Genomic DNA, 56,263 nt, shown 5'->3' with positions numbered 1-56,263 from the left:
TCCTGCTCGCCCGGGACCGCGCCGGCGAGGACCATCGGCACCCGGGCCTCGTCGATCATGATCGAGTCGGCCTCGTCGACGATCGCGGTGCTCAGCGCCGGCTGCACCCGGTCCTCGACGTCGGTGACGAGCTGGTCGCGCAGATAGTCGAAGCCCGCCTCGCTCACCGAGACGTAGGTGACGTCGCAGGCGTACGCGTCGCGCCGCTCCTGCGGGGTGGAGGCCTCGTTGACCCAGCCCACGGTGAGGCCGAGCAGGGTGTAGACCGGCTCCATCCACTGGGCGTCGCGGCGGGCCAGGTAGTCGTTGATGGTGAGCACGTGCACCGGCCCGTTGCCGAGCCGGACGTGCCCGTACGCGGCGATCGTGGCGGTGAGCGTCTTGCCCTCACCGGTGGCCATCTCGGCGACCTTGCCGGACAGCAGCGACATCGCGCCGAGCAACTGCACGTCGTACGGCCGTTGGTCGAGGCCACGGCGGGCGGCCTCGCGGCCGACGGCGCAGATCTCCTCGTAGCCGACGGCGGCACCCGCGGCCTCGGTCAACTCGGCGTCGTCCAGCGCGGCCAGCTCATCCGCACGCGCCTCGATCGCCGGCAGCAGCTTCTCCAGCGGAGCAAGATCCACGGTCGAGCCGGGGCGCTGGAGGAACCGCCGGAACTTGCTCTTGAACCGTTGCGACACACCCATGAGCGGCAACGGTACGCGATTCCAGCCGGCTTGCGCGGCCCGGCCGCCGGCAAGTTGACACCGATCCGGCGGTGTCAGCCGACCAGTAGCTGATGGGCGGCGAGTTCCCGGTAGAGCGGGTCGGTGGTGGTCAGCTCGGCGTGGGTGCCGACGGCCACCACCCGACCGCCGTCGAGGACGACGATCTGGTCGGCGTCGACCACGGTGGCGAGCCGGTGCGCCACGATCAACAGGGTCCGGCGGACGGCCACCGCGTCGATGGCGCGGCGCAGCGCGACCTCGTTGCGCGAGTCGAGGTTGCTTGTCGGCTCGTCGAGCAGCAGCACCGGCGGGCTGGCGAGCAGCGCGCGGGCGATGGCCAGCCGCTGCCGTTCACCCCCGGAGAGCAGCACCCCGCCCTCGCCGACCTGGACGTCCAGGCCCTGGGCGGTGCGGTCGACCAGGTGGCTCAGGTTGACCTCGTGCAGAACGTCTCGCAGCCGGTCGTCGGTGGCGTCGGGGGTGGTGATCAGGAGGTTCTCCCGCAGCGTGCCGGCCAGCACGGGGGCCTCCTGCTCCACGTAGCCGAGCCGGGCCCGCAGCGCGTCGCGGGGCAGGTCCCGCACATCGCTGCCGTCGATCCGGACCGCCCCGGCGCTCACCTCGTAGAAGCGCTCGACAAGGGCGAGCAGCGTTGACTTGCCGGCGCCCGAGGGCCCGACCAGCGCGGTACGGGTGCCGGCCGGCACCGCGAAGCTGACGTCGCGCAGCACCGGCTCGCCGCCCGGATAGCCGAACCCCACCCGATCGAACTCGATCATCGGGGTGGGGCCGCGCGGGGTCGCCGTCGCGCCGGCCGGCGCGGGCCGGTCCGCCGCGCCCTCCGCCGGCACGGCCAGGATCTCCTCGATCCGCTGCAGGGCGCCCAGACCGGACTGCAACTGGGTGTACGCCCGCAGCACCTGGGCCAAGGGCAACGCCAGCAGGAACAGGTACATGACGAACGCGACCAGGTCGCCGACGGAGATCACCCCGGCGGCCACCCGCGCCCCGCCGATACCGAGGACCAGCAGGAACGCGCCCTGCACGGTGATCGACCCGATCGGCCCGACGACCGCCTGCACCCGGGCGACCCGCAGCCCCGCCGTGTACGCCTCCCGGGCGCTGTCGACGACGGCTTCGGCCTCCCGGGTCTCGGCGCGGCTGGCCCGGATGGTCCGGGCCGCCGAGATGGCCCGCTCCACCGCCGAGGTCATCTCGCCGATCCGCTCCTGGGCGGTGCGGGCCAACGCCCGGACCCGCCGGGCGAAGGTGGCCGCGAAGCCCAGCCCCAGCGCCACCCCGAGCAGGGTGATGCCGAACAGCAGCGGGTCGAGCAGCACCATGGCGGTGCCGGCACCGACCACCGTCACCGCCCCGGTGACCGTCTCGAAGAGCCCGGCGGTGACGACCGCCCGCAGCAGCGTGGTGTCCGAGCCGACCCGGGAGAGCAGGTCGCCGGTGCGCCGGCGGTCGTACTCGGCGATGGGCAGCCGCAGCAGGTGCCCGGCCAGCCGCCGCCGGGTGCCCAGCACCAGCCCCTCGGCGGTGCGTTGCAGCAGGTAGTCGCGGAGCCCGCCGATCGCCGCGGCGAGCACGACGAGGACCACGAGCACCACCACCAGCCGAGTGACGCTCTGGTTGGCGCCGATCCGGTCGAGCACCGACCGGGTGAGCAGCGGTTGCGCCAGCGACGCCGCCGCGCCGACAAGCGACAGCACGCCCACCGCGACCAGGGTGCCGACGTGCTCCCGCAGGTACGGCAGCAGCGCGGCCAGACCGACCGGCCGCTCCTTCGGGGTGCTGTCGACCGACCGGTCGCTCAGGGTGCTCATGCCGGGAACGGTAGCCCGCGCTGTCACCCGGCGAGCGCGCTCCGGCCCCGGGTCAGGCGGACAGCACCACCTGAAGTTCCTGGCGGCGACCGTCGGCCAGGTCGGTGAGCAGGGTCGGCGCCTCGTCGAACGGCACCACCGCGGAGACGAGGTGCTTGCGGATCACGTCCCCGTACGCCCGGAGCAGATCGACGGTTTCGGCGGAAAGCCGCTCCCGGTCCCAGGTGGGGGCGAGCCCGCGCGGCACCCGGCCGATCTGCGCGCAGCGCAGCGTCAGGCCGTTGTGGTGGAACTCCTCACCGAGCCGGACCGCGTCCGCCCCGCCCTGATAGAAGGCGAGGTCGACGACGGTGCCCTGGGGCCGCAGCAGCCGCAGGGCGAGCTGCAACGCCCACGCCTGCCCCCGGCACTGGAACACCACGTCGGCGCCCCGGTCGCCGGCGGTGTGCGCCCAACGGGTCTTGAGCACGACCGCCGGGTCGTCCGCGTCCGGGTCGAGGGTCTCCAGACCGAGCGACTCGGCGACGTGACGGCGGTGCGGGGTGGGATCGAGCACCACCACCGAGGCGGCGCCGTTGCGTCGGGCGAACAGCGCCGTCAGCAGCGCCACCACGCCCGCGCCGACCACGGCGACCCGTCGGCCGCGTACCCCGTCGCCGAGCCCGCGCACGTCGACGCCGTGCAGGTCGGCGGCGGCGTGCAGCAGACCGTTGGCGCAGATCGGGCCCATGTGCGCGACGTAGACGCCGAGCAGCGGGTCCAGGTCGTCGGGCAGCGCCACGAACCGCTCGGCCACCGGGTCGGCCCGCCAGCCGGTGCGGTGCCCGTACGTCATCGCGCCGACAGTGCCCACCGCGACGGCCGGGGTTGCGCTCTGCACCACCCGGCCGACCTGCATGTACCCCAGCCGGGTCACCGGGTACGGCGTGCTCGCCGCCCCCGGCTGGAACAGCCCCAGGTCGGCGTTCCAGGTGACGTTGAGGTAGGGGTTGGTGCCCTTGACGTAGCTCAGCTCGGTGCCGGCCGAGACGCCGCTGAACAGCGTCTCGACCCGGAACGTGCCGGGGCGCGGCGGCGCGGCGTCCTGCTCCACCAGCTCCACGCGGCCCGGACCGGTGACCACCACGACCTTGTCACGCATCGACTGTCACCCCCGTGCCGAGCAGCGCCGGCTGGCCCGGGGTGGTGAGCCGCACGGTCGCGCCGGTGCGGGCCGAGTCGGCCACGGCGAGGGCCAGCCGTTGGGTGGCCAGCGCCTCGGCGTACGGGACGCGGACGTCATCGCGGATGCCCCGCACGGCGTCGACGAAGGCGCGGTCCACCGCCACCCGGGCGGCGTCCGGGTCGGCGGGGACGTGTCGTTCCCCGTCGGCGTCCCGGATCGACAGACCGTCCTCACTCAGCGCGAGGGCCAGTCCGTCGGCGAGGATCTCCAACCCGGCGCGGTGCTTCCAGCCGAGCACGCAGGCGGCGCTGAGCGTGCCGACCGCGCCGTCGGCGAAGCGCAGGGCGGCGGTGGTCACCGAGTCGATGTCGGCGCCGTCCACCGGTGGCGGGGTGCCGTTGCCGTACGCGGTGACCTCGGTGACCTCGCCGGCCAGCACACGGATCAGGTCGAGCACGTGGGCGGCCTGCTCGACCACCGGGCCACCGGAGCGGTCCCGCCGCGACCACCACGCCACCGGGGGCACCTTGTCCAGCCAGGCGCCGCTGACCATCCGCACCGGACGATCGGCGAGCAGTTCGCGGGCCTCGTCGAGCACCGTCAGGTAACGCCAGTGGTGGCCGACCGCGGTGCGCAGCCCGCTGCGGGCGACCAGGTCGGCGATCCGTTCGGCCGTACTCAGGTCGACCGATACGGGTTTTTCCACGAACATCGGCACGCCGGCGTCGATCACGGCCTCCTCGGCCGGACCGTGCGCGAACGGCGGCACGCAGACGTAGACCGCGTCCGGACCGGTGTCCAGCAGCTCGGCGACGTCGGCGCAGGCTCGCCCGCCGTGCTTGTCCACCAGGGCGGACGCCGCCTCCGGTGTGACGTCGGTGACCGCCACCAGCTCGACGTCGTCGAACCCGGTCAGCACCCGCGCGTGCCGTTGTGCCACTCCGCCGGCTCCGACCAGACCCACCCGGCATACACGCATTCGGACACCCCTTCGAAGACAATTCATGTGCGTTGGGACCAGTCCCCCGGGGTGTGCGCAATCAAACGTTCATCCCCCGGGAACGCGGTCATGTCACCGTTGTGATCAAGCTGTTGCCTGCAAAGCGGTTAGAGCGTGATGGCGAATGGGAACAACCAATTTCGGTTTTTCCACGCACGAACGGAGGGGTGCCCGTGCGGGATACGACAACAAGCGTGTCACCGGTGGTGGAGGCGTGGGCCACGTACCGGACGACGTCGGCGGCGGACTGGCCGGCACGTCGGTTGCTGCGCGCCAAGGGAACGACCCGGGTCAGCGTGGTGCTGCCGGCCCGCAACGAGGAGGCCACCGTCGGCGCGATCGTGTCGACGATCCGGGAGCACCTGATGGATCGGGTCGCCCTGGTGGACGAGTTGATCGTGGTGGATTCCCGGTCGACCGACCGGACCGCGCAGGTGGCCCGCGCGGCCGGCGCGGAGGTGGTCAGCCAGGACGCGATGACCCGGGGGCTGCCCCGGCTGGCCGGCAAGGGCGACGCGCTCTGGGCCGGGTTGGCCGCCGCCGAGGGTGACGTGGTGGCATTCATCGACGCCGACCTGCGGGAGTTCCGCCCGCACTTCGTCAGCGGGCTGCTCGGCCCGCTGCTTACCGACCCGTCCGTCGATTTCGTCAAGGGCTTCTATCACCGTCCACTGGTGGGCACCGCGAACGTGGAGCAGGACGGCGGGGGCCGGGTCACCGAGCTGATGGCCCGACCGCTGCTCAACCTGTTCTGGCCCGAACTGGCCGGCTTCGTGCAGCCGCTCGCCGGCGAGTACGCGGGCCGCCGGGACGTGCTGGCCCAGGTGCCGTTCGTCTCCGGGTACGGGGTGGAGACGGCCATGATGATCGACCTGCTCGACCTGGTCGGCCTGGACGCGATGGCGCAGGTCGACCTCGGTGAGCGCAAGCACCGACACCAGGACACGGCGGCCCTCGGCCGGATGTCCGCCCAGATCATGTTGACCGCCTGGTCCCGGTTGCAGCGGCGCGGCTGGGCGACCCCCGGGCTGACCCCGGAGGCGGTGCTCACCCAGTTCCGTCGCGGTGGCTCCGACACGCTGCCCAACCTCGACCGGGAGATCGTGGTCAGCGACGTGTCCATCGAGGAGCGCCCACCACTGGCCGAGCTGCGCCACCGGGTGCCCCGTCGCCGGGTTGCCGCCGCGTGAGCGGCAGAAAGGGACGGGCACGATGAGCCTGACCGTGCTGATGAACGCCGGCCCGTGGCTGTCCGTGCCGCCGCCCGGCTACGGCGGCATCGAGAACGTGATCGCCACACTGGTGCCGGAGCTGCGGCGACTCGGCGTACGGGTGGTGCTCGCCTCGGTGGGCAGCAGCACCCTGCCGGTGGACGAACAGGTGTCGGTCTTCGCCGACGGGCAGTTCGCCGCGTTGCAGCGGCCGTACAACCAGGTCTGCGGGATCGCCCAGGCGCACCTGGCCGGGGTGGTGCGGGAGCTGCACTCCCGTGACGACATCGACCTGGTGCACGACCACGTGGAGGCGGTGGGGCTCGCCACTCTCGCCGCGATGGGTCCCGCCGGCCCGCCGACCCTGCACACCCTGCACTGGGACCTGGCCAAGCATCCGGCGCTCTACGGCGGTCTGGACGGCGGCGACCGGGTCCGGGTCAACGGCGTCTCCGCGTCGCAGTTGGCCCGCGCTCCGTTGGCGTTGCGGGAGCACTCGGTGGGACACGTGCACCTGTCCACCCCGCTCGCCGTCGACGCCGACCGGCGGCCCCGGCCGGAGAAGGGCGAGCACCTGCTCATCCTGGGCCGCATCAACCCGGGCAAGGGGCAGGACGTGGGCGCCCGACTCGCGCATCGCGTCGGTTTCCCGCTGGTCCTGGCGGGCCCGGTCGGCCCGTATCACCGGCCCGCCGATCTCGCCGCGGCCGGCGACGAGGCCCGGCAGAACCCGGACGTGCGGTTCTACCTCGACGAGGTGGCGCCCCACGTCGACGGCGATCTGGTCCGCTGGATCGGCACCGTGGCCGGCCAGGAGCGGGACGACCTGCTCGCCAGCGCCCGCGCGTCGCTGTTCCCGCTGCGCTGGGAGGAGCCGGGCGGCACGGCGGTCGTCGAGTCGCTGGCCCTGGGCACGCCGGTGGTGGCGACCGCCCGGGGCTGCCTGCCGGAGCTGATCGAGCACGGCCGCACCGGGCTGCTCACCACCGACGAGGAGGAGTTGGGCGACCTCGTCCTCGCCGCCGAGTTGCTCGACCCCGACGAGTGCCGGCGGGTCGCCGCGCAGCGGTTCACCCCCGCGATCATGGCGCAGCGCTACGTCGAGCTGTACGAGCGGGTTCGCCACCTGGCCAGCGCGCCGAGGCTGCTCCCGGCCTGATCGGCGACACGGCCGGACCGACGCGCCGCCGGACCGGCGGCGCGGTTTGGCGGTGGCGGCAGCGGGTAGCCCGGCAGCCTCATGCCCGCCGCGCAGCGAGGAGCCGGTGATGGTCGGACCGATGGCGCACTCCCGGGCGCGCCCCAACCCGGCCGACGGCAAACCGCCGGTGCGCCGCGCGGCGACCTCGGTGGGGGTGCTGTTCCTGCTGGTCGGCGCGCTCGGCTTCGTGCCGGGGATCACCAGCGGCACGGACGCCCTGCGCTTCGCCGGCCACGGCTCGGGCGCGTACCTGTTCGGCGTCTTCCAGGTGTCGGTGCTGCACAACCTGGTGCACCTGGCGTTCGGGGTGGCCGGTCTGGCGCTGGCCCGGACGGTCAGCGGCGCCCGGACGTTCCTGATCGGCGGTGGCGCCGTCTACCTGGTGTTGTGGCTGTACGGGCTGGCGGTGGACCACGACACCGGGGCGAACGTCCTGCCGGTCAACGACGCCGACGACTGGCTGCACCTGGGGCTCGGCCTGGGCATGATCGCGTTGGGCGTCGGCACCGGCCGGCACCGTCGGTGACCTGCTGTCTCGGGGCGTGACCTGGCTCGCCTCGCCGCCGATCCCGTTTGACGCGGCAGGGCCTCGGGTAGTTGGCAGATCCCGACCCAGCAGCGAATCGAGGGCGCCGATGTCCAGCCGGATCACCTGCGACGTGCGCACCACGGCACCGGTGGCGGTCGTCCGGCTCAGCGGTGCACTGGACCTGAGCACCATGCGGTCGGTGCACCGGGCGCTCAACGGCGCTCTCGTCGAACAGACGGAGGCGCTCGTGGTCGACATGGCCGAGGTCGACGTTCGCGACCGGCTGGCGCTGTCGGTCTTCGCCGCGACCGCCCGCCGGGCCGAGGAGTGGCCGTCCGTGCCGGTCGTGCTCTGCGCCCCGTCGCCGGTGGCCGCGCGGTGGTTGGCCGAGTCGACCACCTGCCGGGTGGTTCCGGTGTCGCCGGACTGCGCCGAGGCGACCCGGGTGGCCGGCGCGACGTCCACCTTGCGGATGCGGGCCCGGCTGGAGCCGGTGGCCGGGGCCTGCCGGCGGGCCCGGGACCTGGTCACCGACGCGTGCGCGCGGTGGAACCTGCCCGTCGCGTCGGGCCCGGCCGCGCTGGTGCTCAGCGAACTGGTCGGCAACGTGGTCCGGCACGCCGGCACGCCGATGCAGGTGACGGTGACCCTGCGTCGGCCGTACCTGCACCTCGCGGTGGTGGACGGCAGCAGCGCCGAGGCCCGGGCGGGTGGGACGGACCTGCACGCCGAGGGTGGACGAGGGCTGCTGCTGGTGCGGGAGCTGACCCAACGCTGGGGCAGCGTGCCGGCCGGCCCGGGCAAGGCCGTCTGGGCGATGCTGCCGGCGACCTGAGCGTCCGGGGTGCTTGCGCCGGTACTGGCGATCTGACCGAAATTACCGCTCTGGACTGGTTACATGGGGAGAGGGTCGGGTAGGCACGCCCGTCCTTTCTGCCGTCACGACGGGGTGAGCAACCATGCCCAAGCGGGTAACCACGGAACCCGGTCGCGATCGGGGCCCGGCGATCCTGGCTCCGGCCCGCTTCGGGGGCTTCCCCGGAGCGGTACGCACACCGGTCCCCGGCAACTCGTTGATCAAGTTCCTCGCCACCACCGACCACAAGCAGATCGGCCTGCTGTATCTGCTGACCTCCTTCGCCTTCTTCCTGTTGGCCGGCCTGGAGGCGATGGTGATGCGGGGCGAGCTGGCCCGCCCGGGGATGCAGTTCCTCTCCTCCGAGCAGTACAACCAGCTCTTCACCTCGCACGGCGCGGTGATGCTGCTGCTGTTCGCCACGCCCGCGGCCTTCGGGTTCGGCAACTTCATCGTGCCGATCCAGATCGGCGCGCCGGACGTGTCGTTCCCCCGGCTCAACGCGCTGGCCTACTGGCTGTACCTGTTCGGCGGGCTGATGGTGGTCGGCGGCTTCCTCACCCCGCAGGGGTCGGCCGACTTCGGCTGGACCGCCTACACCCCGCTGAGCAGCGTCGAGAACTCCCCAGGGGTGGGCGCGAACATGTGGGTGCTCGGTCTGGTGGTCTCCGGGCTCGGCACCATCCTCGGCGCGGTCAACCTGATCACCACGATCCTGACCCTGCGGGCGCCCGGCATGACCATGTTCCGGATGCCGATCTTCACCTGGAACATGCTGTTCACGAGCGTGCTGGTGATCCTCGTCTTCCCCCTGCTGGCCGCCGCGCTGCTGGCGCTCTCCGCCGACCGGTTGCTCAACGCGCACGTGTACGACGCGGCCACCGGTGGCCCGATGCTCTGGCAGCACCTGTTCTGGTTCTTCGGCCATCCCGAGGTGTACATCATCGCGTTGCCGTTCTTCGGCATCATCACCGAGATCATCCCGGTCTTCTCCCGCAAGCCGCTCTTCGGCTACACCGGGATCGTGCTGGCCACCATCGGGATCACCGTGCTGTCCATGACGGTCTGGGCGCACCACATGTTCGCCACCGGCCAGGTGCTGCTGCCGTTCTTCAGCATCCTCAGTTACCTGATCGCCGTACCCACCGGCGTGAAGTTCTTCAACTGGATCGGCACCATGTGGAAGGGGCAGCTCACCTTCGAGACGCCCATGCTGTTCGCCATCGGCTTCCTCGTCACGTTCCTGCTCGGCGGCCTCACCGGGGTGCTGCTGGCCAGCCCGCCGGTCGACTGGCACACCCACGACAGCTACTTCGTGGTGGCGCACTTCCACTACGTGGTCTTCGGCACGGTGGTCTTCGCCCTCTTCGGCGGCTACTACTTCTGGTGGCCCAAGATGACCGGGCGGCTGCTCGACGAGCGGCTCGGCAAGGCGCACTTCTGGACCATGTTCATCGGCTTCCACGGCACCTTCCTGGTGCACCACTGGCTGGGCAACGAGGGCATGCCGCGCCGGTACGCCGACTACCTGCCCACCGACGGCTTCACCACGCTCAACACCGTCTCCACGATCTTCTCGTTCATCCTCGGCGCGTCCACCCTGTTCTTCCTCTACAACGCGTGGAAGTCCTGGCGGTACGGGGCGGTGGTGACGGTGGACGACCCGTGGGGCTTCGGCAACTCCCTCGAATGGGCGACGAGCTGCCCGCCGCCGCTGCGCAACTTCGACCGGATGCCCCGGATCCGCTCCGAGCGGCCCGCCTTCGACCTGAAGTACGGCCCGCTCGTCGCCGATCTGGGCCGGGACCTGCCGCAACGCACCACGAAGCCGCCGCAGCACTTCGCCGAGGAGCTGCGGACGGAGCACCACGTCCCGGAGTCGCCGGCCGCCGAGGGCGCGCACGGCGCCCGGGATGCGACCGACTTCCAGCCGGCGCCGCAGTCCGGTGCCCGGCCGGTGGACGTGCCGGAGCCCGAGGGCGTCCGCCGGCCGAGCTTCGAGCAGAGCGACGCGCCCAAGGACGCCGAGGACGCGCCGAAGCCGCACGAACGCTGGCGGCACCCGCACAGCGACGGCGACCCCGAGCAGCACTGACCGGCGTACGCGCGGAGGGCCGACACCCGGTGGTGTCGGCCCTCGTCGCGTCGGTCGGTGCGTGCCGCCCAGATCGCCTCAGGGGCGGTGGCTCGGTCGTCGCCCGGGAGCCAGGGCGCCGTTCAGTCCCGGACTTGAGCCAGGCCGGCGGCGGTGAGCGAGCGGCGTACCGCGGGCTGCACCCGGGTCAGCCGCAGCGGCACGCCGGTCCGCTCCGCCGCCTCGTGCCCGGCCATCAGGGCGGCGATCCCACCGGCGTCGAAACCACCCGCGCCGACCAGGTCGACGACCACCTCGCTGGGTTGGCCGGTGACCGCCTCCAGCATGGCCCGGCGCAGTTGGTCAGCGCCGTCGCGGTCGATCTCGCCGCCGACCTCGACCACCACCCGGTCGCCGTTCTGCTTCACGGAGATCCGGGTCTTGCCCGGGTCGGGTTCGGCGGCGCCGTTCTGCCAGGGCGGCGGCGCGTCGGCGAGCATCGCCTGACGCAGCCAGGTCAGCGCCCGCGACAGCAGCCGGGACACGTGCATCTGCGAGATGCCGAACCGGGCGGCGATCTCGGCCTGGGTCTGGTTGCCGTAGAAACGCATCGCCAGGATCCGCCGCTCGCGCCAGGGCAGTCGGTGCAGCAGTCCGCTCACCGTGACCCGGTCGTCGACCGACTCCAGGGCGTTGTCCGACTCGCCGACCAGGTCGCCGAACTCGGCGGAGCTCTCGCCACCCACCGGGGCGTTGAGCGAGGCCGGGCTGTAGCCGGCCGCCGACTCCAGCGCGGCGAGGATCTCCTCCTCCGGCGTCTCCAGTCGGGCCGACAGCTCGGCCACCGACGGCGCCCGGGACAGTTCGCTCGTCAGTGCGGCGGTGGCCTGTCCGACCTCGAGGATCAGGTCACGCAGCCGGCGGGGCACGTGGACGCCCCAGGTGCGGTCCCGGAAATGCCGTTTGATCTCCCCCACGATGGTGATCGCGGCGTACGCCGTGAACGAGCCCCGTTCCGGGTCATACCTGTCGACGGCGTTGACCAGCCCCAGCCGGGCGACCTGCTCCAGGTCCTCCAGTGGCTCCCCACGTCCCCGGTACCGGCGGGCCAGCCGCCCGGCGAACGGCAGCGCGAAGCGCACCAGGTCGTCGCGGGCCTCCCCCCGCCGCTCCGGCGGAAGCCCGGCGATCCGGGCCGCGTACGCCAGTGCCGCCGCGTCAAGATCCTCCAGACCTCGGTCGGTGGGTGGTGGTGTGGTCGTGGTCGTGCTCGTCTGTCCGAACATCCGCGCCTCCCTCAGGAAGGTCCCCCGCCCGGATCGGGAAACCGGTCGTGCGCGTGGTCGAGCCACGCACCGGGCCGGAAAAGTGGGTAAGTGACTGGGATGCCAGCGGGCGACACCGCGTCTACGCAGCGCAATCAGGCCGTCGCAGCCAGCGATGTTCCCGCTCCGTAGGTACTCAATCACGGGACCCCGGGTTCGCGAGGAAGTTTCGGCGTGCTCCGCCTCAGGAGACCAGTAACCCCTGGTGGCCGCCGCTGTCGCGGAGCACGGCCAACGCCTCGGCGGCCCCCAGCGGGGGCGGCACGGGCAGGTCGTACGGCTGGGCCCGCAGCACCTCGGTGGCCCGGCGGGTAGGCACCGAGGTGACCGGGTAGCCCCGGGCGGTGGTCCGGTCCAACGCCCGACGGCGCCGCCCGAAACCGGCCACGGCCAGCCACTGCGGCAGCCCGGCCAGGGCCGGTGAGCGCATCCCGGGCGGCTCGGGCAGCACGTCCACCGAACTGAACGCCTCGCTGCCGGCCAGCCACCACTCGGCCTCGTCGACGCTGCGCCGGGTGGCGTTCTCGCACCAGTACGGCACCAGCCCCGCCCGCACCACCTGCCACGGGTCGAGCAGCCGGCCGCACTCCACCACCAACCGGTCACCGGTCTTGCCGACGCCGCGCAACCACCGCCGGTACAGGTCCGCCACGCCCGCGCTCAGCGCCGCCGGCCGGGGCACCAGCACCTGGTGCAGCGGGTGCTGGTGCCGGGCGGACCAGTCCCGCACGACCGCTTCGAAGCCCGGGTCGACGCCGTGCTCGGCGTAACCCGACGGGACGGAGACCGCCGGTGGCTCCCAGCGGGCCGCGTCACCGCCGACGGAGCGCAGCACCTGCCGCAGCGCGTGGCTGTCCGGGTGGAAGTCGACCGGTTCCAGCCCGCTGGCCGGGCAGCCGACCTGGAAGCTGTGGCCGGGAGCGCGCTCCAGCACCGGCCAGGTGCGCGCGTCGCGGACCAGCAGCACCGGGGCACCCGGGAGCAGCCGGTCGGCCAGAAACCGCGTGTACGCGGCAGGCAGGGCCCTCCACGCGGCGGTCAGCGACACCGTGGCCCCGGTCAGCGGTCCCCGGCTGGCCGGGCAGTGCACCTGGCGCAGGTGCAGGTCGGCGTTGCCGGCGAGCAGCCGGGCGGCGAGTGCCGTGCCGTGCTCCAGGGCGTCCGCCGGGCGGTCCACCGCGCCGTCGGTCCAGTGCACGGTCATCTCGAAGGCCGCCGGCAACCACGGCACGCCGAGGGCGACCGCGAGGTGGGCCGCCGCGCCGTGCGGCGAGCCGATCAGCACACCGGGATAGCGCCGGCGGGGGTACTGGTCGACGAACCAGCGGGCCACCCGCGCGGCGTCCACCTCGTCGACCTGGTCGACGGTGAGCGCGACCCGACCGGCGGCGCGGGTGACCGCGGCGCGGCGTACCGGCTCCGGGGCGCCCGGGAAGCGCGACGTCGGCCCGGTGTGCCCGAGGTCGGCGCAGTCCTCTCCGCGCAGCGCCCGGGCGGTGGCGGCGACCAACACCCGGGCGGCACTGCCCGCGGCCACGACCCGGTCGCCGGCGAGACCGGCGCCATCGGCCGTGAGCCCCTTGTGCACCTTGTGCACCGGCCCCACCTTGCCTCGTTCGCTCACCACGCGGCCCGGCTTCCCGTACCGATGGGGTTCAAACGGGGCATCACCCACCCGGCAGCACATTCCGCTGGTCGGCGGGGTGCGCCGGTCATCGTCGGCGTTCGGCGACGATCGGCGGAAGCGGGCCGGCAACCCGCCTTCGCTCACCTGCCGGGACAGGACTGATGATCGACTCGGATGTCGTGAAGTCGGGGCGTCCGAGTCGACGGGATACCGCGGTGTGGCGGGAACCCGAGTCGATCAGGGCCGCGCCGTCCGCTGCGACGCCGCACGGCTCGGGTTTCGGCAGAGCCAGGTCGGGCACTTCCGGGGCCATGCGAACCGACGACACGAGCGAGCCACCCGCCGCCACCATCACCCCGTACGAGGACGGCCCGCTGCTGGTCCGCGGCGACTTCGCGCTTGTCACGCCGGACGGCGAGCACATCGACGCACGCCGGGGCACGGTGGCGCTGTGCCGGTGCGGCAAGTCGGCGCTCAAGCCGTTCTGCGACGGCACCCACAAGGCGATCAACTTCCGCGCCGGCACCACCCGCGAGGGCTGACCCGGGTCGCCGCGTCAGGCGGCGAGGGGGCGCGGACGGGCCGGGCCGCACCAGAGGGCACGCCACCTTTGCTCTGCACCCGCCCACGCGCCAGTTACGGACCGTGCGTGGTGCACGGGCGGGTGCAGAGCAAAGGGCGGACACCGCGTGGCACGCCCCACTCAGCGGCCGGTGTTCTTTCCGCCGACCGCACACGCGTGGGAGTGATCCGTGGGCTTCCCGGAGGTGCGCCAGCCCCTCGGATCAGACGAGCGCGGGTGGGGCCACCTCGGGCGACGCGACAAGCGAAACCTTGGGCGGCAGGGCCGGTGGGGCGGGTGGCCGCAGTGAGCTGCGGCCGGCGGCCCAGCAGCCCAGCAGGTGCGCGGCGAACAACCGGTCCACCGCGAGCCCGGCCGCCGCGCCGAAGAGCACGTCGGGGGCGAGGGCCGGTTCGACGCGGACCAGGCCGCCGCACAGGTCGTGGGCGGCGATCTGCTCGTGCACCGCGTCGGCCTCGACGTGCTCGTCGTAGAAGCGGGTGGCCTCCTCGTCGAGGCCGAGCCGGCGCAGCCCGTTGCCGTAGCGGCGGTTCGGCAGCGAGGAGGTCATCTCGAACGCGGCCAGGTGCCCGAGCAGCGCGCCGCGCCACCGCCGGTGCAGCCCGAAGAGCGACATCAGGTTGTTCGTCGCCAGGGTCACCGCGGGTGCCGCGTCCAGGTGGGCGCCGTACCCGGTGTCCAGCCCCAGCCGTTCGAGGGTGCGCCGGAACAGCTCGGCGTGCATCCGGTCCAGCCGCCCGTTGCCGTACTCGTCGGTCTGGATCTCCACGAGGGCGGCCTTGGCGGGCCCGCCGAGGCGGGGCAGCGCCCAACTGTGAGGATCCGCCTCCCGCAGGTGGTAGACGGAGCGGTGGGTGACGAACTCGCGGAACTGGGTGAGGTCGGCGTGTCGTTGCAGCGTCGCGGCCAGCGGCGGGCCGTCGTCGGCCGCGACCAACTCGGCCAGGCCGGCCGCCACCCCGGCGGCCGGCACCGGCGGTGCGCCGACCAGCCGGCGCAGCGCCGCCGCGAAGGGCCGTTCGGCTTCGGCGCGCAGCGCGAGCAGCGTCGGCTGCCACTCCCACGCCTCGTCCACCCCGCGCCAACCGCGGTAGTGCAGCTCGTAGCAGAGGAACAGGGTGAGCTGAAGGTCCTCGTCCGTGATCGGGTCGGCGGGGTCGAGATCGGCGCCGAGCCCCGCCGGCAGGTCGTGCGGCGGGCGTCGGAGGGCGTCGAGCACCGCGGCGGAGACCGGGCCGCGTGACCGCGGCAGGGTCGCCGGACCGTAACGGCGGTCAGCGGGCTCAGGCATGGAACCTCCAGCGTCGTCGGGCCGCTACTGATGCCCTGGCCGAGAGCGGCTAAACGAGGTCTTCGGCGTTCGCGGTGACCTCCACCTGCTCCCGGACCTTCCGGGCCGGAGCGCCATCGGCGTACAGGCCCCGCAGGTCGGCGAAGGCCGGCTCCGGCGGCGCCAGCGACACCGCCGCGTCGACAACCGCCTCCAGTACACAGGGGCGGTCCGCGGCGAGGGCTTCGTCCCAGGCCGCGCCCACCAGTTCCGGGCGGTCCACCCGCACACCGTGCAACCCCAGCAGGCGGGCCCAACCGGCGTACGGCACGTCGGGGCGGCGGTTGCCCGGGTCGGACGACGGCTGCCGCCCGCCACCCATGCCGTTCTGGTCCCGGTTGTTGAGCACCAGCACCACCAGCCGAGGGTCGCGCCACCGCTGCCAGTGGTGTGACACGGTGATCAGCTCGGCGAGGCCGTTGAGCTGCATCGCCCCGTCGCCGACAAGCGCGATCACCGGTTGGTCGGGAGCGGCGAGCTTGGCGGCCACCGCGTACGGCAGCGCACAACCCATCGAGCCCAAGGTGCCGCAGAGCTGCGCGTTCACCCCGGGCGGCAGGGTGAGGTGCCGGGCGTACCAGTAGAGGACCGAGCCGACGTCGACCGCTACGGCTCCGGTGCTCGGCAGGCGGGCCGACAGCTCCTGGAGTACGTGCTGCGGGTTGACCGGGTCGGCGGGCGCGGCCACCCGCTCGGCGGCCACCTCCCGCCACCGGTCCACCGAACTCTCCACGGTGGCGCGCCACCGCTGTTCGGGCCGACCACGCAGTCGGGTCAGCAACGCCCGCAACGTCTCGGCGGCGTCGCCGACCAGCGGCACGTCGGCCGGGTAGCGCGTGCCGATCCGGCGGCCGTCGATGTCGATCTGCACCGTGCGGGCCTGCTCGGGCATCGGGAAGTAGCCGGTCCACGGATCGTTGGTGCCGACCATCAGCAGCGTGTCGCAGCCACCCATCAGCTCGGCGGCGGCCGGGGTGCCGACCTCGCCGAGCACACCGGTGTGGAACGGCAACCGCTCGTCGAGCACCGGCTTGCCCAGCAGTGACGTGGCCACCCCGGCACCGAGCCGGTCGGCCACCTCGATGATCTCGGCGGCCGCGTCCCGCCCGCCCTGGCCCACCAGGATCGCGACGCGCTGGCCGCCACCGAGCAGTTGCGCGGCGGCGTCCAGGTCCGCCTCGTGCGGCAGCACCCGGGCCAGCGGCTCACCGGGGGTGGTCGAGACCACCCCGGCTGCGGACGGCTGCACGTCGGGCACCACGGTTTCCTGCAACTCCCGGGGCAGCACGACACAGGTCGGGCTGCGGGTCGCCGCAGCCGTCCGGAACGCCTGGTCCAGCAGCGCTGCCACGTCCTCCGGGTTGCGGCCGTAGCGGACGAACTGGTTGCAGACGTCGCCGAAGAGCCGACTCAACCCGATCTCCTGGTGTGCGCCGCCGAGCGGCCCGGAGATGTCCTCCCCGACGATCGCCACCACCGGTTTGCTGTCCAGCTTGGCGTCGTAGAGGCCGTTGAGCAACTGGACGGCGCTGGGCCCCTGGGTGGCGAGGCAGACCCCGATGCCGCCGGTGAACTTGGCGTGCCCGGTGGCCATGAACGAGGCGGTCTCCTCGTGCCGGGCCGGGACGAACGCCGGCTCGCCGCCGGTGCGGTCCAACGCCTCGATCAGCGGGGCGATCGCCTCGCCCGGATAGCCGAAGGCACGGGGCACCCGCCAGGCCAGCAGCCGCTCCACCACGAGGTCTGCCACCCGGCGCTCAGCCATTGCCGCGCCCCGGTGTGCTGGGGTCGACGTAGCGCAGCACCGCGCCGACGCCGTCGGTGAGCTCGGGAGCCTCCTCCGGACCCAGCACGGTCAGTGCCGCGTCGGTGCCGACGAGCGCGCGGACCAGCGCGGCGTCGGCGCGTACCCGTTGCGGTTCGGCCACCGACATCGCGGCCAACTGCCCCGCGTCGACGGCGATCTCGGTGGGCTCCGAGCCGATCCACAGCTCGCCGTCGGCCGACGGGTCGTCCACGATGATCATGGTGTCGACCTGGTTGCGTTGCAGGGCCGAGACGACGGCGTCGAGGCCGGCGCCCACGTCCTCCTGCACCCCGAACCGGTCCAGCGCGGCGGCGATCCGCTGGTCGGCGACCTCCGCGATGCTCTGCACGGTGAGGTCGTCCAACATGGTCTGGTCGGCGCCGCCGGCCCGTGAGCCCGCGTCGGTGCGCACCATGAGGTCCTGCCAGCGCCTGGGCATCTGGGCGGCGATCATGCCGGTGGCCCGGATGTCGCCGGCGACCACCACCACGTCCGCACCCACCCGGTCGGCCAGCTCCACCGTCGCGGCGGTGACGTCACCGGCGTTGCGGTGCCAGGCCTCCATGGCGGCCTTCTGGTAGATGTCCTGCGACCAGCCGCCGGGTTGCGGCTTGCGCAGCGGGAACGTCTCCCGGCCGACGACGTGGGCGCGCCGGGGCACTCCCCCGGCACTTATCGCGATGGCGTCCGCGCCGATCCGGTCGGCGAGCACCCGTACCCACGCCACCTGTTCGCCCCGTTGGGCGAGCAGCGGCATCACGTGGGGCAGCGGCGCGAAACTGGCCAGGTCACGCAGTGGTGGCGCGGACAGGTACTCGGAGAGCACCACCCGCCCGTGACTGGCGAAGACCGCGAGGCCGTAGTCCCCGACCATCGGGTCGTGGCCACGGATCACCCGGTCCAACGCGGCGATGCTCGCCTCGTCGGCCCCCTGTTCCATGAGCCGACGCTCCAGGGCACGCCAGCGCAGGTCCAGCGCGGGATGGGCGTCCTCCGTGTCCGCGGAGGCGTCCAGGTACACCGAGCACCACGGCCCGGGACGGTCGTAGAGCGGGCGCAGGAAGGACAGCTGCATGCTCGACCCCTTTCCAGCTCGGCCCCCCGCTTACCCGGGTCGCCCGGGATGTCACCTCGCAGCCGTGAGCCCGTGACCAGGTTTCATTCACGTCGTTCAACCCAGGACGTGGATACGATCTGTGCACACAAGCGGACTCTCGGTGGTGGGAATGGACAGCGGACTCGAAAGCCGACGGATCGTGCACCCGACGGAAAGGATCGTCACCGGGCGGTTGGTCCGCCTGCTCGACGGTTACACCCGCGAGGTCCGCATCGGCCAGCCGGTGCTGGTGGCGGTGCTCGCCGCGGCGGCGATCGCCCGGCTCCCCGCCCTGCTGTTGCGCTCGTTGTTCTCCTTCGGCGGTGGCGGCACGCGCCGGCGCTGGAAGGAGCTCAAGCAGGGCCCGGAGTACCTGGTCATCCCGGTGCGCCTGCGTGACACCGCCGGCCAGCTCTGCGAGGTGGAGCTGCACGGGCACCTGCCGCAGAGCGCCCTGCACCCGGCGGACCAGGTGCAGCTCACCCTGCGCCCGCAGCGCGACCCGGACCTGCCGCCGCGCATCGAGCGGATCGTCAACCTCACCACCGGGCAGTTGCTCACCCCGCGCACCGCGACGCTCTGGTCGCACCTCGGGCCGCCGCTGCTGTTGCAAGCATTCCTGGGCGCGCTGCTGCTCGCCGGTATCACTGCCTGCTCCGCACTGACCTGACCGCTCCGCCCGGCTCCGAGGCCGACCGGCGGCTCAGACCGGCCGGCGACTCAGCCGACCGGGGCGGGCTCGCGGGTCGGCCGGCCGGTGGCGGTGTCGAGCATGCCCCGGCGGCGGGCCCAGCGCTCGAAGATCAGGGTGGCGAACGGCGGCACGGCGCAGGCCAGCGCCACGACGGTGGCCGGCAGGCTCCACCGGCGCAGGCGGGCCACCGCGAGCACCAGCAGGACGTACGCGACGAACAGGCCGCCGTGGATCGGCCCGAAGATCTTGACGCCCAGCTCGTTCTCCGGCGGGCCGTACTTGACCAGCATGCCGACCAGCAGGGCCAGCCAGGAGCAGGCCTCGGCGATCGCCGCCGCAACGAACAGCTTGGTCACCTTGTCGCGCATCGCCACGCCTCCACCTCTCGGGCGGCAATGGTAGCGGTGCGGGTGGGCCCACATCCCACGGACCACGTGGACGGGGACAGGGATCACCTGACCCGCCACTGGGTAGGAAAGAAGCCTCAGGTATTCCCCTGCCCGACGAGGACGTGCGAGGTTAGGGGGACCAGCGGTGACAGGGTGGTGACGATGGGCGAGGACGTCGGCGTACGAACCTTCAGTCGGGAGGATCGGGCCCGCTACCGCGACAAGGTCCGCCGCTGCCTGGATGTCTTCGCGGAGATGCTGCGCGAGTCGCGCTTCGACGTCGACCGGCCGATGACCGGCGTGGAGATCGAGCTGAACCTGGTCGACGAGGCGTCGAATCCGGCGATGCGCAACGCCGACGTGCTGGCGGCCATCGCCGACCCGAGCTTCCAGACCGAGTTGGGCCAGTTCAACGTCGAGATCAACGTGCCGCCGCGGCGGCTGACCGGCACGGGCACCGCGGACTTCGAGGAGTACGTGCGGGCCAGCCTGAACGCCGCAGAGGTGAAGGCGCGGGCGATCGGCGCGCACATGGTCATGATCGGGATCCTGCCGACGCTGCGCCCCGAGCACCTGACCGCCGAGACGCTCTCCGCCAACCCCCGCTACAAGCTGCTCAACGAGCAGATCTTCGCGGCGCGCGGTGAGGATCTGCCGATCGCCATCAGCGGCGTGGAACGTCTGGCGGTCACCGCCGACACGATCACCCCGGAGGCGGCCTGCACCAGCACCCAGTTCCACCTGCAGGTCAGCCCGCCCCAGTTCGCCGACTACTGGAACGCCGCCCAGGCCATCGCCGGCATCCAGGTGGCCGTCGGTGCGAACTCGCCGCTGTTCTTCGGCCGGGAGCTGTGGCGGGAGACCCGCATTCCGCTGTTCCAGCAGGCCACCGACACGCGGTCGGAAGAGATCAAAGCCCAGGGGGTACGCCCCCGGGTCTGGTTCGGCGAACGCTGGATCACCAGCGTCTTCGACCTGTTCGAGGAGAACGTGCGCTACTTCCCGGCGCTGTTGCCGGTCTGCGACCCGGAGGACCCGACGCAGGCCCTCGCGGCCGGCGAGGTGCCCAACCTCGCCGAGCTGCGCCTGCACAACGGCACCGTCTACCGGTGGAACCGCCCGGTGTACGACGTGTCGCGCGGCCGACCGCACCTTCGGGTGGAAAACCGGGTGTTGCCCGCCGGCCCGACCGTGCTGGACACCATCGCCAACGGCGCCTTCTACTTCGGGCTGGTCCGCGCCCTGGCCGAATCCGACCGGCCACTGTGGTCGCAGATGTCGTTCAGCGCCGCCGAGGAGAACTTCACCGCCTGCGCCCGGCACGGCATCGACGCCCAGGTCTTCTGGCCCGGCCTGGGCTACCTGCCCGTCACCGAGTTGGTGCTGCGCCGGTTGCTGCCGATGGCCCACCACGGACTGGACCGGTGGGGGCTCGACCCGGGCGAACGCGACCGGCTGCTCGGCATCATCGAGCAGCGCTGCCTGACCAGCCGCAACGGCGCGACCTGGCAGGTGGAGACGCTGCACCGGTTGGAGTCCGCCGACCACCTGGACCGGCCGGAGGCGCTGCGCGAGGTGGTCCGTCACTACGTGGACCTGATGCACAGCAACCGGCCGGTGCACGAGTGGCCGATCCCGTAGGCACTCCGGTCGGGCTCGACGACCTGGGAGCCCTCGGAGGGCTCAGCCGCGCGGGGTGGGCACGCCGAAGAGATCGGTGATGCCGCCGGGAAGCTGGGCGAGCAGATCGTGTCGCTCGTCGTCATCGAGCGCCTCGGCGACGGTACGCAACACCGCCTGGGCGTGTTGACGCACCTGGTCGGCGTTCGCGACCTGCTCGCGGTCCCCGACGTTCTTCAGGAACTCGCCGACATCCCACCGGCGGCCCTGCGGATTGCGGGTGACGGACCCGTTCAACCGCTCCGGTAGCTGTGCGGCCAGGTTGTCGGCCTCCTGTCCGGCGAGCCGTTCACCGAGCACCGACAGGACGGCCTGTACGGACCGTACCGCCTCGTTCTCACCGAGGCCGGCGCGCTGTCGTACCGTGGCGATCATCTGCTCGTACTCCATGCTCCGCTCCTTCGGTTTCCTCGACATGCCGTCGGGCCTGCCTGCGGACGAACGGGGCGAGTTCCCACGCTCCCTGGCGACAAACGGGTCACCCGTGGACCCGGACTTTCCCACTGTCGGGGGGCGGGACCGGACAACGCGCCGCGAACCAGGCGCGTCACGGGCCGGGCCGGAAGCCGCCGGCTGAGAGGCACCGCGCGTTCGCCGACGTCGGCGGCGTCCCTTGTGGACCCCGCGTCGCATCGATGATTGTCGTAGGCTGTGGCAGCTCGCACATCGTCTGATCACGATGAGGGGACGCCGGTGTCCACTTCTGCCACAGACCCAGCTCCGACCCAAAGGCCCGCACGGGTGCCCCTGTCCCGTCGACACATGCTGCGGATGGGAGCGGCGGCGGCCGGCGGCGCGGTGCTCGTCGGCTCGGCCAAGGCCGCGTCCGCGCAGGCCGCGCCCGCTGACGCGAAGCGCGTCCTGCGGGCACCGGCGCTGGCACCCGGCGACCGGGTCCGGGTCGTGTCGCCCGGTAGCACCCCCGACCCCACGAACATGGCCCGCGGCATCGAGATCCTGCGGAGCTGGGGCCTGGAGGTCGAGCTGGGCAGGCACGTCTTCACCAGGTACGGCTACCTGGCCGGCACCGACGCGCAGCGGCTGGCCGACCTCAACGCCGCGCTGAACGACCCGGGGATCCGTGCGGTGTTCGCCGCCCGTGGCGGTTACGGCACCCAGCGGATCGTCGACGACCTCGACGTTTCCGGTCTGCTCCGGGACCCGCGGGTGGTCGTCGGCTTCAGCGACATCACCAGCATCCACGGCAAGTTGTGGCGCGAGACCGGTCTGGTCACCTTCTACGGCCCCATGGTCAACTGGAGCGACAGCCGCACCGGCCCCGAGTCGGCCGAGGCCCTGCGCCAGGCGGTGATGACCACCGCACCCGTCACGATCGTCCGGGATCCGGCCGAGACGGCCGCCCCCGTGCTGGTGCCCGGCCGGGCGTCGGGGCCGCTGCTCGGCGGCTGCCTCACCCTGCTCTCCACCTCGCTGGGCGCGGGTGACGTCCCGAAGTTCAACGGCGCGATCCTGTTCTTCGAGGACGTGGACGAGGCCCCGTACAGCATCGACAGCATGCTGACCGAGCTTCGCCGGGTGGGCGTGCTGCGCAGGGTCGCCGGGGTGGTCATCGGCCAGATCACCAACAGCGTCGGCGAACCGGACGAGTGGGACGCGGCGGCGGTCCTCAAGGACCGCCTGTCCGACCTCGGCGTGCCGGTCCTGGGTGGGCTCCGGCTGGGGCACGGCAACGGGCAGCTCACCGTGCCGCTCGGCGCGCGGGCCACGATCGATGCCGAGGCGGGGACCCTGACGGTGGAGCCCGGGGTCCGGCCCCGCTAGCCGGTGGTGTCCGCGTCCCAGGGCGACGGGTCGTCGCGCAACCGGCTGTAGAGGTACCCGTCGCGCCACCGGCCGGCCCGAAACTCGCTGGCCCGCACGACGCCCTCAAGCTGGAAGCCGGCCTTCTCCAGCGCCCGCTGCTCGGCGATATTCTCCGGGTGGGTGCCGGCCTGGATGCGGTGCGCCGGGGTGTGGTGGAACAGGTAGTCGCAGAGCAGCGCCTGCGCCCGCCAGCCGATGCCCCGCCCGCGCCAGGGCGGCAGCAGGACGATGCCGATCTCCCAGTACGACGCCCGCCCGGCGTACCGCCCGGAGGTGTAGCTGACGAGCCCGGCGGCTGCCCGCTCCTGCTCCACCTCGACGACGAGCCGCCCGTCGTCCTCGCCGAGGTAGCCGTCGACCGCGAACCTCCGGGCCGGCGCCTCGGCGTCGCGGAAGCCGGCCCAGTCCAGCCCGATCAGGTCCGGCTCGACGCAGAACCGACGCAACATCGCCAGGTCGGGCTCGGCAACCGGTCGCAGTCGAACGGTGAGATCGGCCGTCACCGGCACCGAGGTGCCACCGTGATCCATGGCGACACGCTAGCCCCCGTCGCTCCATCGTGGGAGGACGGCGCCGGTCAGACCGAGAGCAGCACCTTCGTACAGTCGTCCTGCTTCTTCTGGAAGATCTTGTAGCCCTTCGGGGCGTCACGCAGCGGCATCCGGTGACTGACAATGAAGCTCGGGTCGATCTCGCCACGCTGGATCCGCTCCAGCAGCGGCCGGGTGTAGCGCTGGACGTGGCACTGACCGGTCCGCATGATCAGTGATCGGTTCATGAAGGCGCCCATCGGGAACTTGTCGACGAAGCCGCCGTACGCGCCGACGACCGAGACCACCCCTCCGGAGCGGCAGGCGAGGATCGCCTGGCGCAGCGCGAACGGCCGTTCCGTCTCGACCCGCGCGGCCTGCTTGACCCGGTCGTACGCGTACATGGCGGCGTTGCCGTGGTGGCCCTCCAGGCCGACCGCGTCGATGCACGCGTCGGGCCCCCGGCCGGCGGTCAACTCGTTGAGGGTGTCCAGCACGTCCGCCTCTTCGTAGTTGATCGTCTCGGCACCGATGTGCTCCTCGGCGAGCCGCAGCCGGTACGGGTACCGGTCGATGACGATCACGCGTTCCGCGCCGAGCAGCCGGGCGCTCGCCGCGGCGAACAGCCCGACCGGCCCGGCGCCCCAGACGGCGATCACCTGTCCGGGAGTGATGTCGCACATCTCGGCGCCCATGTAGCCGGTGGGGAACGCGTCGGCGAGCATGACCGCCTGGTCGTCGCGGACGTCGTCGGGCACCTTGAGCGGGCCGACGTCGGCGAACGGCACCCGGGCGTACTCGGCCTGACCGCCGGCGTACCCGCCGAGCAGGTGGGAGTAGCCGAAGATGCCGGCCGGCGAGTGACCCATGATCTTCTCGGCGATGCCGGCGTTGGGGTTGGAGTTCTCGCAGACCGAGTAGAGGCCGCGTTGGCACGACGAGCAGTGCCCGCAGGCGATCGGGAAGGGCACCACCACCCGGTCGCCGGGCTTGAGGTTGCGCACCTGCGGGCCGACCTCGACCACCTCACCCATGAACTCGTGGCCGAGGATGTCGCCCTTGCGCATCGCGGGGATGTAGCCGTGGTAGAGGTGCAGGTCGGAGCCGCAGATCGCGGTGGTGCTGATCTTCACGATCGCGTCCCGGGCGTTCATGATCTTCGGGTCGGGTACGTCAATCACCTTGACGCTGTCGGTGCCCATCCAGGCGGTGGCCTTCATTCTCGGTCCCTTTCGGAGTGGGCGGTCATCGGCGAGACGGCGGCAGCGGCTGGGCCGGACGCTGCATGGCCTGTTGGCGTACGGAGATGCCGTTGGGGCTGCCCTCGGAACGGACCACCTCGCCGGTCTCCAGCACCTGCTTGAACCGGCGCAGGTCGTCACGGACCTGCTGCTCGGGTTCCTCGCCGAAGAGCTTCGCCACCGCCCGGCCGAGCGCGCCAGCCGGCGGCACGTAGCGCAACTCGACCCGGACCTCGGTGCCCCGGTCGCCGGGCGCGGGCACGAAGCGGACCCGGCCCGCGTTCGGCACCCCGGTTCCCGCCAGCGACCGCCAGGTGATCGACGTGTTCGGCTGGTCGTCGATGATCTCGGCGTCCCACTCGACCCGGTGGCCGGCCGGGCCACGGGCGATCCAGTGCGAGCGGCGCAGGTCGTCGGCGCGTACCGACTCCAGGTGCGTCATGAACCGGGGCAGGTTCTCCATGTCCCGCCAGAACCGGTACGCCTCGGCTGGTGAACGGTTCACTGTCACCGCGACCTCCATCCGGATCATCCGCGCCCGTGCGCGTCGCGCTCGGCTGATCCGTACGGCGGAGAGCACGTCGACGGCCGCGATGCCGGCGATCGCGAGGGTGGTCAGAGCGACCCGGCGGCGTCGTTCACCGCCGCGGTCGGCGAGGGCTCGGCCGAGCAGGGTCAGGTCCATGGCGTCGCCGGCCACCCGGCTCCAGGCCCAGCCCGCCGGGCGACGCCCGCCGAGCAGGCCGGCGGCGCTGCCCAGCTCGCGTACCCCGATGGCTGGGAGCACCGTCCGCGCGGCGGCGGAGTCGTCCACCCCGGCCAGTCGGGCGAGGGGGCCGGGCGCGACAAGTGCGCCGACGCCCAGGGCCAGGCTCAGCAGGCCCAGCGTGCTCGGCAGCGTCGCCGGCACCGGCCCGTCCAGCTCGGGCAGGAGCACAGTGTCGATACGGGTCATGCCTGGTCCCTTCCGGTGGACGTGACCGCCGGTCCCGCCGGCGGAGCGGCGGTGACCCGCCCCCGTGACGCTATGCCGAACGCGTCACGCGCGCGCCCGGTTCGAGACAGAAGGTCCGATGCGGGCAGCGTCTGAGGTGATCGCGTTCGACGCGCACCGGTCGCGACCACCTGGACCCGCTTCGCGCTCAAACCCTGAGAACGGCGCGCCGCCGGGAGTTAACAGTGACCCGCACCGGGTAGCCGGCATCCGCTTCTACCAGCGCCCGGGGAGGTGGGATGACGGCGACCAGTGCCTTCTTCGAGCGGTTGACCGTCGCCGGCCGGGATCCGCGGTTCAGCAAGGTGTGCGGGAGCGTGCGGTTCGACATTCGGGACGGCGACCACCTGGAGCAGTGGCTCCTGGTGATCGATCACGGCCAGATGCGGGTGACCCGCAGCGCCGACCCCGCCACCACTGTGATCAAGGTGTCCGCGCCCCTCGCGGAGGGGATGGCGCGTGGTGAGGTGAACGGCCTGGCGGCGATCACCCGCGGCGAGATCCTTGTCGACGGGGACCTCGGCCTGGCGCTGCGGATCGGGCGGTTGTTTCCCCGTGAGCCGGGGCCGCTTCAGCGCGACGAGGCGACAGCGACAGGTGACCGATGAGGGACATCGAGGGCACCGTGTCGTGTATCGACGGGAACACCTTCATGGTGTCCGACGCCAGTGGCGATGTGGAGTCGTCCCCCGCCACGCCGGTCGGGCTGTTCGCCGCCGACACCCGGTTCCTGTCCCGCTGGATGCTCTTCGTCAACGGCGAGTGCATGACCGCACTGTCGGTGGACGACAGCCAGTACTACGAGGTCACGTTCTTCGTGGTGCCGGGCGCGGCGGTCGACTACGTGCAGGCCGACGTGTCGGCGATCCGGCGCAGGCGCATCGGCCCGGACCTCACCGAATCGCTGACGATCTTCAACTACGGCGAGCGGGAGATGGAACTCGACATCCGGCTGGAGGTGGCAGCCGACTTCGCCGACATCTTCGAGATCAAGTTCGACATCGGCGACAAGACCGGCACGCACTACACCCACGTGGGCCCGGACGAGTTGCGCCTGGGCTACCGGCGCGGCACCTACCGCCGGGAGGTCGTCGTGTCGGCGAGCGAGCCCGCCGAGTTCGACCCGGACGGCCTGCGGTTCACCATCCGCCTGCGCCCCGGGGAGCAGTGGTCGACGCGGTTGCAGGCCGCCATGCTGGCGCTGCGCCCGGACGGCGTCGACCTGCGCTCCGCCCTGCGGGCGCAGCGGCCGGACGAAACCACCCTGCCCACCAGCCTGCGGGCCTGGGTCGCGGCGGCCCCGACACTGGACACCGAGAGCGCCGCGCTGCAGCAGTTGTACCACCGCAGCCTGGTGGACCTGGCGGCGCTGCGCTTCGCCCCGCTCTCGCTGAGCGGCGCGGCCGTGCCCGCCGCCGGGCTGCCCTGGTTCATGACCCTGTTCGGCCGCGACAGCCTGCTGACCTGCCTGCAGACCCTGCCCGTCACCCCGTCGTTGACCCCACCGACGTTGCGGATCCTCGCCTCGCTGCAGGGCGCCCGCACCGACGACGTGCTGGAGGAGGATCCCGGCCGGATCCTGCACGAGCTGCGCTACGGGGAGTCGGCCGCCTTCGAGGAACAGCCGCACTCCCCCTACTACGGCACCGTGGACGCCTCACCGCTGTTCGTGGTGCTGCTCGACGAGTACGAACGGTGGAGTGGCGACACGGCGCTGGTGCTGGAGTTGGAGCAGGAGGCTCGCGCGGCCCTGGCGTGGATCGACGACTACGCGGACCTGACGTCCACCGGCTACGTCTGGTACGAGCGACGCAACCGCGCCACCGGTCTGGAGAACCAGTGCTGGAAGGACTCCTGGGACAGCATCTCCTACGCCGACGGGAGGCTGCCGGGCTTCCCGAGGGCCACCTGCGAAACCCAGGGGTACGCCTACGACGCGAAGATCCGCGGGGCTCGGCTGGCCCGTACCGTCTGGGGTGATCCTGACTTCGCCGACCGGCTGGAGCGCGACGCGGCAGCGCTGTACGACCGGTTCAACCGGGACTTCTGGCTGGCGGACCGCGGCTACTACGCCCTCGCGCTCGACCACGACGGCACTCCCGTCGACAGTCTGTCGTCGAACATCGGGCATCTGCTGTGGAGCGGCATCGTGCCGCCGGAGCGGGCCCCGCAGGTCGTCGAACACCTGATGGGCCGGGCGCTCTTCTCCGGATGGGGCGTGCGGACCCTCGCCGAGGGGCAGCGCCGTTACAACCCCCTCGGCTACCACAACGGCACGGTCTGGCCGTTCGACAACTCGTTCATCGCCTGGGGTCTGCGCCGGTACGGGTTCACGAGCGAGGCGGGCCGCATCGCCGAGAGCATCCTGTCCGCGGCCACCTTCTTCGAGGGTCGGCTACCCGAGGCCTTCGGCGGGTTCGACCGCAACACCACCCGCTATCCGGTCCGGTATCCCACCGCCGGCAGCCCGCAGGCGTGGTCCAGCGGAGCGTCGGTGCTGCTGCTGCGCACGATGCTCGGCCTCAACCCGCACGAGGACCACCTGGCCGTGGACCCCGCGCTGCCGTCCGCCTTCGGACGGGTCGCGCTGCTGGACATTCCCGGCCGCTGGGGCAAGGCCGACGCCTTCGCCCGGCACCGCCCCGACCAGAGCTAGCCGTCGGCCCGCCCGGCGGCCCGGTGTCGCGTCCGCCGGTCAGATCCTTCGACGCGGCCGATTTCCTCCGCGCGCCGTCGCCGGGCGTCCCGGGGGCCACCCAGATAATCGGAGCAAGAATTATCTCCAAAAACTGTAATCGCCCAATCGCGGGGGACACGCGCCCCGACACCTCAAGCACTTAACGAAGACTTAAGGCTGCACGGCCGAAAAACTGTCATCCAGCACGGGCATGGCGGCGACCAGGAGACTTACCCGCCACCCTTCTTAATTCTTCATCCGCAAGTTGTTGTCAGCCCTCGGCGTACTCATAATTCCTTTCGTCAAAAGCTTTGTCGCCGACACAAAGGACAACACTGGTAATGCGGACTCCCCCCGCGCACGTCGCACCGGCGGACCGGGCGCGAAAGCGTCGCCGCCGCACCCGCATCACGCTCGCCGCCGCCGTCGTGGCCGCACTGGGCGCCAGCGGCATCTACATCGCCGGCGCCCAGGCCGAAGAGGTCGCCGTGCCCGGCCGGGTCCAGGCCGAGGCCTTCGCGGCACACTCCGGAGCGCAGACCGAGGGCACCGGCGACGCCGACGGCGGCCGGAACGTCGGCTGGCTGGCCAACGGCGACTGGCTGCGCTACGACAAGGTGTCGATCACCGGCGCCGACCTGACGGCCCGGGTTTCCTCGCACAACGCCACCGGCGGCACCGTCGAGGTGCACCTCGGCGCACCGGACGGCCAGCTACTGGCCAGCTTCCCGATAGCGTCGACCGGCGGCTGGCAGAAGTGGACGACCGTCGCGGCGACGGCGTCCGGCGTGCCGGCCGGCCCGCAGACCGTCTTCGCCGTCATGAAGAGCACCTCGACAGCGGACTTCGTGAACCTGAACTGGTTCACGTTCGGTCCGGCGGCGGGAACGTCGCCGAGCGCTTCGGCCAGCGCGTCGCCGACGCCGACCGCGTCGTCCACGCCGAGTCCCGCCCCGTCGGCGTCCGCCTCTCCGTCGGTTCCGCCCAGCGCACCGACCGCCGGCTGGGTCCCTGTCGACCAGGCCCGGTGGAGCAGGGAACTTGCCGCCTTCGACGCCCTCACCCCGAAGGCGGTGACGCCGGGAACCACCCGGGTTCCCGAGTTCCACACCGACTGCGAGGTCGCCAACTCGGCACCGGACGACCCGATCGTCGTGCCCGCCCTGCCGGGCGCCTCGCACATGCACACCTTCTTCGGCCCGAAGGTCGACGCCTTCACCACGACCGACAAGCTGCTCTCCGCGACGACCAACTGCAACGCCCCGGGTGACAACAGCGCCTACTGGACCCCGGAGTTGCGCAAGGACGGTCAGCCGGTCCCGATCAAGAGCATGCGCGTCTACTACGGCTCGCGGGTCAAGGACCCGTCGACGGTCAAGCCCTTCCCGCCGGGCCTGCGAGTCGTCGAAGGCGACGCCAAGCGACAGGTGGACACCCCGAAGAACGCCGGCAGCAACCAGTTCTGGTGCGCCGGCAGCACCGAGATCGGCCGCAGCGCCGACGGCAACTGGCCGGTCTGCGCCCCCGGCGGCAACCTGATCTTCCAACTGGTGTTCAAGGACTGCTGGGACGGCAAGAACATCGACTCCCCCGACCACAAGTCGCACATGGGCGACCCGGTGAACGGCGTCTGCACCGGCAAGTACCCGGTGGCCGTGCCGGACCTGTCCTTCATGGTCAACTACCAGTCGCTGGGCGGTGACGGTCTCGCGCTCTCCTCCGGCAAGCCGTCGTCAATGCACGGCGACTTCATGAACGCCTGGGAGCCGGCACGTCTCGGCGCCCTGGTGAAGTCCTGCCTCAACCAGAACGCCAAGTGCGGCACCGAGGTCACGTTCGCCGGCGGCTGACCACCGCCCCCGCAAAGACGGGCGGCCCTCTCGCTCAGCCGAGGGGGCCGTCCGGCATCGCGCCCGGCCCTGCCGGCGGAGCCGGCGACGAGCGCTCCGGTGGAGCGCGCGGGAGGCGGCCGACGACGGGTGTTGTCGATCACGGTAGGCCCATCGGTCGGCATCAACTGATAGGAAGTAGGCAACGCCTAGCCTCCCGGGAGATCGCCTTGGCACGTGCACACCTGTCCCGTCGTTCGCTGCTGGCCGCCGGTGGCGCCGCCGCCGTCGCGGTCGGCGCGGCCAGCCCGTCCGCCGCCGCCGCACCGGCCGACGACCCGGTCGGTACGCCGGCCGAGGCGCTGCGTCGGCTACAGGCCGGCAACCGGCGGTTCACCTCCGGCCACAGCCGGCACCCGCACCAGGGCCTCGCCGACCTGCACCGGCTCGCCGCCGGCCAGCACCCGTTCGCCATCACCGTCGGCTGCGCGGACTCCCGGGTGGCGCCGGAGGTGCTCTTCGACCAGGGGCTCGGCGACCTGTTCGACAACCGGGTGGCCGGCAACATCGTCGACGACCTGCTGCTGGGCAGCGTCGAGTTCGCCGTGGAGGAGTTCGGCAGCCTGCTGATCGTCGTCCTCGGCCACGAGCGCTGCGGCGCGATCACCGCCACCATCGACGCCATCCACAGCGGCGGTGCGGCACCCGGGCACATCGGCACCATCGTGGACGCCCTGCGTCCGGTCGTCGAGCCGGTGCTGGACCAGCCCGGCGACCCGGTGGAGAACGGGGTTCGCGCCAACATCGCCGCGCAGGTGGCGGCGCTCTCCGCACGCAGCACGATCATCGCCGAGAAGGTGCGCCAGGGCGCGCTGCGCGTCGTGGGCGCCCGCTACGACCTGGACGACGGTCGAGCGTCGCTGGTGGCCTGACGGTCCGGGTGTCGTCCGCCTAGGGTGCAGGAATGGTCGACCGACACCAGGTGCTGAACTTCCGCGTCCGGGCCCAGCAACTCGACCGCGCCGAGGGCACACTCACCGACACCGCAGTCCTCGACATCGGGGTGCAGAACACCGGCCCGGACGGTGCCCGGTGGGCGCTCGCGGCGCGCGGGGTCGACGTGACCGCCCTGTCCGGCGACGAGGTGGTGCTGCTGTGGACGGTGCGCGGCGCCCCGCACCTCTACCGGCGGGCCGACGTCGGGCACGTGGTGGCCGCTGTCGAACCCTTCTCCGACGCCGACGCGGGCAAGCGCATCTACGACGCGTCCAAGCCGTTGAAGGCGGCCGGCATCGCCAACCTCGCCGCCGTCGACGAGGTGGCCGACCGCATGCGGGCCATCGTCACCACACCAACGGTCAAGGGCGACGTCTCCGGCCGCCTGTCCACGGCGCTGCCCGAGCCGTACCTGCGGTTCTGCCGGCCGTGCGACGCCACGCACGTCTACGAGATGCCGTTCCGGCTCGCCGCCGCGCGGGCCGGACTGGAGCTACAGCTCGACACCTCACCGCCGGTCCTGCAACGCATCGCCGGGTTCCGGAAGGCGGCCACCCCGGGCGACCGCTTCGACCTCGTCCGCGCCTACCTTCGCCTGCTCGGCCCGGCCACCCCGAAACAGGTCGCCGACTATCTCGACGCCCGGGTGAAAGATGTGAAGGCGCGCTGGCCCGACGACGTGATCGAGGTGACGGTCGACGGCGAGGTGCGCTCGCTGCTGGCCGCCGACGAGGAGGCGCTGGCATCGGCCGACACCAGGGCGACCCGCCTCCTCGGCCCGTTCGACCTGTTCCTCCAGGCCAAGGACCGGGCGACGCTGGTGCCGGACACCGCCCACGCCAAGGAGTTGTGGCCGGTGCTGGGTCGCCCCGGTGCCGTCCTTGTCGACGGCGACCTGGTCGGCACCTGGCGTCCCCGCAAGTCGGGCCGGTCGTTCACTGTCGCGGTCCAGCCCTGGCAGCGATTGTCAGACGCCGCGCGCAAGGCCATCAGCGCACAAGCCGAACACCTCGCCGCGCACCGCCGCGTCTCCCTCAGCGGCGTCGACTTCGCCACCTGACGGTAGCGGCCAGCCAGGTCACTCCACCGTCCAGTCGACGGCGGGTGGGTGGACCCGAGCGCAGATCGGGCCGCCCGTCGCGTCGGTCAGGCCGACCCGGCCGACCAGCACCCCGCCGCCCTCGTGGGCGGCGCGCAGCAGGTCGGTCGGGATGTCGGTGAACATCAGCTTCGCTCGGCGGAACATCGCGAAGCCGTCCTCGGTCTCCGCACCCCAGCCCAGATACAGGAAGCGTGCTCCGGGGCGGCCGTGCACCCACGGGCCGCCGACGTCCAGCATCCCGTCGACCTCCCGGCTGGACACCTCGAAACTCCAGGCGGCCCTCTCCGCGTCGGCCGGCACCCGATCGACCACCTCGGCCTTGCGTTGGACCCCGACGTGCACGTTGCGCAGCCGCAGCGCGTCGGCCTCGGCACCGGCGCGCCGCCCCGGGAGGTCGCTGCCGTCGATCCGGATCCGCATCCCACCGACTCTAGTTTCCCGACCGGCCCGGTCGGTGGTGTTGGCGTCGTCGCTCGACGGTAGGGACCGGCTGTCGAACTCACCGGCACTGGATGTGGGCAACAGGTCACCGCGCGCGGAACCGGCTGAGAGACTGCGAAGACCTCCTCGGCCCGTCGACACCGCCCGGTGGGTCCCTCCACGTTCGGTTGCGGAACGCGCCGGCGCCCGGCGCGCGGAGAGGGGCGAGGATGCATCCGACCTGGCTCCTGGCGCTGTCCTGGATCTCGCTCACGGTCGGGGTCGTGAGCTGTGCGATCGTCGTCGCCGACACCTATCTTCGCGGGCACCGCCAGCCGGTCCGGGTCATGGAGATCGTCTGGCTGGTGACCGTCCTCTACGTCGGCCCGGCCGCTGTGCGCCTCTACTGGAACTGGGGTAGGCCCGAGGCGTTCTCCCGGCGGCGGCAGGAGGGTCAGCCCCGAAGGCCCCGGCGCGGCATCGTCGTCACCCACGTGTCCCGCTGCGGCGCGCACTGCGCCCTCGGTTTCGTCGTCGCCGAGGTCGCCCTGTACGTCGTCAGGTCCGACAATGCTCAGGAGAGCCTGTGGGTCGACTACGCCGGGGACTATCTGGCGGCGGTGACGATAGCCGTTCTCTTCCGGTACTTCGGCGCACCTGGTCGCGGCGTCACGAGAATCTGGCGCGCCCTGTCCACGGTCGCCAAGGTCGAACTGCTGACGATCACCGCGTTCGAGTTGGCGCTGTTCGGATGGCTGACGCTCACGCACCGGGTGGTCTTGCCGGAGCCACCCCTGCACCCGGACAGCCCTCTGTTCTGGTTCGCGGGCCAGTTGGGGCTGATAGCCGGCTTCATCGCGGCGTGGCCCATCGCCTCCTGGCAGCTCGGTCGAGCGCGGAGAATCGAACCCCGCCGACTCCCCTACGACTGAACGCCGTACGCCTCGACGTGGGAGGCGTTGGCCGCCGCCGAGGTGCTCGACGACACCACGGACGCCGAGGAAGCACGTCGCCGAGGGCCTGAGTCTGCGCGCCGACGCCCTGCGCGCGTACACCGTGGGGGACGCCCTGACGCCCGCGGACCGCGACGTCCTGCGCGGCAACACCACGGGCGCGGCGCTGATCCGCGCCGGGGTGCCCGCCGGCTGGGTGGTCGGAGACAAGACCGGGACCGGCGGGTACGGCACCCGCAACGACTTCGCCGTGGTCTGGCCGCCCGACCGCGCCCCGATCGTGCTCGCCGTGCTGTCCAGCCGCGACACGAAGGACGCCACCCCCGACGACGCCCTCGTCGCGCAGGCCACCACGGTCGTCGTCGCCCAGCTCTGAGCGGGATGCTGGTCGCCGAGGGTGACCGTGCGGATCGTCAGTCGGTCCGGGCGCGGAGGCTGCGCGCCAGGGCGGCGATCATGACCGTCGCGGGGACGAGGTGCAGCCCGAGCAGCGCGGCGATGGTGGCGGTGTCGGCTCCGGAGAGAAAGGGCGGGACCAGCGAGATCCCGGTCAGCGGCACCGCCGTCCACACGAATCGCCGCGTCGGGCGGGCGCTCCACCGAAGCAGAGCGACGGCGATGACGACGCCCACGATCGAGAAGAAGCAGGTCACTACGGCGAACCCGGCCAACGGGATCGTCGCGCCGCCATCGGGGATCTCGAAGTCGACGCCGCCGGCCCTGGCGAGCGCGGCGGCCAGGGTGGTGGCCACCGTCGCCGCGAGCGTGGCCACGGCGCCGGCGCCGACGAGCCCGCCGAGGCGGTGGGTGTGGCTGGTCCGGCCCGCTGCCGGGGCCGCGACGACCCCGGCATCGTTTCTGCTGTGCACGACGTTCCTCCATTTTTCGACATGGGTACGGCCATCGCGACACGCGCGCGGCCACCGGGCAGCGTGGCCTATTCCGTGCCGTCGGCCGGCAGGCGCTCGGGCAGGCCGAGCCGCGGGAACTGGTCGTCGTGGAAGGTGACGATCTCGGTGATCGCGCCGCCGGTGACGCGCAGGACGTCGAGCGTCAGCGGCAGGTACGCGCCCTCCTGCGCGTGCCACTGGTAGAAGGCGACCGCCGGCTGCCGGTTCACCGAGGTGGGGATCCCGCGCAGGCCCTTCATGCCGACGAACCCGTCCTGGACCCAGTCGTTCACCACCGCGTCACGGCCGACGTGCAGGCCCGGTGTGGGCGGCATCGAGCAGCGGACGTCGTCGCGCAGCATGGCAGCGAGCACGTCGACGTCGGTGGCCACGCTGGCGTCGGTGAAGCGGCGCACCAGCTCGCGGGTGCCGGCGTCCTCCTCACCGCCGGTCCAGTCCTGCCGCTCGGCGGGCAGGTGCTCCCGCATGCCGGCACGGGCCCGTTGCAGTGCGCTGTTCACCGAGTTGACGGAGTCACCGAGGAGATCCGCGACGTCCTTCGCCGGCCAGCCGAGCACGTCGCGCAGGATCAGCACGGCCCGTGGGCGGGGCGCGAGGTGTTGGACCGCGACCACGTACGCCAGCTCGATCGTCTCCCGCGCGACGGCGAGCGCCTCCGGCTCGTCCGCGCCGCCCGCGGGCAGCTCGTCGAGCAGTCGATCCGGGTACGGCTGGAGCCACCGCACCTCACCGCCGGTCGCGGGGTCCGGGCGGCGTTTGGCCAGCAGGTCCAGGCAGGCGTTCGTGGCGATCCGGTACAGCCAGGCCCGGAACGTGGACCGACCCTCGAAGGTCTCCCGCCGCCGCCAGGCACGCAGCAACGTCTCCTGCACGGCGTCCTCGGCGTCCTCGAACGATCCGAGCATCCGGTAGCAGTGCACGTGCAGCTCCCGCCGGTGCCGAGCCGCCAGCCCCGAGAACGTCGGCTCGTCGACCTCGCCCAACCCGTCCTGCCGCGTGTCCGCACTCATCACGTCATCCTTCCGCCTCGTCGTGTCCTGTCGGAGGTGTGACGGGCGCGGGCAGGAAAACTCATCACCGGCGGTCCGCCGGCTCGACTCGGGATGTTGCGCGGCGGTGGCACCATCGTTGCGGTGAACGTTCGTCGCCTGGCGGCCATCGACATGTACGGCAGCCGAGGCACCACCCGTCGACGACGGATCATCCTGGCCGAGTTCCTCGTCGGCGTGGTCGTCATGGTGACCTGGGGTGTCTGGCTGCTGGCGTCAGCGCAGGGTGTCGGCAGCCGAGCACTGGGGCTGTGGCTGACCGGTGCGGGCCTCAACTACGCCCCGCTGTCCGCGTACGCGATCGCGCTGATGCGCCCCGGCGCCCTCGACGCCGAGCTGGCCGGAGCGTCCATCGAACGGGAGTTGCGCCGGTACACGGTGCTTCAGCTGTGGGTGTTCGTCCCGCTCTCGCTCGTCGTGCTCGCCCTCCGCGACGGGCTCACCGGGCGGAGGGCGCGCGGATGACAGCTCCGGACAACCGGGCTCGCGGCGAGGGCGGCCTGCTCGCCGGTTGGGCCGTCAGGTGGTGGTCAGGCCTCGGGTCGCCAGCTCGCTGAGTGACGCGCGGGCGTCACCGCCGAACGCCGCACGAGCCACCGCCGGCTGGCACAGCTCGAACGTCTCCACGAGGAACGTCGGCGAGTGGGACCGCTGGCGGATCCCGTCGACCTCCTGCCGGTCCGGGTTGAACGGCAACGTCTTCCACTGGTCCGCGGTCTCCTGCCAGTCCGACGAGATGGCCGCGACCAGGCCGTCGAGCAGGCTCTCGTAGTCCGGCGCCGCGATCCGCCGGCCCAACCCGTACCGCTCGCGCAGGGCGAGGATCTCGGCGGTGGGCGTGCCGGAGTAGCTGTCGTCCAGCCCGAGCCACCACTGGGCGAAGTAGCTGCCCTGGTAGCCCTGGGCGAGGTAACGCGACCCGTCGTGGTGGACCTCGATGACGAAGTTGTGCACCTGGGGGAACTGGCAGTCGAGCAGCAGGACGGTGGCCGCGCTGGCGGGCAGGACGAGCAGGGCCTTCTTGAGATCCGCACCCTTGCCGACGCCGTAGGCCTCACGTGACCGGCGGACCGGTTTCCCGCCCTTGGCCTGCAACTGCTCGCGGATCTGGAACGCGGCCAGGCCGCAGTTGGCCCATTTGCGGCTCTTGTCGCGCAGTGCGATCTGCGGGTCGTCGGTCCGCCCCGTGCTCAGCACCGCCGCGCCGAGCCTGTCCAGGACGTTGGTCCCCAGGGCCTGGTCGCGCTGCCGTTGATCGGTGCCGCCCGCGAACTCGCCCCGCACGTAGGCGGTCGCGGCCTTGACGGCGTCGGCCCACGTGTCAAAGCTCTGGGGACGTCCCAGGCTGCTCCCCGACCAGGTGATCAGCTGCCCGAAGGCGTCCCCCTCGAATCCTTTGGGCAGGAGCGACGTGATTCGTTCGCCGATCTCGGCGCAGGCTTTCTCGTCGTCTTCCAGGTTGGGGATCTGGCCGTTGGGCGGGTATGTCGCCTTGTCCGCGGCGATGATCAGCATGCCGACCTCCACAGTCCCTTGCCTACCGTCACCCACGGTGGTGGGCCGACTACAAGAGTGGGACATCCGGGGGCCAGCGGGCTCCCTGCGTCGGAATTCCGTCCCGCCGCAGCCAGCCGGTCGCACGCGCTCGTCGGACCATCGTGATCAGAGGAGCACGCCGATCCCGGCCGCCAAGCACCCGGCGGTGACGTCCTTGCCGGCCGCCAGGGGGTTGATCGGCCACTCGGCCCCGCCGCGGGTCTGATCTGGTTTGATCAAACCCGGGCGGGGCCGGATGTGCGGTGTGCTTCTGGCGACTGCCGTCAGGCTCCGGCTGTCCGGGTGGCTGAGGGTCAGCCGAAGCAGTTGGGAACGGGTTGGTCGCTGCCGGTGCAGTTGGTGGGTCGATTCTTGATGATGCGTGTGTTCTGATCCACCGTGACCTGGTTGTTGGTGGTGAAGATCCCGCCGGGCGGCAGGGTGGAATCGTTCTGGACGACAGTGGACTCGGTGAGGCTGAGCGTGCCGCGGTTGTAGATTCCACCGGCCTGCGAGTCCGGGCCCACGGCCCTGTTGCGTTCGACCTGACTCCGCAGCAGCACGACAGTGCCGGTGCCGACGTAGATGCCGCCGCCGTGCTCGTTGCGGACGATGTTCTCGCTGATCCTGCTGTCCTCGATGACGATCTGGCCAATCTGGTTGTAGATGCCGCCGCCGCGCTGGAAGACCGAGTTGCGGTCGACCTTGCTGTGCTTCAGGTGGAAGTCGCCGTCGCTGAAGATGCCGCCGCCCTCGTTGCTGGCCGTGTTGTCGCTGATGTCAGCGTCGGTGACCGTGGTGGTGGAGTTGAGCCCACCCAGGACACCGCCACCACGGAAGTCCGCGAGGTTGTGGTCGAGGCGCACATCGTGGAGCGAGGCAACACGGCCGTTCGACACCCCGCCACCGTTACCGGTTATCGCAATGCCACCGGTTCCGCGTACGACGTTGTAGCTCAGTCGGGCGTTCTCCACGGTGAGGTAGCCGTTGTTGTGGATGCCTCCGCCACTGAGCACGGCGGAGTTGTTGCTGATCGTCGTCCCGTCGCCCTCGTGCCGGCCCTTGTCCTTGTCGTCCCGGTTCTTACCCGTGCCGGCGTTCTCCGCAGACGGTTCCGCCGCGGCGCCCTGACCATTCGGGGCCTGCGCCGCCGGTCCGTTGCCGGGCGCCTCGGTCTGGGGCGCCTCGGTCTGGGGCGCACCGTTCTTGGGGGTGTCGCTGGTGGCCGAGTCCTTGCCGTGGTCGGCCTTGCCGCTGATCCTGGTGATCCCGAAGTTGGCGATCCCGCCACCGGCGCCGGCGGCCCGGTTGTGGACCACGTCGATGTGTTCGAGGGTGGCCTCGCCGCCGGGGCTGACCCGGATCCCGCCACCACCGGAGACGGTCGCTGAACCGCCTCTGATGGTGACGTCGCGGAGCCTCAGGTTTCCGCCGGCCCCGACCTCCAGGATCCGGAACGGTTCGGCGTTCGCCGCCCGGACGATGGTGGCGCCTTCACCCTTGATGGTGATGGGCTTGGTGATCACCGGAAGGCCGTTGGGGCCGCTGGCCCCGGGCGGTGTGACGACCGGAGCGAACGCGGTGAGGGTGTACGTGCACCCCTCGGCGAGTGTGAGGGTGGCCCCGTTTCCGGCGTTGGCGTGCACGAGCGCGGCGATCAGCTCATCGGCGTCGCAGGGCACCGCGCTCTCCTCACCATTGTGACCCTTGCCGTCGTTGCCGCCCGGGGCCCGGCCACCTGGGTCCTGCCCGCCGTTGTCTTCGCCGGTTACTCGGCCGCCTGCGACGATGAACTGCTGCGCAGCCTTTTCGAGCCGGTCGTTGACGCCAGCGAGGGCGGATGCTCCGGTGACGCCGACGGCACCGCTGACGGCGGCGAGCCCGGTCATTCCGGTCAGCCCGACCACAAGCCAGCGTGCCCGCCGACTCCGTCCCGGCGGTCCGGGCCGAGCTGCCGCTTGGCTGACGTTTCGGTGTTGCGGTAGATGGTCGGACATTAGCGCTACCTCACCCTTCTCCGTGCACAACAGGTCCGCACCGCCACGACGATGCCGATAGCTACCAAATAGGGCCTTAGCTACCAGAACGGAACGTAGCAGAGGTTTCCTCGCATCGGACACAGACGCGGGAAGCGGACATGTTCCGGGCATCAGCCACAGAAACCCCAGGGACACCCGCCCGTCGCCGCGAGCATCAACTTAAGAAAGTTAAGGTCGACCTCTTGGAAGTTGAAGATTTCTGAGTTATAAATTTAGGTATGACAGATCAGGCGATGGACTGGCAGGAACTCACCAGCCTGACGCGAGGGCAGCCGTTCGTCGTCGAGCGGGTGCGCCTGGCGAGCAACGGCGTCGCGATCGAGGGCGATTTCGAGCCACCGCAACTGGCTCAGCTCAACGTCGAGGATCAGGTCTTCGTCACGGCGTTCGTGCGCTGCCACGGTTCGATCAAGGAGATGGAACGCATCTTCGGGGTGAGCTACCCGACGATCAAGTCACGGCTCAACCGGATCACCCAGTTGCTCGACTTCGTCGAGACCGACCCGGCACCCTCGCGGGCCGACATCATCGACCGGTTGCGCCGCGGTGAGATCACCGCGCAGCAGGCGTTGGCCGAGCTGGACGGCCGGACGTGATGCCGCAGTTGGTGACCGTCAAGGTCAACCGCCCGGACCGCCGGCCCGTCCGCGTCTGGGTTCCGGTGCTCCCCCTGGTGCTCGTGCTCTTCCCGGTCGTGGTCCTGGTCGTGCTCGCGGCGATCGTGGCCTGCGTCGTGTTCCGCATCGGTGTGGTGCTGGCACTCGGCGCCGCTTGGCGTGTCATCTCCGCGCTGCCCGGCGCCCGTTTCGACATCGAGCAGGGCCGCACGGCCGTGCTCGTGGCTATCCGATAGGAGAGGTTCGCATGACCGAACAACGCAAGGACATCCTCGACATGCTGGCCGCCGGCAAGATCACCGCCGAGGAGGCCGAGCAGCTCATCGCCGCACTCGAACGGGACCAGGCACCGGCGACGGCCAGTCACGACGCCCGATCGAAGGGCAAGGTGAAGTACCTGCGGGTGGTGGTGGACGCCACCGACAACGGCGAGCCGTCGCGGGTCAACGTGCGGGTGCCACTGCAACTGCTGCGCGCTGGCGTCCGGCTGGCGGCGCTGGTCCCGCCGCAGGCCCTGGTCAAGGCCAATGCCTCACTCAGCGACTCGGGTGTGCCGATCGACCTGACGCAGCTCAAGCCCGAGCAGTTGGAGGCGCTGGTGGAGCACCTCGACGAGGTGACCGTGGAGGTGGATTCGCCAGATGCGACAGTGCGGGTCTTCTGCGAGTAGGCGCCGTCCGATGGGACGGCCCCTCGAGAGGGTGCTGGAACACCCTCCCGAGGCTGCGCCCGCCGCAGCAGAGCACAGGTGAACTGCCAACCTGAAGTTTAGCCACCCACCAGCACACCAGCGGGGGACCACCCGGACGGGTGGTCCCTCCGCGTCGTCCCGCCGCTGGGGGCAGCGAGTGAGGCTGACAAGCGTCCTGTCCGCCGAGCAGGTCGACTGGCAGGCATCGGCCTCTGTCGCGCGCGGGCGGAGGCAGTTGACGGTTGGACGGCCGCCAGCGGATGATCCAGCGATGTGTCGCTCGGATCAGCGAGCCGGGACGCTGGTTCTCATGGGCAACATCTCGCCGTGATCCGGTGGCTTCAGGGGAGCGGATGTGGTGAAGTTCCTTCTCACGTCGTCGGGCATCTGTAACCCGAGCATCTCCGACGCGCTCGTCGGCCTGCTGGGCAAGCCGATCGCCGAGGCCACAGCCCTGTTCGTTCCCACCGGTGTCTACCCGTTCCCCGGCGGAGGCGAGAGGGCGTGGAAGGCGATCCACGGCCAGGCTCCGATCCCGCTGACCCAGCTCGGTTGGAAATCCCTGGGGATGTTGGAGCTCACCGCGCTGCCGACCATACGGAAAGAGAACTGGGTCCCGGCGGTCCGGGAGGCCGATGCCCTCCTGGTCTGGGGCGGCGACGTGCTGTACCTGACCTACTGGCTGCGCCAGTCGGGCCTGGCCGACCTCTTGCCGTCGCTGAGTGACACGGTTTATGTGGGGGTCAGCGCCGGGAGCATCGCGGTCACTCCGTACAACTGCGACGCCGAATTTGATCTTGAATTTGTCCCTGACGGCAGCGACATGGTGCAGGGTGCCGACCGGGCGCTGGGGCTTGTGGACTTCACGCTGTACCCGCACCTCAACCACCCGGACATGGAGGACACCGAGCTGTCCACTATCCAGAAGTGGGCGTCCGGAATCCCGGTCCCGACCTATGCCATCGACGACAACACCGCCATCAAGGTCGTCGATGGCACCGTTGAGGTCATCTCCGAAGGAGGCTGGAGACTGATCAACCCCTGACCGGGAGACGTGGGCCCGACAGACCTCGACAGGTGGGTACCCGAACTGGCCCACAGAACCAGGGCCCACTCGCGAACGATGGGTAGCCTTCCGGCATGGCAAAGGTTGTCACCTACCTGGAGATGAACAACGCCGAGGATCTGCGACCTGGGAAGGTGGTGCCGGACCTTCTGCTACGGCGCGTTGACGGGGCCCTGCCGCTCGTACGTGCCACCAATGCACAGGTCGGAGCGCCCTACGGGTGGCGGAGTGCCTCTCGCACGAACGAGGAGTGGCTGGAGCTGGTGCGGTCTCGTCCGCTGCGCCAGTACTGGTTCGTCACCCTGAAAGACGAGACCGTGGGGGTGGCGAATGTGGAACCCCAGCCCGACGGCAATGTGGAGATCACCGCCTTTGGGCTGTTGCCGGAATTTGTCGGGAGGGGTCTCGGTGGTCATGCGCTGACGCTGACCATCCGGCAAGCCTGGAACAGCGAGGCCATGGGCTCTCCGGTTGTACGGAGGGTGTGGCTGCACACCTGCTCGTTGGACCATCCGAATGCACTGCGCAACTATCAGCGACGCGGCTTGACTGTCTATCGCACCGAGGTCGAAGCCGGGTGACAGTCGGCTCGGGCGGTCCATCAGCGCCCGGTTCTGCGCTTGAAGGGAAAGTGAGGTCACGACAGCCGCACCGAGACATTGCCCCGGTAGGAACCCTCTAGCAGGGAGAGGAACGCCTGCGGCAGGTCCTCGATCCCGCCTTCGATCACGGTCTGGGGGTAGACGAAACGGCCCTGGTAGAGCCATCTGCTGAAGTGCTCGCGCCAGGCCGTGATCTGATCGGGCGTGTGGTAGCAGGAGAACGGCAGCAGCTCGACGCCCCTGGCCTCGGCCGCCGCGCGATCGGGCTGCGGAAAGCGCTGCGCTGCGTCACCGAGCTGGCTGGACAGTGAGCCGCAGAGGGCGAAACGCGCTCCGGGCCGGGCCGCCTGCAGCGCGCCCTGGTATTGCTCGCCGCCCACGACGTCGAAGAAGACCGAGATGCCCTCGGGCGCGAGCTCCCGCAGCCGGTCGGCCGTCGAGCCGTCGTGGTAGTCGAAAGCCGCGTCGTAGCCGAGCTCGTTCACCAGGTAGTCGACCTTCGCCGGGCTGCCGGCGCTGCCGATCACCAGCGCGGCGCCACGGCATTTCGCGATCTGTCCAGCCAGCGAGCCAACTCCGCCCGCCGCGCCGGAGACGAACACCACGTCGCCTTCGCCGACGGCCGCTACCTCGGCCATCCCGTAGTAGGCGGTCGGTCCCTGGCCGAGGTGGTAGCCGGGGTCGGCGAAGAGTTCACGATCGAGCTTGACGTACGAACCGGCCGAGCCGGCCGAGTACTCGCTCCAGCCGCTCATCGACTGGACCAGGTCGCCGACCTCGAGGTCGGGGCTGTCGGATCGAACCACGGTGCCGACGGCGGCCACCCCTACCCGCTGCCCCGGCTGCCAGGCCGGAACCGGGATGGTGCAATCGGCCCGCATCAACTCCAGGTAGGTCGCGGCGAGCCCGATCTGGTCGGTGCGTACCAGGACCTCGCCGTCCACCTCGGTCGTGGCGGCGGTGAAATGGTCGAGCGTGGGGGTGCCGGTGATCTGGACCGTCAGCTGAATTTCACGGGTGATCAATTTCTGTCCCTACCTCGGGTGCGGTCGTCGAGATCGACTCTAGGGAGGCTTCCGGCCAGTTCCTGACCGGAAGTCGAGGCAGGATGTCAGCATGGCGAACACCAGCTCACGGACCCTCAGACTGCTCTCGCTGCTGCAGACCCACCGGCACTGGTCGGGTCGGGACCTGGCCGACCGGCTCGGGGTCTCCGAGCGGACGCTGCGCCGCGATGTCGAGCGGCTGCGCGAGCTCGGCTACCCGGTTGGCGCGGCCCGAGGCACCGACGGCGGCTACCAGCTCGCGCCCGGCGCCGTCCTGCCGCCGCTGCTGCTGGACGACGAGGAGGCAGTGGCCCTCGCGGTGGGCGTTGGCGACGCGGCGCAGAGTGGGATCGCGGGTATGGAGGAGGCGTCACTGCGCGCACTCACCAAGGTGGTGCGGGTCCTGCCGCCCCGGCTGCGGGCCAGGGTGGACGCCCTGCGGGCGGTGACCCTCTCCGCTGTCGTGTCCGGGCCAGTCGTCGCGTCGGGGCTGCTCACCGCGGTCGCCCAGGCTTGCCGGGACGAGGAGCGGCTGCGGTTCGGCTACGCGGCCAGGAGCTCCGCACCGACCGCGCGCGACGTCGAGCCGCACCGCGTCGTCGCACTCGGCGGACGCTGGTACCTGGTGGCCTACGACCTGGGCCGGCACGACTGGCGTAGTTTCCGGCTCGACCGGATGACCAAGCCGACGGCGACCGGCACACGCTTCCGGCCGCGCCTACTCCCGGCCGAGGACGCCGTGGCCTTCGTCCAGGCAGCGAGCGGGGCCCCTGCTCCGTACACGGTCGAGGTCCTTGTGCACGCGCCCTCCGCGCGGGTGCGGCAGGTGGTCGGCCGCTGGGGCACGATCGAAGCGCTCGATCAGGACAGCTGCCGGCTCACCATGACCTCAACCTCTCTCGACTGGCCGACCCAGGCCCTGGGCAACGTGGGCGCCGAGTTCGAGGTGCTGGGGCCGCCGGAGTTCGCCACGCACGTCCAGGAGTGGGGCGCCCGCTTCATCCGGGCCATCCGCGCACCCGCATGACTCAGGGAATAGGGCAGGACTCGACGTGCGCGGATCAGCACTAGATACAGATTTCCATGGTGGACTTGGCGACAGTCAGTTCGACGTAGAGATTCGGTTCCGGTGCGGCGTCCGGAACGGAATGCACCCGCAGGTAGGTGAGGTCATCCCCGTTCGAGGACACGTAGCAGACATGCGCGGCGTCGACGGAGCCCTCGTCGCGGGTTGACGCCGTCCTGAGTTGCCACGGCCCTCCCTGCGTCGTCAGCCGCTGGCCGAGTTGCCGCACCTCGTCCAGTGACAGCTTCCCCTCGGTACGGAACCTCTGACCGTAGGTGATGCTGGCCTCGTCACCGCAGGGCGTGTCCGAGTAGTCCCCCAGGTCGGTGCCGACGCCGTGCGCCGTGCTCCAGATGCCGTCCTTCTCCAGTGCGCCGGCTATCTCCTCCTGCCGCTCACACGACCAGTTCTCCTCCTGCCGGGAGCAGGCGGAGGTAGTCGCGAGAAGCGTCAGGAGCAGCACCGCGAGACAGGGGAGGCGACGAATCACCACTCACCCACCGGTCAGGTCGAGCCGCCCGGATCGGACGGCCTTCTTGCATTCCTTGCAGATCGCCTTGCGGGCGGAGTTGACCTGCCACCGGTAGTACTTGCGATCCACCTTGGCTCCGATGTCCCGACCGACGACGTTGTTCCTGCGATCGACCCTACTGTCATGCGAGTTCTGCTTGCCCTCGTGGGCGTCGCCCCACGCCTTGCATCAAGTTCTTCGAGTGCTCGCTACCGCCGGTAGCATCGTCGAGACCCAGCGGACGTGACCCGAGCACTCACGGGTGCTCCGGTGGTGCCGACAGTAGGACGATGGGGGCGGCGTGACCGGTTCGCAGCGGAAAGCACGACTCCTGGCCGTGATCGTCGGCACCCTGTGCGGCCTCACCGCGTGCACAGGCGAGCCCGACCCGCCACCGGCCGCAACGACGCCGACGCCGTCCGCGTCGACGGCAGCCAGCCCGACCTGGCCGCCACCGCCCCCGACGATGGGAACTTACGAGGAGGCGTGCGGCGGCTCCACCTACAACCCGCGAGCGGTACGTCCCTACAACCCGGACGGCCCTGCCTACGCAGGAGGTCCCATCCACCTGGCGGAATTCTTCGTGATGCACCCGTATGACTCCCGGGAGCAGGGGTACGAGCTGCCTGCCGAGTGGCAGTCGCAGCTGCATCCGGGCTTGTACCCGGAGCAGCACACGCAGCTCGTCGTATGCGAATACTTCGACGACGACTATTCGAGCAAGAAGGTCGAAACATGTACCTACGACACCGGCACCGGCGAGAAGACGACCGCCGTGCTGCGGTCGGCGCGCTTCATCTACCGGGTGTTCGAGGCCAAGACCGGTAAGCAGGTCAGCAGCTTCACGTTGAGGGGCAGTGTGAACTCCTGTCCGGCAGTCGTCTACACGGTGACGGGCGGGACCTACTACCAGCTCGTGCTCAACGAGGAAATCACTGCCAAGCTCCGTCCCCTCGTCATGGCCCGCAGACCGGGCTAGTCGGCTCCTGTGGGGCTTGGGGAAACCCGCGACCGGAGATTGCTAGGCGTCGCGGCGCAGCGTGAACCAGAAGGTTGGCACCGAGTTGGTGCCCGGTGTGACGTCGATTAGTGCCCAGCCGGGGAACCTGACGCGGAGCTCGTCCGCGGTGACGCCTGCCGCCCACGACGTGATCTCGGTGGTCGGATTGCCGAGCGGCTCGGGGCCGTACCCGAACATCAGCAACCGTGCTCCGGGAGCGGCGCGTTGGGTGAGCCCGGCGGCGTAGGCGTCGCGGCGGTGTAGCGGGACCCCGCAGTAGCAGCTCAGGTCGAAGAACAGGTCGAAGGGGCCTGGCACGTCCAGCTCGTCGAGGCGGGTGGCGTCTCCGTGCAGGAGCCGTACCGCCACTCCCGCAGCCGCAGCCTTCTCCCTGGCTTGGTCGACGGCGCGGTCGATCAGGTCGACGGCCGCCACCTCCCAGCCGTGCCGTGCGAGGTAGATGGCGTTGGTCCCGGTGCCGCAGCCGAGTTCGAGGGCGCGGCCGGGCGGCAGCGCCGCGCGCCCCTCTACCAGGTCAACAAGCTCGGGCGGCGTCACGCCGGTGTCCCACGGCGGCTTGCCGGTGCGGTAGTAGCTCTCCAGTGCGCGGTGGACGGACTCCTCCTCCGGGTCCCGTGGCGTGAAGGCCAGGTCCGGTTCCGGCTGGTTCATCGTCTCCTCCAACAATTTAGAGTTGAACTCTAGTGACGTGCTCTAAAGTTAGACTCACGATATGGACACGGTCAAGCGGCCGGACAAGCGAGCCGAGCGCTCACGCCGCACCCGCGAAAAGGTCGTCGAGGCGGCTCGCGAGCTGTTCGTCGCGCAGGGTTACGGGGCGACGAGCCTGCAGGAGGTCGCGGACCGGGCGGGCGTGGCCGTCCAGACGGTCTACTTCGTCTTCGGCAACAAGCGCACGCTGTTCAAGGATGTCGTCGACACGTCGATCGCCGGGGACACCGAGCCGGTCGCCACCATGGATCGTGAGTGGTTTCGCGCCGCGTGCGCCGAACCCACCGCAGCCGGGCAATTGCGCGCCCACGTCCACGGCACCCGCGAGATCCTGGGCCGGGTCGCCCCGATCATGCCGCTGATCGCGGCTGCCGCGGCCACCGACCCGGAGATCGCCGCACAGTGGCCGGACGGCCCCGACCCGCGTTACACAGTGCAGTACGCAGCCGCCGAAGCCCTGGTCGACAAGCCCGACACCCGTCCCGGCCTCTCCATCGAGATGGCAGCGGACCTGCTGTTCGGCCTGCTCAGCCCGCAGCTCTACCTGATCTTCGTCCGCGACCGCGACTGGTCACCGGACACCTGGGAAGAATGGGCCCGCACCGCCTTGACCTCCCAACTCTGCGTCAACCCCGACTGAGCGGACGGACGTGACGACCGCCCTCCAGCCCGGCGCCGGTCGTCGTGCGAACCCGCTTCCACGATGGTGCAGGCGGTCAGGGCGTCGGTGAAAGTCCTCGACACCCCGCGCGTTGAGGTCGAAGCCCTGGCGTGATTGCGTCCCTAGATCTGCGTTCTTGCCTGCTCGATCTGCCGCACGATGCCCTGGGCGCCGTGCGCCTGGGCGATGGCGTCCGCTGCGTCGAGTGTCGCGAGCGCGTCCGCGTGGCGGCCCTGGGCGGCGGCGACGTAGGCCAGGCCGACCATGTTGGCTGCCACGCTGGGCAGCGCTTTCACCTCTCTACTCAGCCGTGATGACTCCTCCAGCCGCTCGCGTGCTTCGTCCAGTCGACCGGCCATGTACGCCGCGATGCCCAGGTGTCGCAGTGCCTCGGCCTGGGTCGGCTTGTCGCCGACCTGCGCCGCCATCTGGCGGGACCTTTCCAGGTGTGGAACCGCGGTCTCGTTGTCCCGTCGGATGACCTGGTGCAGGCAGCCGATCCAGAACAGCGCCTCGGCCTGGCCGCGCGTGTCGCCCAGCGCCTCGTACAGCTCGGTCGCACGCTCGAACAACGGCAGTTCAGCCGGGTCCTCGACGGGTGACGAGCCGCTACTGGCGCGTTCGTTGAGGAATCGCGCATGAAGGATCCGCCCACGGGCCAGCGCGGCGTCGGCCTCCACCGCGTCCAGGTCCCGATCGGCGTCGGCCAGCACGCTGGCATCGCCACCGAACACGACCTGTTCATAGAAGTTTTTGGCTCGTTCGATGCGATCTTCGGCGTTCATCGCCGCCCCCGTCCTGGCATTGCCACTGCGTGCCGGGTCAGCAGTTTAGTGGTCCAGCGTGGACAAGGTCCGCGACGACGTGCGCGCCTACACCGCCCGGCTGCTCGGCGTACCCCTCGGCGACGCACCCCCGTCGCCCGGACCACCGTGACGCCCCCGGCGTAGCGACGCGCCGTCGTCCCGGGCAGGCGCAGTCGGCCCGTCTGCGGTCTGGCACCTTCCGTGGTCTGCCGGCTTCCGAGCCTCGATCGGCAACAATGGGCGGCAGCGCTCGCCGGATGAAACCGAAGACGTGCAACACCCACCTGGGGAGGCAAGGTGACTCAGCGCTCGCAGCACCTGCGGGGCCGGTGCCCCGTCTGTAAACGCGCCGTAGCCCTCACCGCTGACGGAAGAGTTGCGCGGCACAACGGCACCATTCGTGCCTACGCTCCGCCCGAGGAGTGCCCCGGGAGTGGAGAGCTTGCGGAAGCAGCCGGGTCATGAGTGCGTTACGCAGGGGGCGCGAGCGGGCGCAGGCCGTCGAACAGAACGGCAAGGGTCCGGTCGATGACGGGGCCGGAGTAGTCACCGGTTTCCGCCGCCATGCTGGCGCCCCGTAGCAGGGCGAGTATCTCGGGCAGGTCGACGTCGAGGCGTACGGCGCCGACGCGTTGGGCGTCGCGCAGAAGGTCTGCCAACGCTTCGCGCATCTGCGTTCGCTGGCCTGCCTGCTCTGCTTTGACGTCGATTCCTGCGCTGTGCAACGCGTCCGTCAGGGTCTTCTTGCGCGCCGCGTCCGCGACGACCTGCGCGAAGAATCTGAAGAATCCGGTCTCTGGCTCCGCGGCGGCGCGCAACCGGGCGGCCTCGTCGAGCAGCAGGTCCACCCGCGCCGAGACGATCGCCGCGTAGAGGGCTTCCTTGGTGGCGAAGTGCCGGTACACGGTGCCGACACCCACTCCGGCCCGCCGGGCGATCTCGTCCATGCGGGCGGTCAGTCCCTGCTCGCCGAGCACGGTCTCGGCCGCCGCGAGTACCTTCGCGCGGTTGCGCGCCGCATCCGAGCGGATCATGTCGGCCTCCTCCGATCGAGCACCCTTGACGAGCGGAATCTAGGTTCCGTATCTTGAAGCGGAATGACGATTCCGATTGTACGGGGATGACATGCAGTACACGACACTGGGCCGATCCGGCCTCCACGTCTCCCGGGCATGCCTGGGCACGATGAACTTCGGCACCGACCCGCAGGCACCGACGCCGGACACCGAGGCCCGCCGCATCATCGGCGAGTTCCTCGACGCCGGCCACAACTTCATCGACACCGCAGACACCTACCGAGGTGGCACCAGCGAAGAGGTCGTCGGCCACGCCATCGCCCACCGTCGCTCCGAGGTCGTCCTCGCCACCAAGGGGGCGGCGCCGCAAGGTGCCGGACCCAACGACCGGGGCCTGTCCCGCGCCCACCTGACTCGCGCCCTGGAGGCGAGCCTGCGCCGACTGGGCACCGACTACATCGACCTGTACCAGTGCCACGTGCCCGACCCGGATACCCCGATCGACGAGACCATGGCAGCGCTCGATGGCTTCGTGCGCTCCGGCAAGGTCCGCTACATCGGCTGTTCCAACTTCACCGCCGCCGGAATCGTCAGCGCCCAATGGGCAGCGCAACGCATCGGCGGCACACCCTTCGTCAGCCTGCAAGCCAACTATTCCCTGATCACGCGCGCCATCGAGGCCGAAATCGTGCCCACCTGCCAGCAACACGGGCTCGGCATCCTCGCCTACAGCCCGCTCGGCAGCGGACTGCTCGCCGGGCGATACCAGCGCGGCACCGCGCCGGCCACCGGATCCCGACTCGCCGAGTGGTCGGCCATGCCCAGCCCGATGGCACGCGCATTCGTGACCGGTCTCCTCGCCGAGCGGCACTTCGACATCGCCGACGACGTCACCACCGTCGCCGCCGAACTGGGAACGACCACGCCAACCGTGGCGCTCGCCTGGCTCCGCAGCCGGCCCGAGATCACCTCGGTGGTCCTCGGCCCTCGCACCGCCGATCAACTGAGCGCCAACCTCGCCGGCCTCTCATTCGAGCTGCCGGAAAGCGTCTCCACCCGGCTGGACGCGGCAAGCCGGTGCACCATCAGCCCTCCGGTCAACGGCCAGCACAACGCAGCCTGATTCAGCGACGAGACGCCCTCGCCATCCTCGCTCGCCTTCCGCCGTCGGAGGCCGTCGCGCCGCCGATGTTAGGTTCGCCGACATGACTGGGCAGATCACGGCCGCGCAGTTCCACGCGGCCGACGGTGTCGAGGACTGGCGCTCCCTCTACCATCTGGTCTCGGCCTACTTCCCGACCGGCTCGCTGTCCAAGGGCATCGCGCTCGTCGATGAGATCGGCCGGCTCGCCGACGAGGCCCAGCAGCACTACCTCGCCGTCGACCTGCGCGGCACCGGCGTCACGGTGAGCCTGAGTCGGCGCGACATTTCGTTGGCCCGGCGCATCTCGGCCGCCGCCAGGGAGCTGGGCCTCCCCGCCGACCCGACCGCGGTCCAACTCATCAACGTCACCCTCGACGCACTCGCCGGCGCGGATGTGCTGCCGTTCTGGCAGGCGCTGCTCGGCTATCGGCAGATCGGCGACGACTACCTGTTCGACCCGTCGCGCCGCGGCCCGGGTTTCGGTTTGCAACCGATGCACGAGGCGCGCCCACAGCGCAACAGCATGCACCTCGACATAGCTGTCCCGCACGATCAGGCAGAGGCTCGCGTCGCCGCCGCCCTGGCCGCCGGCGGCCACCTGGTCTCCGACGCGCACGCACCCATGTGGTGGGTCCTGGCCGACGCCGAGGGCAACGAGGCGTGCGTCGCCACCTGGGTCGGCCGCGGATAGCAGGACGGCAAGCTTCACCTCGTGAGCCCGACCAGCGTCGCGAGTCGCGCCACGCCGGCCGGCGCCGGCTGCGCGCGGGCAACCTCGGCGATCACGGTACGCGCCAACGGCCGGCACCGAACCTCAGCCGGTGCGACACTCTCCGCGTCCACCAGTGCGAGATCTTGTCCCCAGCGTGGCCCCCGACCGCTGGGTGGATCCGTCACGGTCCTCCAGCCTGACGGCCGAATGATCGAGTCTGAACGTTCTTGAACGTCTAGGTCCGTTTGCTGGCATCTATAGATCTAGATGGCATAAATATGATTCGATGCGATCAGACGGTGACGTGCCACCTCTGGACACCGCAGGCCGGCGAGCCCGAGGCGTCGCCTGCCACACCTTGACCGGTTGACTGGAGATCTCATGACCAGCCCTCGATCCGCTCCGCCTCGGCAGACTCCGGGAGTAGCCCGCCCGCGCCGTGCCCGCGTCAGGCCCACCGCGCTGAGCATGCTGTCGGTCGCAGCGCTTGCCCTGGCGTACGTGGTAGCCATGCCGGTCGCGTCCACGCCAGTGGGCCTGACCATGGAAGTAGCCGCCGCCTACGTCAAACTGGGCAACCGGACCACCGGCAAGTTCATCGACGGCATGGGCCGGACCACCAACGGCGCCGCAGTCGGCCAGTATTCCTCGTCGTCCAGCGACAACCAGCAGTGGACGATCGATGCCGTCGGCGACTACGTCCGGATCAGGAATCGGGCCACCGGCCTGTACCTGGACGGGATGGGCCGCACGACGGGCGGATCCATCTGCGGCCAGTGGAGTGACAGCAGCAGCACCAACCAGCAGTGGATCCGGGAGGACTCCGGCGGCTACGCCAAGTTCAGGAACCGGGCCAACGGGCTGTACCTGGATGGCGGGGGCAGCACGTCCGACGGCGCCAACCTCGTCCAGTACGCGAACAGCGGCAGCACCAACCAGCAGTGGATCGTCACCGACGTGTCGACTCCGGGATCAGGCACGATCACGGTGGACGGCAACAACATCCGCGCCGGCAACGTCAACGGCCTGACGTTCAAGGGCTTCGGTGCGCTCAGCGCCAACAGCACCAGCGAGTTGCTGATGGATTACAAGGCCCAGAGCCCGACCGCGTACGCGCAGCTGCTGCGGGTCCTCTTCGGTGGGGAGAGTCCGGTCTTCACCAACGTGAAGATCGAGATGGGCAACGACCGCAACAACTCCACCGGACCGGACCCCTCGACCATGCGTTGGGAGTCCGAGACCCCCAACGTCAAGCGTGCGCAGGGCTTCCAACTCGCGGCCGACGCGAAGAAGGTCAACCCCAACGTCAAGGTGTCCCTGCTGCGCTGGAACTCCCCCGGCTGGGTGAACAGCAACGACAAGGTCTACACCTGGTTCAAGAAGACCATCCTGAGCGCGTACCGGACCTACGGGTTCATGGTCGACTACGTCAACCCGGGTCTCAACGAGCGCGGGGCGGACCTGAACTGGACCAAGACCTATGCCAACCGGGTCAGGACCGACAGTGCCGACTTCGCCAACTCGACAGAGCAATCCCGGTACAACCAGCTCAAGGTCGTCATCTCCGACGAGGTCGGTGTCGGGTCGTTCGGCGGCAGCATGATCAGCGACGCCGGCCTGCGCGACGTGGTGGCGGCGGCCGGCTACCACTACAGCCCCGACGACGACAGCGCCGGCAACTTCAAGCGCCTGGCGATGGACTACGACAAGGAGATCTGGAACAGCGAAGCACAGGCGACCTTCGGCAATTCCGCCTTGCGCCCCAACAACAACATGCGGTCCCCGTCGGTGGTCGGAACCGGCATCGGCGGCACCAACAGTGCGCTGGAGATGGGAAACACCATCATCAAGGGGTTCGTCAACTCGCGCCGGACCAACTTCATCTACCAACCGGCCATCGGGTCCTTCTACGAGGGTGGGCAGTACTCCTACAAGGAGGTCGTCAGCGCCCGTGATCCCTGGTCGGGCTGGCTGCACTACGACGCCGCCATCGACGTGCTGCGGCACTTCAGCTGGTTCGCCAAGACCGGCTGGGAGAACTCCAGCAACACGGCCGGTATCTGGCGCGCCGTCCCCGAATCCAGCTATACCGGAGCGACCGGGACGAACCCGGTGGTCGGACGCAACGGCACGCCCAGCTATCTCACGCTCGCCGCGCCCGACAGGCGCAACTTCTCCACGGTCTTCATGAACGACAGCGAGTACACCCAGTCGTACCGCCTCCAGCCGGTGAACATGGCCTACTCCGGTACTCCGGCCCTACAGCTGTGGGAAACCCGCGCGGCCGACCCCGGCCAGGCGTTCAACGCCAACTACCTGAAGCACCTCGGCAGCGTCCCGGCCGATGACGGCGGGGTGTACACCGTGACGGTCAGGCCGAACTCGGTCGTCACCGTGACGACGCTGGCCAACCACACCAAGCCCGAGTACCTGGAACCCCTGCCGGTGGAGGGCCAGCGCACCGTGCTGGACACCGACATCTCCGGCGACGTGCAGAGCACCAGCGACAACATCCTCTACGCCGACGGCTTCGACTACACCGGCAAGACGGTCCCGGTGATCGGCAGTGGCGGCACCATCACGGGCACCGAGGACTTCATCACGTCGCGTGGCGGCGCCAGGAGCGTCATCCCGCGCTACGCCAGCGACCGCAACGGCGCCTTCGAGGCGTACCAGCCGGACGGATCGACCAATTACGTGCTGCGCCAGCAATTGGACGGCCCGAGCCAGGGCCTGGGCGGCGCGTGGAACGGGGGGGACGCGGTCACCAGGATCGGTGACAGCCGGTGGCTCAACTACAAGGCCAGTGTCGACGTCTCCTTCGAGAACAGCAGCACCCAGAACGGCGCCAACTACGCCCGGCTGGGCATCCGCGAGCAGCACGGTGACAACGGTGCGCCGTATTCGGTGAAATTCACCTTCGACGGGGGCTGGCAGTTGCTGGTCAACAACAACGCGGTCGCCAGCGGCAACGTGGTCAGCGGCACCGGCGGCGTGCGGATCGGTGGGTTCAACACCGCTCACAACGCGTGGCACAACATCGCGCTGAAAGGCGTCGGAAGCACGGTTACCGCCTACCTCGACGGCGTCACACTGTCCACCTACACCGACCCGAATCCCAAGCTGTCCGGCCGGATCACGCTGGGCAGCGGCTACTACTTCACCCGGTTTGACAACCTCCGGGTGGAGACGGTCGACGGAAGCCCGCCGTACTACTCCGAGGTGCTGGACAACCTGGAGATGTCCGACCTGGCCAACCCACCCGCCAGGAAGCTGGTGTACGGCGGGCCCTGGGCCCACGAAAACGGTAAGGGTATGTACAACGTTCAGCGGAGCCTGTCGACCAGCCAGGGAAGCGGCTCGACGCTGACCTACACGTTCGCCGGCACCGGACTGGACATCATCGGGCCGAACAACGGCTCGGCCGTCCTGCAGGTCACGGTGGACGGCACGGTGGTCAACTCCGCAGCGAGCACGCTCGCCTCTCCCGAGTTCTATCAGACGTACGCCCTGCGCAACCTCGGCGCCGGCACGCACACCGTGGAGATCATGGTGCGCAGCGGCAGTCTCGTCGTGGATGCCGTCGGGGCCGTCCGGCCGTGATGCCGGTCGCGCCGGACGGCCAATAGGACCCGCATCGTCCCGTCCCCGTCCCCGTCCCCCAACAGAAAGGACGACGCATATGCGACCTGCCATGTTCAGCCGCCCCCTGTCGCGAATGGCCAGGCTCGTGGCCACCAGTGCGGTGATGGCGACCACGGCTGCCGCAGCGGCAATCGCCATCACCGCTACCGCCGGCCCAGCCGCTGCCGCCACCAGCCAGTTCAGAGGCATGAACTGGGCTCAACTGGGTGACAACTTCAGCACCAGCCCGCTCGTCGTGCAGGGCCTGAGCCAATCCGACAGCTACGCGACAGTGCAGGCCAAGGCCAACGCCCTCTACGACGACATGGCCTCCACCATGGGGATCAACACCGTCCGGCTGCCCATCAACACTCAGACGGTGGCCAACACCACCTGGTGGAACGCCTACCGGGGCGCCATTGACGCCGCCACTGCCCGTGGATTCAAGGTCATCCTCACCTTTTGGACGGACCATAACTCCGGCGCGAGGATCGCGAACCTCGCCGCGTGGAACACGATGTGGTCCAGCGTGACCAGCGCCTACGGCTCGAACACCAACGTGTACTTCGAGCCAATGAACGAGCCGGGCGGTTACAGCTCGGCAGAGTGGCGCGACATCGCAGCCACCTGGCTCAGCACCCACTACTCGGCCGTACCCAGCCGGGTGCTCATCGGCGGCACTGGCGCAAGCCAGGACCTGCGCGACGTCTGCAACGACAGCCGCTTCAACGGCACGCTGCTGTCCTTCCACCACTACGCTTTCTTCTACGGCTCGATGACCTACGACGCCTGGCGAAGTCACATGCAGACGCGTCTGGGCAACTGTGCCTCCCGGGCGGTCGCGACCGAGTTCGGCGGGCCCATGGACAACGGCCTCAACTACGCCGACGCGAACAGCACCGACAACTTCGTGCGCCACATCCGTGCCATGGCTCAGGTCATGCGTGACAACCAGATGGGCGGCACCTACTGGCCCGCCCTCGGCGGCAAGAACTCCGGCTCCGGTCACGACTGGTATTCGATGTTCGCCCTCAGTGGCAGCGGCACCGATCTCAACTTGACCATCCGCAACACTTCTGGCGCCGACCGGATCCGCTATGCCTATGGCGACAACATCGGCGGCGGCTCCACGACGCCCCCGCCCTCGGGAACCCATTACCGGATCAACAACGTCAACAGCGGCAAGGCGATGGACGTGATCGGGCAGTCCACGGCCGACAGCGCCGAGATCAAGCAATGGAGCTACGTGGGCGGCAGCAACCAGAAATGGCGCTTCGAGGACGCCGGTAGCGGCTACTTCCGCATCGTCAACCAGAACAGCGGCAAGTGCCTCGACGTCGCCTCCGCCTCCACCGCAGACGGCGCGAACATCGTCCAGTGGACGTGCGGCAGCGGCCAAAACCAGCAGTGGCAATGGCAGTCCCAGGGCAGCAACTTCCGGCTCGTGGCCCGGCACAGCGGCAAGTGTCTGGACGTGTACCAGTCAGGGACCGCAGACGGCGCGGACATCCAGCAGTGGACCTGCGGAAGCGCCAACAACCAGCGGTGGACAAGAACCGCGGTCTGACCGGGGCTCAGCGAGGCGGTCCCCGACCGGCAAGCCGCCGGCCGGTAAGCCCAGCCGCGAGCAGTTGATCCCGCACGGCATCGAAGGCGCGCAGTCGCGCATCCCGCTCGACGACGCGTTCGCGCCCAGTTCATCGTGCTCTTCCTGGAGGCATTCTGGTGGTGGGCGCTCTACGTCGACTTCTCCTTCTGC

The 56,263-nt window shown here is 70.6% G+C and carries 52 protein-coding genes and 1 pseudogene (1 of these 53 cut by a window edge); 29 read left to right on the top strand and 24 right to left on the bottom strand.

The annotated features are described in order from the left end of the window. The 4 genes from secA2 to AB0F61_RS21840 all read right to left on the bottom strand — a co-directional run. Positions 1-689, bottom strand: partial view of an accessory Sec system translocase SecA2 gene (gene secA2, locus AB0F61_RS21855; RefSeq protein ID WP_357812436.1) — the 5' portion only. Its footprint begins 1,603 nt before the window's first position; 689 of the gene's 2,292 nt are visible here — the first part of the coding sequence; the start codon lies at positions 687-689; its stop codon lies off the left edge, out of view. Positions 690-763: 74 nt separating this feature from the next. Further along, complete coding sequence (locus AB0F61_RS21850; RefSeq protein WP_357812434.1) at positions 764-2,542, bottom strand: ABC transporter ATP-binding protein; 1,779 nt, start codon at positions 2,540-2,542, stop codon at positions 764-766. A 52-nt stretch (positions 2,543-2,594) separates the two neighbouring features. Further along, positions 2,595-3,683, bottom strand: a complete 1,089-nt coding sequence (locus AB0F61_RS21845) for a zinc-binding alcohol dehydrogenase (protein ID WP_357812432.1) — start codon at positions 3,681-3,683, stop codon at positions 2,595-2,597. Continuing rightward, a complete protein-coding gene (locus tag AB0F61_RS21840) occupies positions 3,676-4,686 on the bottom strand; it encodes a Gfo/Idh/MocA family oxidoreductase (protein WP_357812430.1) in 1,011 nt (336 codons plus the stop codon). Before AB0F61_RS21840 ends, AB0F61_RS21845 begins: the two co-directional genes overlap by 8 nt. Positions 4,687-4,913: 227 nt before the next feature. On the opposite strand from AB0F61_RS21840, the gene AB0F61_RS21835 reads away from it, so the two are divergent. The 5 genes from AB0F61_RS21835 (at position 4,914) to ctaD (ending at position 10,599) form a co-directional block, all read left to right on the top strand. Then, positions 4,914-5,897, top strand: coding sequence for a glucosyl-3-phosphoglycerate synthase (locus AB0F61_RS21835; RefSeq protein WP_357812557.1), 984 nt, complete (start codon positions 4,914-4,916; stop codon positions 5,895-5,897). A 22-nt stretch (positions 5,898-5,919) separates the two neighbouring features. Then, positions 5,920-7,077, top strand: coding sequence for a glycosyltransferase (locus AB0F61_RS21830; RefSeq protein WP_357812428.1), 1,158 nt, complete (start codon positions 5,920-5,922; stop codon positions 7,075-7,077). A 121-nt stretch (positions 7,078-7,198) separates the two neighbouring features. Next, positions 7,199-7,645, top strand: coding sequence for a DUF4383 domain-containing protein (locus tag AB0F61_RS21825; RefSeq protein ID WP_357812555.1), 447 nt, complete (start codon positions 7,199-7,201; stop codon positions 7,643-7,645). 109 nt (positions 7,646-7,754) lie between these two features. Next, positions 7,755-8,483, top strand: a complete 729-nt coding sequence (locus AB0F61_RS21820) for an STAS domain-containing protein (protein ID WP_357812426.1) — start codon at positions 7,755-7,757, stop codon at positions 8,481-8,483. A gap of 124 nt (positions 8,484-8,607) precedes the next feature. Continuing rightward, positions 8,608-10,599 carry a cytochrome c oxidase subunit I gene (ctaD, locus tag AB0F61_RS21815; RefSeq protein WP_357812424.1) on the top strand — a complete coding sequence of 664 codons (1,992 nt, stop codon included), beginning with the start codon at positions 8,608-8,610 and terminating at the stop codon, positions 10,597-10,599. A gap of 122 nt (positions 10,600-10,721) precedes the next feature. Here the strand turns inward: ctaD and AB0F61_RS21810 are convergent, their stop codons facing one another. Continuing rightward, complete coding sequence (locus AB0F61_RS21810; protein ID WP_357812422.1) at positions 10,722-11,864, bottom strand: SigB/SigF/SigG family RNA polymerase sigma factor; 1,143 nt, start codon at positions 11,862-11,864, stop codon at positions 10,722-10,724. Between the two features lie 223 nt (positions 11,865-12,087). Then, complete coding sequence (locus AB0F61_RS21805; RefSeq protein WP_357812420.1) at positions 12,088-13,530, bottom strand: hypothetical protein; 1,443 nt, start codon at positions 13,528-13,530, stop codon at positions 12,088-12,090. Positions 13,531-13,841: 311 nt separating this feature from the next. Here AB0F61_RS21805 and AB0F61_RS21800 point away from each other — a divergent pair, with 311 nt between their 5' ends. Continuing rightward, entirely contained in the window at positions 13,842-14,072 is a 231-nt protein-coding gene (locus AB0F61_RS21800) for a CDGSH iron-sulfur domain-containing protein (protein ID WP_357812418.1), read from the top strand. 243 nt (positions 14,073-14,315) lie between these two features. Here the strand turns inward: AB0F61_RS21800 and AB0F61_RS21795 are convergent, their stop codons facing one another. Genes AB0F61_RS21795 through AB0F61_RS21785 form a run of 3 tightly spaced genes read right to left on the bottom strand, consistent with a single transcriptional unit; the run spans position 14,316 to position 18,325 of the window. Then, positions 14,316-15,404, bottom strand: a complete 1,089-nt coding sequence (locus tag AB0F61_RS21795) for an iron-containing redox enzyme family protein (protein ID WP_357812416.1) — start codon at positions 15,402-15,404, stop codon at positions 14,316-14,318. A gap of 49 nt (positions 15,405-15,453) precedes the next feature. Next, positions 15,454-17,208: a thiamine pyrophosphate-binding protein gene (locus tag AB0F61_RS21790; RefSeq protein ID WP_357812414.1), complete on the bottom strand. Its 1,755-nt coding sequence runs from the start codon at positions 17,206-17,208 to the stop codon at positions 15,454-15,456. Further along, positions 17,201-18,325 carry a Vms1/Ankzf1 family peptidyl-tRNA hydrolase gene (locus AB0F61_RS21785; protein ID WP_357812411.1) on the bottom strand — a complete coding sequence of 375 codons (1,125 nt, stop codon included), beginning with the start codon at positions 18,323-18,325 and terminating at the stop codon, positions 17,201-17,203. Before AB0F61_RS21785 ends, AB0F61_RS21790 begins: the two co-directional genes overlap by 8 nt. A 142-nt stretch (positions 18,326-18,467) precedes the next feature. Between AB0F61_RS21785 and AB0F61_RS21780 the strand changes: the two genes are divergently transcribed. Continuing rightward, the gene (locus AB0F61_RS21780; protein WP_357812553.1) at positions 18,468-19,016 is read left to right on the top strand and encodes a hypothetical protein; all 549 of its coding nucleotides are present in this window, start codon (positions 18,468-18,470) and stop codon (positions 19,014-19,016) included. A gap of 50 nt (positions 19,017-19,066) precedes the next feature. On the opposite strand, the gene AB0F61_RS21775 is transcribed toward AB0F61_RS21780, so the two are convergent. After that, positions 19,067-19,408, bottom strand: coding sequence for a DUF3817 domain-containing protein (locus AB0F61_RS21775; protein ID WP_357812551.1), 342 nt, complete (start codon positions 19,406-19,408; stop codon positions 19,067-19,069). Positions 19,409-19,591: 183 nt separating this feature from the next. Here AB0F61_RS21775 and AB0F61_RS21770 point away from each other — a divergent pair, with 183 nt between their 5' ends. Beyond that, positions 19,592-21,070, top strand: coding sequence for a glutamate--cysteine ligase (locus tag AB0F61_RS21770; RefSeq protein ID WP_357812409.1), 1,479 nt, complete (start codon positions 19,592-19,594; stop codon positions 21,068-21,070). A 42-nt stretch (positions 21,071-21,112) separates the two neighbouring features. Here AB0F61_RS21770 and AB0F61_RS21765 read toward each other — a convergent pair whose 3' ends face one another. Further along, positions 21,113-21,499 carry a DUF2267 domain-containing protein gene (locus tag AB0F61_RS21765; RefSeq protein WP_357812407.1) on the bottom strand — a complete coding sequence of 129 codons (387 nt, stop codon included), beginning with the start codon at positions 21,497-21,499 and terminating at the stop codon, positions 21,113-21,115. Between the two features lie 372 nt (positions 21,500-21,871). Here AB0F61_RS21765 and AB0F61_RS21760 point away from each other — a divergent pair, with 372 nt between their 5' ends. Continuing rightward, positions 21,872-22,891: an LD-carboxypeptidase gene (locus tag AB0F61_RS21760; RefSeq protein WP_357812405.1), complete on the top strand. Its 1,020-nt coding sequence runs from the start codon at positions 21,872-21,874 to the stop codon at positions 22,889-22,891. Here AB0F61_RS21760 and AB0F61_RS21755 read toward each other — a convergent pair. From AB0F61_RS21755 to AB0F61_RS21745, 3 genes are read right to left on the bottom strand one after another with little or no spacing between them, the layout of a single operon-like run. Further along, a complete protein-coding gene (locus AB0F61_RS21755) occupies positions 22,888-23,463 on the bottom strand; it encodes a GNAT family protein (protein ID WP_357812403.1) in 576 nt (191 codons plus the stop codon). The two genes, AB0F61_RS21760 and AB0F61_RS21755, sit on opposite strands and share 4 nt — an antisense overlap. Before the next feature lie 47 nt (positions 23,464-23,510). After that, a complete protein-coding gene (locus AB0F61_RS21750) occupies positions 23,511-24,683 on the bottom strand; it encodes a zinc-dependent alcohol dehydrogenase (protein ID WP_357812401.1) in 1,173 nt (390 codons plus the stop codon). A gap of 25 nt (positions 24,684-24,708) precedes the next feature. Continuing rightward, positions 24,709-25,659: an SRPBCC family protein gene (locus AB0F61_RS21745; RefSeq protein WP_357812399.1), complete on the bottom strand. Its 951-nt coding sequence runs from the start codon at positions 25,657-25,659 to the stop codon at positions 24,709-24,711. A 278-nt stretch (positions 25,660-25,937) separates the two neighbouring features. Here AB0F61_RS21745 and AB0F61_RS21740 point away from each other — a divergent pair, with 278 nt between their 5' ends. The 5 genes from AB0F61_RS21740 (at position 25,938) to AB0F61_RS21720 (ending at position 32,260) form a co-directional block, all read left to right on the top strand. Then, entirely contained in the window at positions 25,938-26,306 is a 369-nt protein-coding gene (locus AB0F61_RS21740; protein WP_357812397.1) for an SCP2 sterol-binding domain-containing protein, read from the top strand. A 5-nt stretch (positions 26,307-26,311) separates the two neighbouring features. After that, a complete protein-coding gene (locus tag AB0F61_RS21735; protein WP_357812549.1) occupies positions 26,312-28,354 on the top strand; it encodes a glycogen debranching N-terminal domain-containing protein in 2,043 nt (680 codons plus the stop codon). A gap of 362 nt (positions 28,355-28,716) precedes the next feature. Continuing rightward, the gene (locus AB0F61_RS21730) at positions 28,717-30,225 is read left to right on the top strand and encodes a DUF1996 domain-containing protein (protein ID WP_357812395.1); all 1,509 of its coding nucleotides are present in this window, start codon (positions 28,717-28,719) and stop codon (positions 30,223-30,225) included. Between the two features lie 209 nt (positions 30,226-30,434). Beyond that, positions 30,435-31,136 (top strand): carbonic anhydrase, encoded by a 702-nt coding sequence (locus AB0F61_RS21725; RefSeq protein WP_357812393.1) that lies wholly within the window; start codon positions 30,435-30,437, stop codon positions 31,134-31,136. Between the two features lie 32 nt (positions 31,137-31,168). Further along, positions 31,169-32,260: a winged helix DNA-binding domain-containing protein gene (locus AB0F61_RS21720; RefSeq protein ID WP_357812391.1), complete on the top strand. Its 1,092-nt coding sequence runs from the start codon at positions 31,169-31,171 to the stop codon at positions 32,258-32,260. A gap of 18 nt (positions 32,261-32,278) precedes the next feature. On the opposite strand, the gene AB0F61_RS21715 is transcribed toward AB0F61_RS21720, so the two are convergent. After that, a complete protein-coding gene (locus tag AB0F61_RS21715) occupies positions 32,279-32,722 on the bottom strand; it encodes a DUF5990 family protein (protein WP_357812389.1) in 444 nt (147 codons plus the stop codon). Between the two features lie 230 nt (positions 32,723-32,952). On the opposite strand from AB0F61_RS21715, the gene AB0F61_RS21710 reads away from it, so the two are divergent. Both AB0F61_RS21710 and AB0F61_RS21705 read left to right on the top strand, forming a co-directional pair. Beyond that, positions 32,953-33,654 (top strand): DUF4396 domain-containing protein, encoded by a 702-nt coding sequence (locus AB0F61_RS21710; RefSeq protein WP_357812387.1) that lies wholly within the window; start codon positions 32,953-32,955, stop codon positions 33,652-33,654. Between the two features lie 49 nt (positions 33,655-33,703). Next, positions 33,704-34,051, top strand: a pseudogene (locus tag AB0F61_RS21705) (serine hydrolase); the annotation flags it as partial. 37 nt (positions 34,052-34,088) lie between these two features. Here AB0F61_RS21705 and AB0F61_RS21700 read toward each other — a convergent pair. Continuing rightward, on the bottom strand, positions 34,089-34,544 hold the full coding sequence (locus AB0F61_RS21700) for a DUF6069 family protein (protein WP_357812385.1): 456 nt from the start codon (positions 34,542-34,544) through the stop codon (positions 34,089-34,091). A 68-nt stretch (positions 34,545-34,612) separates the two neighbouring features. After that, entirely contained in the window at positions 34,613-35,596 is a 984-nt protein-coding gene (locus tag AB0F61_RS21695) for an RNA polymerase subunit sigma-70 (RefSeq protein WP_357812383.1), read from the bottom strand. A gap of 123 nt (positions 35,597-35,719) precedes the next feature. Between AB0F61_RS21695 and AB0F61_RS21690 the strand changes: the two genes are divergently transcribed. Beyond that, complete coding sequence (locus AB0F61_RS21690; protein WP_357812381.1) at positions 35,720-36,100, top strand: hypothetical protein; 381 nt, start codon at positions 35,720-35,722, stop codon at positions 36,098-36,100. Between the two features lie 54 nt (positions 36,101-36,154). Here the strand turns inward: AB0F61_RS21690 and AB0F61_RS21685 are convergent, their stop codons facing one another. After that, a complete protein-coding gene (locus AB0F61_RS21685) occupies positions 36,155-37,150 on the bottom strand; it encodes a hypothetical protein (RefSeq protein WP_357812379.1) in 996 nt (331 codons plus the stop codon). 335 nt (positions 37,151-37,485) lie between these two features. Continuing rightward, on the bottom strand, positions 37,486-39,060 hold the full coding sequence (locus AB0F61_RS21680) for a hypothetical protein (protein WP_357812377.1): 1,575 nt from the start codon (positions 39,058-39,060) through the stop codon (positions 37,486-37,488). 368 nt (positions 39,061-39,428) lie between these two features. Between AB0F61_RS21680 and AB0F61_RS21675 the strand changes: the two genes are divergently transcribed. The 5 genes from AB0F61_RS21675 to AB0F61_RS21655 all read left to right on the top strand — a co-directional run bounded on the left by AB0F61_RS21675 (position 39,429) and on the right by AB0F61_RS21655 (position 42,165). Further along, a complete protein-coding gene (locus tag AB0F61_RS21675; RefSeq protein ID WP_357812375.1) occupies positions 39,429-39,806 on the top strand; it encodes a DUF2089 domain-containing protein in 378 nt (125 codons plus the stop codon). Beyond that, positions 39,806-40,063: a hypothetical protein gene (locus tag AB0F61_RS21670; protein ID WP_357812373.1), complete on the top strand. Its 258-nt coding sequence runs from the start codon at positions 39,806-39,808 to the stop codon at positions 40,061-40,063. The genes AB0F61_RS21675 and AB0F61_RS21670 overlap by 1 nt, the downstream gene beginning before the upstream one ends. A gap of 11 nt (positions 40,064-40,074) precedes the next feature. Further along, the gene (locus AB0F61_RS21665) at positions 40,075-40,497 is read left to right on the top strand and encodes a hypothetical protein (RefSeq protein ID WP_357812371.1); all 423 of its coding nucleotides are present in this window, start codon (positions 40,075-40,077) and stop codon (positions 40,495-40,497) included. Between the two features lie 379 nt (positions 40,498-40,876). Further along, a complete protein-coding gene (locus tag AB0F61_RS21660) occupies positions 40,877-41,563 on the top strand; it encodes a Type 1 glutamine amidotransferase-like domain-containing protein (protein WP_357812369.1) in 687 nt (228 codons plus the stop codon). 95 nt (positions 41,564-41,658) lie between these two features. Further along, positions 41,659-42,165 carry a GNAT family N-acetyltransferase gene (locus AB0F61_RS21655; RefSeq protein ID WP_357812367.1) on the top strand — a complete coding sequence of 169 codons (507 nt, stop codon included), beginning with the start codon at positions 41,659-41,661 and terminating at the stop codon, positions 42,163-42,165. A gap of 56 nt (positions 42,166-42,221) precedes the next feature. Here the strand turns inward: AB0F61_RS21655 and AB0F61_RS21650 are convergent, their stop codons facing one another. After that, a complete protein-coding gene (locus AB0F61_RS21650) occupies positions 42,222-43,211 on the bottom strand; it encodes an NADP-dependent oxidoreductase (protein WP_357812365.1) in 990 nt (329 codons plus the stop codon). Between the two features lie 91 nt (positions 43,212-43,302). Between AB0F61_RS21650 and AB0F61_RS21645 the strand changes: the two genes are divergently transcribed. After that, positions 43,303-44,259: a YafY family protein gene (locus tag AB0F61_RS21645; RefSeq protein WP_357812363.1), complete on the top strand. Its 957-nt coding sequence runs from the start codon at positions 43,303-43,305 to the stop codon at positions 44,257-44,259. A 40-nt stretch (positions 44,260-44,299) separates the two neighbouring features. On the opposite strand, the gene AB0F61_RS21640 is transcribed toward AB0F61_RS21645, so the two are convergent. Continuing rightward, positions 44,300-44,761, bottom strand: a complete 462-nt coding sequence (locus AB0F61_RS21640) for a hypothetical protein (RefSeq protein ID WP_357812361.1) — start codon at positions 44,759-44,761, stop codon at positions 44,300-44,302. Between the two features lie 349 nt (positions 44,762-45,110). Here AB0F61_RS21640 and AB0F61_RS21635 point away from each other — a divergent pair, with 349 nt between their 5' ends. Continuing rightward, a complete protein-coding gene (locus AB0F61_RS21635; RefSeq protein ID WP_357812359.1) occupies positions 45,111-45,788 on the top strand; it encodes a hypothetical protein in 678 nt (225 codons plus the stop codon). 42 nt (positions 45,789-45,830) lie between these two features. On the opposite strand, the gene AB0F61_RS21630 is transcribed toward AB0F61_RS21635, so the two are convergent. Continuing rightward, positions 45,831-46,481 (bottom strand): class I SAM-dependent methyltransferase, encoded by a 651-nt coding sequence (locus AB0F61_RS21630; protein WP_357812357.1) that lies wholly within the window; start codon positions 46,479-46,481, stop codon positions 45,831-45,833. Positions 46,482-46,542: 61 nt separating this feature from the next. Here AB0F61_RS21630 and AB0F61_RS21625 point away from each other — a divergent pair, with 61 nt between their 5' ends. Further along, a complete protein-coding gene (locus AB0F61_RS21625; RefSeq protein ID WP_357812355.1) occupies positions 46,543-47,181 on the top strand; it encodes a helix-turn-helix domain-containing protein in 639 nt (212 codons plus the stop codon). A gap of 143 nt (positions 47,182-47,324) precedes the next feature. On the opposite strand, the gene AB0F61_RS21620 is transcribed toward AB0F61_RS21625, so the two are convergent. Beyond that, the gene (locus AB0F61_RS21620; RefSeq protein WP_357812353.1) at positions 47,325-47,987 is read right to left on the bottom strand and encodes a tetratricopeptide repeat protein; all 663 of its coding nucleotides are present in this window, start codon (positions 47,985-47,987) and stop codon (positions 47,325-47,327) included. Positions 47,988-48,478: 491 nt separating this feature from the next. After that, positions 48,479-49,042, bottom strand: a complete 564-nt coding sequence (locus tag AB0F61_RS21615) for a helix-turn-helix domain-containing protein (protein WP_357812351.1) — start codon at positions 49,040-49,042, stop codon at positions 48,479-48,481. A 91-nt stretch (positions 49,043-49,133) separates the two neighbouring features. On the opposite strand from AB0F61_RS21615, the gene AB0F61_RS21610 reads away from it, so the two are divergent. The 4 genes from AB0F61_RS21610 to AB0F61_RS21595 all read left to right on the top strand — a co-directional run bounded on the left by AB0F61_RS21610 (position 49,134) and on the right by AB0F61_RS21595 (position 56,071). Continuing rightward, positions 49,134-50,147, top strand: coding sequence for an aldo/keto reductase (locus AB0F61_RS21610; protein WP_357812349.1), 1,014 nt, complete (start codon positions 49,134-49,136; stop codon positions 50,145-50,147). An 82-nt stretch (positions 50,148-50,229) separates the two neighbouring features. After that, positions 50,230-50,859, top strand: a complete 630-nt coding sequence (locus AB0F61_RS21605) for a VOC family protein (RefSeq protein WP_357812347.1) — start codon at positions 50,230-50,232, stop codon at positions 50,857-50,859. Between the two features lie 489 nt (positions 50,860-51,348). Beyond that, positions 51,349-54,483, top strand: a complete 3,135-nt coding sequence (locus AB0F61_RS21600; RefSeq protein WP_357812345.1) for an RICIN domain-containing protein — start codon at positions 51,349-51,351, stop codon at positions 54,481-54,483. A gap of 115 nt (positions 54,484-54,598) precedes the next feature. Continuing rightward, positions 54,599-56,071, top strand: a complete 1,473-nt coding sequence (locus AB0F61_RS21595; protein WP_357812343.1) for an RICIN domain-containing protein — start codon at positions 54,599-54,601, stop codon at positions 56,069-56,071. Positions 56,072-56,263: the final 192 nt, after the last annotated feature.

Origin of the sequence: Micromonospora sp. NPDC023888, from assembly GCF_040639415.1 — a bacterium.
In the GTDB taxonomy this organism is placed as follows: Bacteria; Actinomycetota; Actinomycetes; order Mycobacteriales; family Micromonosporaceae; genus Micromonospora.
Note: the sequence above shows the minus strand (reverse complement) of the source record. Positions and strands in the feature narration are given on the sequence as shown.

Excerpts from the sequence above, each read along its gene's own strand:
- AB0F61_RS21790 (WP_357812414.1), bottom strand. The coding sequence starts at position 17,208 with ATGGCTGAGCGCCGGGTGGCAGACCTCGTGGTGGAGCGGCTGCTGGCC.
- AB0F61_RS21760 (WP_357812405.1), top strand. The coding sequence starts at position 21,872 with ATGCTGCGGATGGGAGCGGCGGCGGCCGGCGGCGCGGTGCTCGTCGGC.
- AB0F61_RS21620 (WP_357812353.1), bottom strand. The coding sequence starts at position 47,987 with ATGAACGCCGAAGATCGCATCGAACGAGCCAAAAACTTCTATGAACAG.
- AB0F61_RS21825 (WP_357812555.1), top strand. The coding sequence starts at position 7,199 with ATGGCGCACTCCCGGGCGCGCCCCAACCCGGCCGACGGCAAACCGCCG.
- AB0F61_RS21740 (WP_357812397.1), top strand. The coding sequence starts at position 25,938 with ATGACGGCGACCAGTGCCTTCTTCGAGCGGTTGACCGTCGCCGGCCGG.
- AB0F61_RS21840 (WP_357812430.1), bottom strand. The coding sequence starts at position 4,686 with ATGCGTGTATGCCGGGTGGGTCTGGTCGGAGCCGGCGGAGTGGCACAA.
- AB0F61_RS21755 (WP_357812403.1), bottom strand. The coding sequence starts at position 23,463 with ATGGATCACGGTGGCACCTCGGTGCCGGTGACGGCCGATCTCACCGTT.
- AB0F61_RS21625 (WP_357812355.1), top strand. The coding sequence starts at position 46,543 with ATGGACACGGTCAAGCGGCCGGACAAGCGAGCCGAGCGCTCACGCCGC.
- AB0F61_RS21850 (WP_357812434.1), bottom strand. The coding sequence starts at position 2,542 with ATGAGCACCCTGAGCGACCGGTCGGTCGACAGCACCCCGAAGGAGCGG.
- AB0F61_RS21770 (WP_357812409.1), top strand. The coding sequence starts at position 19,592 with ATGGGCGAGGACGTCGGCGTACGAACCTTCAGTCGGGAGGATCGGGCC.
- AB0F61_RS21670 (WP_357812373.1), top strand. The coding sequence starts at position 39,806 with ATGCCGCAGTTGGTGACCGTCAAGGTCAACCGCCCGGACCGCCGGCCC.
- AB0F61_RS21675 (WP_357812375.1), top strand. The coding sequence starts at position 39,429 with ATGACAGATCAGGCGATGGACTGGCAGGAACTCACCAGCCTGACGCGA.
- AB0F61_RS21710 (WP_357812387.1), top strand. The coding sequence starts at position 32,953 with ATGCATCCGACCTGGCTCCTGGCGCTGTCCTGGATCTCGCTCACGGTC.
- AB0F61_RS21600 (WP_357812345.1), top strand. The coding sequence starts at position 51,349 with ATGCTGTCGGTCGCAGCGCTTGCCCTGGCGTACGTGGTAGCCATGCCG.
- AB0F61_RS21745 (WP_357812399.1), bottom strand. The coding sequence starts at position 25,659 with ATGACCCGTATCGACACTGTGCTCCTGCCCGAGCTGGACGGGCCGGTG.
- AB0F61_RS21795 (WP_357812416.1), bottom strand. The coding sequence starts at position 15,404 with ATGCCTGAGCCCGCTGACCGCCGTTACGGTCCGGCGACCCTGCCGCGG.
- AB0F61_RS21605 (WP_357812347.1), top strand. The coding sequence starts at position 50,230 with ATGACTGGGCAGATCACGGCCGCGCAGTTCCACGCGGCCGACGGTGTC.
- AB0F61_RS21720 (WP_357812391.1), top strand. The coding sequence starts at position 31,169 with ATGGTCGACCGACACCAGGTGCTGAACTTCCGCGTCCGGGCCCAGCAA.
- AB0F61_RS21630 (WP_357812357.1), bottom strand. The coding sequence starts at position 46,481 with ATGAACCAGCCGGAACCGGACCTGGCCTTCACGCCACGGGACCCGGAG.
- AB0F61_RS21750 (WP_357812401.1), bottom strand. The coding sequence starts at position 24,683 with ATGAAGGCCACCGCCTGGATGGGCACCGACAGCGTCAAGGTGATTGAC.
- AB0F61_RS21685 (WP_357812379.1), bottom strand. The coding sequence starts at position 37,150 with ATGCTGATCATCGCCGCGGACAAGGCGACATACCCGCCCAACGGCCAG.
- AB0F61_RS21800 (WP_357812418.1), top strand. The coding sequence starts at position 13,842 with ATGCGAACCGACGACACGAGCGAGCCACCCGCCGCCACCATCACCCCG.
- AB0F61_RS21695 (WP_357812383.1), bottom strand. The coding sequence starts at position 35,596 with ATGAGTGCGGACACGCGGCAGGACGGGTTGGGCGAGGTCGACGAGCCG.
- AB0F61_RS21775 (WP_357812551.1), bottom strand. The coding sequence starts at position 19,408 with ATGCGCGACAAGGTGACCAAGCTGTTCGTTGCGGCGGCGATCGCCGAG.
- AB0F61_RS21595 (WP_357812343.1), top strand. The coding sequence starts at position 54,599 with ATGGCCAGGCTCGTGGCCACCAGTGCGGTGATGGCGACCACGGCTGCC.
- AB0F61_RS21645 (WP_357812363.1), top strand. The coding sequence starts at position 43,303 with ATGGCGAACACCAGCTCACGGACCCTCAGACTGCTCTCGCTGCTGCAG.
- AB0F61_RS21655 (WP_357812367.1), top strand. The coding sequence starts at position 41,659 with ATGGCAAAGGTTGTCACCTACCTGGAGATGAACAACGCCGAGGATCTG.
- AB0F61_RS21765 (WP_357812407.1), bottom strand. The coding sequence starts at position 21,499 with ATGGAGTACGAGCAGATGATCGCCACGGTACGACAGCGCGCCGGCCTC.
- AB0F61_RS21615 (WP_357812351.1), bottom strand. The coding sequence starts at position 49,042 with ATGATCCGCTCGGATGCGGCGCGCAACCGCGCGAAGGTACTCGCGGCG.
- AB0F61_RS21610 (WP_357812349.1), top strand. The coding sequence starts at position 49,134 with ATGCAGTACACGACACTGGGCCGATCCGGCCTCCACGTCTCCCGGGCA.
- ctaD (WP_357812424.1), top strand. The coding sequence starts at position 8,608 with ATGCCCAAGCGGGTAACCACGGAACCCGGTCGCGATCGGGGCCCGGCG.
- AB0F61_RS21810 (WP_357812422.1), bottom strand. The coding sequence starts at position 11,864 with ATGTTCGGACAGACGAGCACGACCACGACCACACCACCACCCACCGAC.
- AB0F61_RS21715 (WP_357812389.1), bottom strand. The coding sequence starts at position 32,722 with ATGCGGATCCGGATCGACGGCAGCGACCTCCCGGGGCGGCGCGCCGGT.
- AB0F61_RS21730 (WP_357812395.1), top strand. The coding sequence starts at position 28,717 with ATGCGGACTCCCCCCGCGCACGTCGCACCGGCGGACCGGGCGCGAAAG.
- AB0F61_RS21820 (WP_357812426.1), top strand. The coding sequence starts at position 7,755 with ATGTCCAGCCGGATCACCTGCGACGTGCGCACCACGGCACCGGTGGCG.
- AB0F61_RS21680 (WP_357812377.1), bottom strand. The coding sequence starts at position 39,060 with ATGACCGGGCTCGCCGCCGTCAGCGGTGCCGTCGGCGTCACCGGAGCA.
- AB0F61_RS21665 (WP_357812371.1), top strand. The coding sequence starts at position 40,075 with ATGACCGAACAACGCAAGGACATCCTCGACATGCTGGCCGCCGGCAAG.
- AB0F61_RS21845 (WP_357812432.1), bottom strand. The coding sequence starts at position 3,683 with ATGCGTGACAAGGTCGTGGTGGTCACCGGTCCGGGCCGCGTGGAGCTG.
- AB0F61_RS21785 (WP_357812411.1), bottom strand. The coding sequence starts at position 18,325 with ATGCAGCTGTCCTTCCTGCGCCCGCTCTACGACCGTCCCGGGCCGTGG.
- AB0F61_RS21830 (WP_357812428.1), top strand. The coding sequence starts at position 5,920 with ATGAGCCTGACCGTGCTGATGAACGCCGGCCCGTGGCTGTCCGTGCCG.